We start from the raw sequence: 56,071 nt of genomic DNA on the forward strand, positions 1-56,071 counted from the left end.
CTCGGTGCCCGGCGGAAATTGCAGGCTGACCTGATCGGTCTGCAACTGCTCGATGCACAGGGTCATGCGCGTCAGGCACAACGGCGACCAGGCGAAAATCACCTTGCTCAGCTCGACCCGGCGGGTGTCTTGCTGCCAGACCAGGTGATCGGCGCTCCACTGTCCGCCCAGGCGGCCCTGGAAATTCTCGACGCTCAAACCCGGCACGAAGCCGAGCGCCCAGCGACTGCCGGTCGCCGTGCCCAACACGGACGTCACGGCCAGCAGCACCAGCATCAGCAGCGCGAAAATCGCCAGCAGCGTTACTTTCAAACCACGCTTCACAGCTCGGGCCCCATGGAAAAGTGCAGTCGAATGCCGCCATCGTCGTCCAGCGCGTGCGCCAGGTCGAGGCGAATCGGCCCCACCGGTGACACCCAGCGTACGCCGATACCGACGCCGGTCTTGAGATTCGGCAGTTCGAGTTTGTTGAAGGAGTTGCCCTGGTCGACAAAGGTCGCGACCCGCCATTTTTCAGCGATGGAATATTGATACTCGACGCTGCCGGCCACCATGTAGCGGCCACCGATGCGGTCGCCGTCGGAGTTTTCCGGGGACAGGCTCTGGTAGTCGTAGCCGCGCACGCTCTGATCACCACCGGCGAAGAAGCGCAGCGACGGCGGCACCGATTTGTAGCCGTTGGTGGCGCTGCCGCCCACTTGCACCCGACCGAGGAAACGGTGCTTGTCGAACACCGTGGTCAAGCCTTTCACCAGCGCCGTGCCGTAGACAAGGTTGTTGTCCGAACCCAGTCCTTCCTTGGCCACTTTGGTCTCGAATTGCAGGCGATAGCCGTTGTGCGGATCGATGCGGTTGTCGCTTTTCAGGTAGGCATAGCTGACGCCAGGCATCAGCAGCGTACTCAGGCCCGAGTCATCGCCGAGCCGATATTCTTCGCGCTGCCATTTCAGCGACACCACCCGCTGCCAGCCGCTAGGCAACTTGCTGTGCCATTCCGGGCCGATGGTCAGCAGCTTGCTCAGGCTGTCCTTGTCGGCGATTTCTTCACTCTGGTAGCCGCCGGCGAAACGCAGTTTGTCGGTCAGCGGCGGATCGAGGGGAATGTCGTAGAACAGCCCGACGTTTTGCCGCGGCGCCGAGATTTCGGTTTCCCAGCCATAGCTGTGGCCCTGGGGATTGACCCAGTGCCGGGTCCAGTTGGCTTTGACCCGTGGGCCGACGTCCGTGGAATAGCCCAGACCGAGGCCCATGGTCCGCGGCTTGCGGGTGTCGAGTTTGACGTCCACCGGGATCACATCGTTCTTCGACGCCGTCGGCGCGGCATCGACCCGCACGCCTTCGAAGTAGCCGCTCGATTGCAGGTTCTGGTTCAGTTCGGCGATCAGTTCGGAGTCGTAGGGGTCACCGGCCTTGAACGGCACCATGCGTTGCAGCAGGTCTTCGTCGAACGGCGAGTCGCCTTCGAAACTGACTTTGCCCAAGGCATAACGCGGGCCGCTGTTGTAGATCAATTCGATATCGGCCACGCCGGCTCGCGGGTCGACTGCCAGCCGCTGCTTGGAGAAGTAACCACTGAAGAAGCCATAACGCGAAGCCTGGTTCTGGATCAGGCGTTTGGCGTCTTCGTAGCGACCATGGTTGAGCACCGCGCCGGTTTTCAGCGCGTCGCTCTTGGGCACACGAAAGGCTTTGAGGGAAGAGGCCGGCCCCTCGATGCGGACGGTGACCGTGCGCAAGCGAATCGGCTCGCCGGGATCGATGTTGAGCACCAGGCGCGGCGTCTTGCCGCCCTTCACGTCGCTGTCGATTTGCGGCTGGTAATAACCCAAGGCCTGGGCGGCCTTACGCGCCTGTTCCTCGGCGCCACGACTGAAGCGCAGCAAGGCTTCTTCGTCACGATCGCCGAGGCTGCCGATATAGCCTTCTATATTGGCCTTCAGTTCGTCGTTGGACGGTTTGATCCGCACATCCAATTCACTTTGCGCCAGCGCCGCGCAGCTGGTGATCAGCAAAAGCACGCCGCTGGTAATTCTTCCTGGAAACTTCATAGGCGCGGATGCTATCACGAGCTTGGGAGCGTGATAGAGCCTCGCATGCCGCGAAAGTTCTACCGTTTCAGGCCGAGGCGGTTTGCAGCACCTGCGGGTTGGCGTGAAAAAACACATGCTCGCGCACCGGTCCGATCGCCACTTCGCCGATTTCCTCGTAGCCCTGGCGTTTATAAAACTCCAGGTAACGCGGGTTGCCGGTATCGAGCACCACGCCTTCGGAGTGCTCATCCACCGCGCACCAGTTGTGCACCGCTTGCAGCAACTGCTCGCCAAAGTGCTTGCCCTGGAATTGCGGATGAATCCCCAGCAACGGCAGGAGGTGCACCGAATCGGACGGCACGCACGCCATCACTGCATCGTGGTATTCGAGGTAACGGCGCGTGCAGCGAAACCCGGTGCTCAACACCATCCGCAGGCGCCAGGCCCAACTTTCGGTGATGCCCAGGCGTCGTTGGGGTGGCGCGATCAGGGCGATGCCGATCAAGCGGTCGTTGACCAGCAGGCCGATGGCCGGCAGATCCTGCAGGAAGTGTTGTTTGACCAGTTCACGCACGGTGGCGCGCACCCGCTGTTCATAACCCGGGCGTTCGGCTTCGAACAGGTAACCGTAAGTCGGCTCGTGGCGATAGGCCTGATACAACAGAGAGCGGGCTTCGCGGGAATAGCCGCTGTCGAGCATGTGGATATCGGCGATGACGGTCGAGGTTTCGGGCATAACGGTCATTCTCCCCGGCGCAGCGCTCTAAATGGCGGCGCTCTTATTGGTACGAGCCTGTGGTGCCGGCGCAGTTCCTTACTGATCCGGAATCAGTGCGGGTGCGTAAGCCGTCATCGCGAGCAGGCTCGCTCCCACAAGGTATAGACCAGTCACACAAACTTCGTGGTGACATCAATCAATGTGGGAGCGAGCCTGCTCGCGAAGAGGCCGGTGTTGCCAGTAGAGATCTCACAGAACACAGAGAATCCCCTCACCCCACACTGGCCCCAATCCCACAGGTCAGCTAGCATCGCCCTTTTGCCCCAGGACCTGCCGACCATGAAGATCGTCTCCTTCAACATCAACGGGCTGCGCGCCCGCCCCCATCAGCTGGCGGCGCTGATCGAAAAACATCAACCCGACGTGATCGGCCTGCAGGAAACCAAGGTCCACGACGACCAGTTCCCCCTCGACGAAGTCCGGGCGCTGGGCTATCACGTGTATTTCCACGGGCAAAAAGGTCATTACGGCGTCGCCCTGCTCTCACGCAAGGAACCGCTGGCGCTGCACAAAGGCTTCGTCACCGATGAGGAAGACGCCCAGCGCCGCTTCATCTGGGGCACTTTCGCCGACGCCAATGGCGTGCCGGTGACGATCATGAACGGCTATTTCCCACAGGGCGAAAGCCGCGATCACCCGACCAAGTTTCCGGCCAAGCAACGTTTCTACAACGATCTGCAGCACTTGCTGGAAAGCCAATTCACCAACGAACAGCCGTTGGTGGTGATGGGTGACGTGAACATTTCCCCGGAAGACTGCGACATCGGCATCGGCCCGGACAACATGAAACGCTGGCTGAAAACCGGCAAATGCAGCTTCCTGCCGGAGGAGCGCGAGTGGATGGCGCGCCTGAAGAACTGGGGCCTGGTGGACAGCTTCCGCCACCTCAACCCGGACGTGGCCGACCGTTTCAGCTGGTTCGACTACCGCAGTCGCGGCTTTGAGGACGAACCGAAGCGCGGCCTGCGGATCGACGTGATCATGGCCTCCCACGGCTTGCTGCCACGGGTGAAGGATGCCGGCGTGGACTACGAACTGCGCGGCATGGAAAAACCGTCGGACCATGCGCCGATCTGGCTTGAGTTGAGCTGATCCCTACCGTCGACACAAATCAACTGTAGGAGCGAGCCTGCTCGCGATGCGTCGTGTCAGTCTAAATGAATGTTACTGACACTCCGTCTTCGCGAGCAGGCTCGCTCCTACAAGTTAACTGTCATTTTTTGGAAACCTTACTGACTTATTCTCCCGGCACTTCCTTTGGCTTTATAAGGTGCCGGCATGACGCTGCGCGTTTTCTTCCTGTTGATGCTGGGCGCCGGGCTGTCCGTTACCGCCTCGGCCGGTGAGCTGCCGACGCCCAAACAGGGGCCGGTGTTGCGTATCCAGGGCTCCAACACCATCGGCGCGGCGCTGGGCCCGGCGCTGGTCGAAGGCCTGATGCGCGAGCAAGGCTTGCTCAAGGTGCACAGCGAAGCACCGGACACCGCCAATGAACTGCGGGTGGTCGGCGAAACCGCGCAGGGGCGCCGAGTGGAGGTGGAAGTCGCAGCCCACGGCTCCAGCACCGGTTTCACCGCCCTGAAAAATGCCACCGCCGACCTCGCCGCCTCTTCCCGCCCGATCAAGGACAGCGAACTGTCGGCCCTGCAATCCCTCGGCGACCTGAAGAGCCCCCGCGCCGAACAGGTGATCGCCATCGATGGCCTGGCAATCATCCTTCACCCGCAAAACCCGCTGAATCAACTCGACACCGAGCAGTTGGCGCGCATCTTCAGCGGCGAGGCGAAAACCTGGGAAGAACTCGGCGGCAGTGGCGGGCCGATTCACCTGTATGCGCGGGATGACCAGTCGGGCACTTACGACACCTTCAAGGAAGTGGTCCTCAGCCGTCGTGGGAAAAGGCTTGATAACGCAGCGAAACGGTTCGAATCCAGCGAGCAATTGTCCGATGCGGTCAGCCTCGACCCGCAAGGCATCGGCTTCATCGGCTTGCCTTACGTGCGTCAGGCCAAAGCCGTGGCGATTGTCGATGGCCAGTCCCAGGCGATGTTGCCGCTCAACAGTTTGATCGCCACCGAAGACTATCCGCTGTCGCGCCGGTTGTTCTTTTACTTGCCGCCCAACGGCAAGAATCCCTGGGCCGAAGCGCTGGTGGCGTTTGCCCAAAGCAGTAAAGGCCAGGCCATCGTTGCGGCCAACGGATTTATTGCCCAAACCGTGCAGGCCATGGCGGTCACGCCGAATGCGCTGATGCCCGAGGGGTATCAGGCGCTCAGCCGCCATGCGCAGCGCTTGAGCGTGAATTTTCGTTTCGAAGAAGGCAGCGCGAGCCTGGATAACAAGGCCCGGCAGGACCTGACGCGGGTGCTGGATTACATCCGGCAGAACGAGAAAACCGATCGACAGGTGACGCTGGTGGGGTTTGGTGATGCCAAGAGTGACCCGGCGCGGGCCGACCTGCTGTCGAAACTGCGGGCCATGGCGGTGCGGCGGGAACTGGTGAAAAACGGCGTGGTGTTTCGCGAGATCCGCGGCTTTGGCGCGGAGATGCCGGTGGCGGCCAACAGTGCGGATGAGGGGCGGATCAAGAATCGGCGGGTTGAGGTTTGGGTGTATTGATTTTTTGGGGTGTGCGGGCATATCCGTTGCTGCGGTAACGGCCGCCTATGGTTCCGCTCTTACAGCGGGTTACTTGGAAAAGCGCCAAGTAACCAAGCGCTCTTGCCCCTTTCGTTCGGTGGCTCGCTTAGGCTCGCCATACCCTCGCTCCGGTCCTGCTCCGTGGGCCCGCCGCCATCGGCCATCCATGGCCGGGGGCGGCTACCGCGGCATCCTTGCCGCGGTGCCCACTGCGCAGAACCTCCACTCGGCCTCTCGAGGGGGCGTGCACCGCAAGATCAAAAGCCGAGGCGAGCTAACGCTCGGCCTGATGAGTGGTGAAAATCAAAGGCTGTACGTCATTCCACTGTAGGAGCGAGCCCTGCTCGCGAAAAACGCCCAGACACCGCGTTCATCCAGACTGCCCGCGTCATCGTTGACGTCCATCGCCAGCAAGCTGGCTCCTACCATTTCGACCGTGTGAACCCGATCCCGTGTAGGAGCGAGCCCTGCTCGCAAAAAAAGCCCAGACACCGCGTTCAACCAGACAACCCGCGTCATCGTTGACGTCCATCGCCAGCAAGCTGGCTCCTACCATTTCGACCGTGTGAACCCGATCCCGTGTAGGAGCGAGCCCTGCTCGCGAAAAAAGCCCAGACACCGCGTTCAACCAGACAACCCGCGTCATCGTTGACGTCCATCGCCAGCAAGCTGGCTCCTACAGTTTTGACCGTGTGAACCCAATCCCCATGTAGGAGCGAGCCTGCTCGCGAAAAACGCCCAGACACCGCGTTCACTCAAACAGCCCGCGCCATCGTTGACGTCCATCGCCAGCAAGCTGGCTCCTACAGTTTTGAACGTGTGAACCCAATCCCCATGTGGGAGCGAGCCTGCTCGCGAAAAACGCCAACACACCGCGTTCACTCAGACAGCCCGCGCCATCGTTGACGTCCATCGCCAGCAAGCCGGCTCCTACAGGGGATCGGTGTGCATATCCGGAAATGAGTGAACGCGGTTGACCAAAGAGCCAGGTCGGCTTTAAGGCCGCCTCGGCGGCGGTGGCGGTGGTCGCCCCCTCGAGAGGCCGAGTGGAGGTTCTGCGCAGTGGGCAACCCGGCATGGATGCCGGGTTAGCCGCGCACGGCCAGGGATGGCCGATCGCGGCGGGCCCACGGAGCAGGACCGGAGCGAGGGGATGCCGAGCCTAGGCGAAGCACCGAACGACAGGGGCAAAAGCGCTTGGTTACTTGGTGCTTCTCCAAGTAACTCGCCGTAAGGGCGAAACCAATAGCCGCCGTTACCGCACAAATGGATATGTACACCGACACAAAGCCATCGCGAGCAGGCTAGCTCCTACAGGGGGGTTACGCTCAGCCGAGCAGCTTCTCCAACTGCGCAACAGTATCCACCGCACCCAACGTTTTCGCCGCATCCAGCGCAGAAACCCCATTGGCATCCTTGGCTCGCGGATCAGCCCCTTTCCCAATCAGGTAATCAACGATCGCCACCCGATTGAACATCGCCGCCATCATCAGCGCCGTACGACCGTCGAACGAAGCGCCTTCCACCAGCGCGCCGCCCTCGACCAACGCCGTGACCACCGCCAGATCGCCCTTGAACGCCGCACCGGCAATCGGGCTCTGGCCGTTGTCGTTGCGGATTTCCGGATCAGCCTTGTGCTCAAGCAGCACTTTCACCGTGTCCACGTGGCCGTGGTACGCGGCCAGCATCAGCAAGGTGTCGCCCTTGTGATTGCGCAGGTTCGGCGGCAGGCCTTTGCTCAGCAGCGCGGCCATCATCGCCGCGTCCCCCTCACGCGCCTTGTTGAAAACCTGTTCGGCAAACTCGGCGGCTTCTTCGGGGGTCATCTGGCGGCTTTGGTCGGACATTGGAAACTCCACGTGCAGTTATTCGCAAAGCCGACAGTTTCCCGAGCGCCCCCGCCACTGTCACTTGTTTTTTCTCAAGGCGCGCCATAGCCACAATCAATAGCGGTATTTGCCGCTGTGGATGTCCGCGAGCAATTGCTCAGTGACCTGCACATACGTGTCGGTCCCCGGCAGCCAGGCATAGATCGGATCGTCGCCGGTCCTGCCCGGGTCGAAGGCTTCGTCCTTGAGTCGGGTCTTCTGGTACTTGAAGGTGCCGGTGGTCTCCATCTTCACTTTGACCCGCAGAAACAACGGCACCGCGTAAGCCGGCATGTGCTCGCGGGCGAAGGCCAGCAGTTCGCTGAAATCCAGGGTCGCCAGGGATTCGGCGGGGGTGATCGCCGCCATCCCCGCACGCCCGTTGGTGTTGCGCACTTCCACGCCATAGGCCACGGCTTCGGAAATGTTCGGGTGTTGCAGCAGGATGTTCTCGACCTCGGTGGTCGAGACGTTTTCGCCCTTCCAGCGATAGGTGTCGCCCAGACGATCGACGAATTGCGCGTGGCCAAAACCGATGTTGCGCAGCAAGTCGCCAGTGTTGAAGTATCGGTCGCCCTTCTCGAACACGTCATGCAGCACGACCTTTTCGGTCTTCTGCGGATCGGTGTAGCCGTCCAGCGGCGCCTTGTCGTCGATCTTCGCCAGCAACAGCCCCTGCTCGCCTTTGCCGACCTTGCGCATGAACCCGGTGGCATCCCGGATCGGCTCGCCGCTGTCGTGGTCGTAGGCCGCCAGTTCCCAGGACATCAGGGAAAAACCGACGGTGTTGTCGAAATTGAGAATGTTGGTGAAGCCAATGTTGCCGTCGCTGGCGGCGTACAACTCGCAGATGTGGTGAACGCCAAAGCGCGTCTTGAACTCGCGCCACGCGCCGGGGCGCAAGCCGTTGCCGATCATCTTGGTCACGCCGTGCTGGCTGTCGTCGGCACTCGGCGGCTGATCGACGAGGTAGCGGCACAGTTCGCCGACATAGCCGAGGGTGGTTGCGCGGTAGTCGCGAACGTCATTCCAGAACTGGCTGGCGCTGAACTTGCGGCGAATGGCGAACCCCGACGCGCCGCTGATGGCCGAGCCCCAGCACACGCACAGCCCGGTGGCGTGATAGAGCGGCAAGGTGCAATAGACGATGTCTTCGGGGCGCATGTCCAGGGCGATCAGGCCGAAGCTGGCGGAACTGCGCATCCAGCGGCCGTGCTTGAACACGCCGGCCTTCGGCAGCCCGGTGGTGCCCGAGGTGTAGATGTAGAAACACGGGTCGTCGAAAAAAACCTGCTGGCTGCTGGCCGGGTTGTCACTCGCTTCATCGAGACAGGCGGTCATCAGATTGATGAAGCCATCGGACGCAATGCCCGGTTGGCTCCAGGTGTCCTGGTCCGCGACAAACCAGGTGCGCGCCGGGTCGATCGAGACCTGCCCGCGCACCGTTGAAAACGCCGGGACCAACTCTTCACCGACGATGATCGCCACCGGCACCACCAGGTTCAGGCTATGAGCCAGGGCATCGCGGGTCTGCGAAGTGTTGAGCAACGCGCTGATCGCGCCGACCTTGGCCACGGCCAGAATCGTTACCAACAGCTCCGGGCGGTTTTCGATGAATACGCCGACCACATCGCCCTTGCGAATGCCTTGTGCGATCAGGTGATGGGCGATGCGGTTGGCCCACTGATTGACCTGCGAGTAGGACAGCACGCGGTTGCCTTGCAGCAACGCCGGGCCTTGGGGATTGCGCAGGGTCGCCTGCTCGAAGCTCCAGCCGAGGCCACACGTTTGGGTCGGGTCCGTGACGTTGGCCGCCTTCATGCCTTTGACCACCCGCGGGATGGCTTTGGCAATCGAGGGCAGCTTGCGGAGCATCATGCCCCAGGTAATCGTGTCGTTCGTCGTGCGGCTCATGCTTGCTCCCGTTCGATCTTTTTATTGTCGGGCGACGGTGATTGAGCCCGAAAATACGTCAACGGTTCTTGAGCTGTACACGCGGTTTTTGAAATGTTTTGTATCCGCGGAAAACGCGAACCCGGGGGCTGCGAATGGTTCCATCGGATCGATAGCGATCTCGCAAAATGCAGGATGCACGATGGCCATTCATGCAGATTGCACGAAACCGAAAAATGACCAAAAAATTAACCTACTGATTTATAACGATTTTTAAAATTTCTGGTGCTGGCACAATCACTGCAACTACCTCTGCATGCTTGCCATTCAAGAGCTTACGGAGCTGATAGACATGAGCCTGATCCAGGAAAAATTTACGTCCCTGTTCTCCAACTTCGAAGTCACCACCCAGCCTCGCCCGGACGGTGGCATTCTGCTGACCCTGCGCAGCACCGAAGGCAAAGTGTTCAAGCGCTCGATTTCCTATCAGCAGTTGCATGCCGGTGATCAACTGTCCTGGGTGATCAGCGCCATCCGCCGCGACCTGGCCGAACAGGCCAGCGAACTGCCGCAGATCTCCATGCTGCAAAGCCAGCAGCGGTTTGCATTGCCGACTTATCATTCGGCGTAAACCGATTCCAAGCTGAAAAAAACAGGCCGTGAGCGCTATCGCCCACGGCCTGTTTGTTTCTGAAACCGCATAAACCTTGTAGGAGCCGGCTTGCTGGCGATGACGTCCGCAAGATCGCCATCGCCAGCAAGCTGGCTCCTACAGGTTTAGCGTTAACCCACTATTCAAAACACGCACGCGATCCGTAGGAGCCGGCTTGCCGGCGATGGCGTCCGTAAAATCGCTATCGCCAGCAAGCTGGCTCCTACAGGTTTGGGGTTTACAGGCTGGAAGGGTTGATTTGGGCAAAGCTGTCGACAGTCACATGCCCCGCCAACTCCCCGCCTTCACGGGCCAGCCCGCACGTCGCCATTCCCGCCGCACGCGCCGCGTCCAGCTCTTCGACGATGTCCGACAGGAACAGAATCTGCTCAGCCTCAAGGCCGATGGCCTGGGTAATGCGCTGGTAAGACTGCGCTTCGCGCTTGGGTCCCGAGGTGGTGTCGAAATAGCCGCTGAACAACGGCGACAGATCCCCCGCCTCCGAGCAGCCGAAAATCAGCTTCTGCGCCTGAATCGACCCCGAGGAATAAACAAACAGTTTGAAACCTGCCTGATGCCAGCGCTTCAGCGCTTCAACGGCGTCCGGGTACACATGCCCTTTCAACTGCCCGGCCTGATACCCCTGCTCCCAGACCATCCCTTGCAACGCCTTCAATGGCGTGGCCTTGCGGTCTTCGGCGATCCAGCCGAGAAGGATGTCGATGACTCGCTCAACGTCCGCGCCCGGTTCATCGCTGTCCCGGCGCACCGCGTCCAGCTGCTCGGTGACGTCGGCGCGGGTGGCGTGCTGGCGCACGAAATCCGGCAGGTGTTTGGCGGCATACGGAAACAGCACGTCGAACACAAAACTCACCGCACTGGTGGTGCCCTCGATGTCGGTGAGAATCGCTTTGATCGGCATCGGCTCAGTCCTCAAGACGCGGGAAACGGCTGGCGATGTCTTCGCCGGTGAAATTGGCCACCCAGCCTTCAGGGTTGTTGAACAGGCGGATCGCGACGAAGTGCGGATGCTCGCCCATGTCGAACCAGTGCGGCGTACCGGCCGGCACCGAGATCAGGTCGTTTTTCTCGCAGAGCACGGCGTACACATAGTCGTCGATGTGCAGGGTGAACAGCCCACGACCGGCGACGAAAAAGCGTACTTCATCTTCGCCATGGCGGTGTTCGTCGAGGAACTTGGCGCGCAATTCGGCTTTTTGCGGATGATCGCTGTTCAGGCTGACCACATCGACGGTGATGTAGCCGCGCTCGGTCATCAGCTTGTCGATCTGTTCCTGATACGCGGCGATCACTTCTTCCTGGCTGGCGCCCGGCTGGATTTTCGCCGTCGCTTGCCAACGGTCGAAACGCACGCCCTGCTCGGCCAGGGTCGAGGCGATGTCTTCGAAATGGGTCAGTACCTTGTTCGGAATATCAGGGCTGGAGACGTGGTAGACGGACAGGCTGCTCATCAGGGCAACTCCTTAACGCTGTAGGATCGAGCGGGTCTTCAACTCGCACTCGAACAAAAATTCAAAGGCTTCGATCTGCCGCAGTGCATCGCTCATGCGTGCGCCCCAGGTGTAGAGGCCATGGCCGCGGATCAGGTAACCCACGCAATCGGGATGGGTGTCCAGCCAAGGCTGCACCTTGGCGGCCAGGCGCGCAATGTCCTGGTCGTTGTCGAAAATCGGCACACGCACCCGGGATTCGTGGGTAGAAACGCCGCTGAAGGCCTTTTGCAGTTCGTAATCTTCGAACTCGATGAAATCTTCCGGCGTCAGGCGCGACAGCACCGTGGCGTTCACCGAATGAGTGTGCAGCACCGCGCCGATTTCCGGCCGCCAGCTGTAGAGCTGGGTGTGCAGCAGGGTTTCGGCGGACGGTTTCTTGCCCGGTTCGAGGCTGTTGCCCGACAGGTCCGTGGCCAGCACATCGTCGAGGCCCAATTGGCCTTTGTGCTTGCCGGACACGGTCAACAGCGCTTCGCTCGGCGACAGGCGCGTCGAATAGTTGCTGCTGGTGGCCGGCGACCAGCCGCGACCATAGAGAAAACGCCCGGCGTCGATGATTTCCTGGGCGAGGTGTTCACGGGTAAGGCTCATGGCCGGTCCTCTTGCATTCGTGTGGCAATGATAACGGCAGCGGCGAAGGCTGCCAGACTGGCAATACTAAAGGTGAACGTGGCCCCGAGGGCATTCCAGCTATAGCCGGAGTACAACGCGCCCAACGCGCCGCCGGTGCCGGCCAGTGCGGCATACAACGCCTGGCCCTGCCCTTGCTGGCGCGCGCCGAAGCTACGTTGCACGAACTGGATGGCAGCCGCGTGAAAGCTGCCGAACGTCGCCGCGTGCAACACCTGAGCAAACAGCAGCACCCCGACGAACTCCGCAAACGATCCCAGCAACAACCAGCGCAACGCCGCCAGCAGGAAACTCGCCAGCAACACCCGGCGCACGGAAAACCGCGCGAGGATCCTGCTCATGGCCAGGAACATCAGCACTTCGGCGACCACGCCGAGCGCCCAGAGCATACCGATCAGGCCGCGGCTGTAACCGAGCCGCTCAAGGTGCAACGTCAGAAAGGTGTAATACGGACCGTGGCTCATCTGCATCAGCGCCACGCAACCGTAGAACGCCAGCACACCGGGACTGCGCAACTGCTTGAGAAAACCGTCGCCGGCCAGGCGTTCGCCCTGGACCGGTTGGGCATTCGGCACCCACAGGCTGCTGACGACAATACCGGCCATGATCAACACCAGCGCCACCGGGTAAATGTCGAGGCTGAGCCATTCGAACAGGCGACCCAACGCGACTACGGTGATGATGAAACCGATGGAGCCCCACAAGCGAATCTGGCTGTAGCGCTGCGTCTGGCCTTGCAAATGCGCCAGGGTGATCACTTCAAACTGCGGCAACACCGCGTGCCAGAAGAACGCGTGCAACGCCATGACCATCGCCAGCCAGGCGTAGGTCTTGCTGACGAAAATCAGCGAAAACGTCAGCAACGTGCACACCGCGCCGAAACGCACGATGGCCAGGCGTCGGCCGGTGTAGTCGCCGAGCCAGCCCCAGATATTCGGCGCGACGCAACGCATCAGCATCGGGATCGCCACCAGTTCGCCGATGCGCGCCGGGGAAAACCCCAGGTGATCAAAGTACAGCGCCAGAAACGGCGCTGTCGAACCGAGCAAGGCGAAATAGAACAGATAGAAACTGGAGAGCCGCCAGTACGGCAGCGCCGCCAAAGCCGTCAGACCCCGGCGACGTCAAGGTCAGCCATCAAAGCTGACCCAGCACCGGCGTGCTCACGCGCACATCGGCGTTCTGCCCGCGGTGACGCAGCAGGTGATCCATCAGCACGATGGCCATCATCGCTTCGGCAATCGGCGTCGCACGGATACCGACGCACGGGTCGTGACGGCCCTTGGTGATGACGTCCACCGGGTTGCCGTGGATATCGATGGAACGGCCCGGCGTGGTGATGCTCGACGTCGGCTTCAACGCCAGATGCGCCACGATCGGCTGGCCGGAGGAAATGCCGCCGAGGATGCCGCCGGCGTTGTTGCTGAGGAAACCTTCCGGGGTCATTTCATCGCGGTGCTCGGTGCCGCGCTGGGCAACACTGGCGAAACCGGCACCGATTTCCACGCCCTTGACCGCGTTGATGCTCATCAGCGCGTGGGCCAGTTCGGCGTCGAGACGGTCGAAGATCGGCTCGCCGAGGCCTGGCATCACGCCTTCGGCAACCACGGTGATCTTCGCGCCGACCGAATCCTGGTCGCGGCGCAGCTGGTCCATATAGGCTTCCAGTTCTGGAACCTTGTCCGGATCAGGGCTGAAAAAGGCGTTCTCTTCCACCGAATCCCAGGTCTTGAACGGGATTTCGATCGGGCCGAGCTGGCTCATGTAGCCGCGAATGACGATGCCCTGGGTCGCCAGGTATTTCTTGGCGATCGCACCGGCGGCCACGCGCATCGCGGTTTCCCGCGCCGAGCTGCGGCCGCCGCCGCGGTAATCGCGCTCGCCGTATTTGTGGTGGTAGGTGTAATCGGCGTGGGCCGGGCGGAACAGATCCTTGATCGCCGAGTAGTCCTTGGACTTCTGGTCGGTGTTGCGGATCAACAGGCCGATGGCGCAACCGGTGGTGCGACCTTCGAACACGCCGGAGAGGATTTCGACTTCGTCGGCTTCCTGGCGCTGGGTGGTGTGGCGGCTGGTGCCGGGTTTGCGGCGATCGAGGTCGCGCTGCAAATCTTCCAGGGAAATCTCCAGCCCCGGCGGGCAGCCGTCGACAATGGCGACCAACGCCGGACCATGGCTTTCGCCCGCGGTGGTGACAGTGAACAGCTTGCCGTAGGTATTGCCGGACATGCAGGACGCTCCGTGAAATGAACCTGAATACGTAATGCGCGCCAGTATACGCAGGCTACCCAAGTAGTTCATCCTCGAACCTTATGGGTGCCCGCGAGTCAAACCGGCACCTTTGTGAATGATGGCGTGATGATGCTGCGAGTTTTAGCCTTGAGCCTTACCTTGTTTAGCGGTTTTGTGCAGGCCACCGTCCTGCAACGACCGATCACGCTGGACACCGGCAGCGGCGAGCTGTTCGGTTCGTTGTTGCTGCCAAAATCCGACCAGCCGGTACCGGTTGTCCTGATCATTTCCGGCTCGGGTCCTACGGATCGTGACGGCAACAACCCTGACGGCGGGCGCAACGACAGCCTCAAGCGCCTCGCGTGGGTGCTGGCCAAACACAACATCGCCAGCGTGCGTTACGACAAGCGCGGCGTGGCGGCCAGCCTGGCGGCGACGCCGGATGAGCGCAATCTATCGGTGGAAGCCTATGTCGCCGATGCCGAAGCCTGGGGGCGCAAGCTCAAGGCTGATCCGCGTTTCGGCCCGCTGATTCTGCTGGGCCACAGCGAAGGCGCGTTGATCGCCAGCCTCGCGGCGCCGAGCGTCGATGCGGCGGCGGTGATTTCCATGTCCGGCAGCGCGCGGCCGATCGATCAGGTGCTGCGCCAGCAACTGGGCAATCGCCTGCCACCACCGCTGATGCTGCGCAGCAACGAACTGCTGGACAGCCTCAAGGCCGGGAAAACCGACGACAACGTGCCGCCGCAACTACAGGTGATTTTTCGCCCGAGTGTGCAGCCGTACCTGATTTCGCTGTTCCGCCAGGACCCGGCAGCCGCGTTCGCCAAGCTGAAAATGCCGGCATTGATCATTCAGGGCAGCAACGACATTCAGGTCGGGGTCAATGACGCCCGGTTGCTGAAGGACGCCAAACCAGACGCGGAACTGGCGCTGATCGAGGGTATGAACCACGTCATGCGCATCGTGCCCAACGACGTCAAACGACAATTGGCCTCGTACAAAGATCCGAATTTGCCATTGGCGGCCGAGCTCGGCACTCGCATCCTCGGGTTTATTGACGGACTTCGCTCCAGTTAAGCGCTGTTTAAGCTCTGTTTGCCCTCCAGTCCTGAAAAAAACGGCCGATAAGTGTTTGTCGCCAGCGCCCGGACTGGCGGCAAGCTGAGCTTGGACAGGATCTCGCCGTTATGACTGATACCCCGACTTCACCCGACACCACCGCTGAGAAGGACGCACCGACCGCGGCCGAGCAGCCGTGGGCAGATGTCCACGCCGAGCACCACAGGATGCTCCGCCTGGCGCCGTTGCAGACCGACCGCAACACCGGCGGGCGGCCTCTGCGCTTTGTCGAATTCGGCTATGCCGAACGCAACGACAAGCAACGCAGCCTGCTGCGCATGTCGATCTCGCTGCCGGGCCAGCGTGTGCGCAAGGAACAGAATCACCTCGACGTGTGGGTCGATCACACCACCAAGAGCGTGCATTTCGGACCGGACAGCGGTTTACAGATCGAGCCGATGAACCGTGGCATCGGGCGCTACATGGCGGCCCAAGGCATTACCTGGGCGAAAAAGCGCTGGCCCACCTACACCGTCGACGGCACCGACCTGAACAACAAGGACGCGCTGAACGAAGACACGCGTCTGCGCCGCGATCATTTCCTGAAATCCCACGGGTTTGAGGTGGTCTACGCCGACGCCCAGCATTTGAAAGGCAGCGTGAAAGCCGTACAGGTCGGCGATTTGCTGGCTGAGTGGAACACCGAGAAGCTGCAGCAGGTGGAAATTCTCGAGGCCGCGCAGATGCTTCAGCAGGCCGAGCAGAACCTGGCCGAGCAGGAAGTGAAGTTGAAGAAACACGAAGAAAAAGTCAGCAAGTACAAGCGTGAAGACGCTGGGCTGCGGTTCACCATTACGTGTCTGGTGGCGTTTGCGGTGTTTCAGGCGGGGTTATTGATCTGGATTGCCACGCACCGGTAATCGGTGGCGCGGCCATTCGCGAGCAGGCTCGCTCCCACAGAATGTGCGTCAACCCTGTGGGAGCGAGCCTGCTCGCGAAGCTTTTAACGGTCAGACGCGGGAAGCGAACAGGGCCTGATGCTCCCGGCACTGCTGCGCCGACAACATGAACACCCCATGCCCGCCGCGCTCGAAATCGAGCCAGGCAAAATCGACTTCCGGGTACAACGCCTCGACGTGAACCTGGCTGTTGCCCACTTCGACAATCAGCAAGCCCTTCTCGGTCAGATGGTCCGCCGCTTCGGCGAGCATGCGCCGCACCAGGTTCAAGCCATCGTCGCCACAAGCCAGGCCCAGTTCGGGTTCATGCTGATATTCCTGCGGCATGTCGGCGAAATCCTCGGCATCGACATACGGCGGGTTCGACACGATCAGGTCGAAACGCTGCCCCGGCAAACCATCGAAACCATCGCCCTGCACCGTGTACACACGCTCATCGACGCCATGACGCTCGATGTTCTTGTTCGCCACTTCCAGCGCTTCGAAGGACAGGTCGGCCAGCACCACTTCGGCGTCCTGGAATTCGTAGGCGCACGCGATGCCGATGCAACCGGAGCCGGTGCACAGGTCGAGAATCCGCGCCGGCGCGGCGCCCAGCCACGGCGAAAAACCCTTTTCGATCAGCTCGCCGATCGGTGAACGCGGAATCAGCACGCGCTCGTCGACGATGAACGACATGCCGCAGAACCACGCCTCGCCCAGCAGGTAGGCAGTCGGGATGCGCTCTTCGATACGACGTTTGAGCAGGCGTTGCAGGCGGACCAGCTCATCGTCCTCCAGATTGCAGTCGAGGTAGCTGTCGGCAATTTCCCACGGCAGGTGCAACGCACCCAATACCAGTTGACGGGCTTCGTCCCAGGCATTGTCGGTCCCATGGCCGAAAAACAGATCCTCCCCATGGAAGCGGCTGACGGCCCAACGGATATGGTCACGCAGGGTACGAAGTCGGGAAGTGATCACAGCGGCAAACTCCAGAAAAAACGACTGGCGATTCTACCAGTCAAAACGCGCGACGACGACGCAGGAAATTCATCGGCCCGGATGTAGGAGATATCCATTTTTTGCGTTGGCTATTGAACAAAACGAGGATCTTGACAAGGCTGCGAGCCAGCAACGACGGCCCCTGCGATGGTAGCGATTCACATAACCGCTCAGCCAGAGGAGAATGTCGCAAAAGCCCCACTCGAAGGAGCCCCAGAATGTCCGTTCCAAAAACGATGTTTCAACTCAGCGGCCGCGGTTATGCAGCAGCCAATCTGAGCCACGCGACCCTTGTCATCATCGATGCCCAGAAAGAATACCTCAGCGGCCCCCTGGCCCTGGTCGGCATGGATGCTGCCGTCGCGAACATCAAACAACTGGTGAGCGCCGCCCGCGCAGCCGGTCGGCCTATCGTGCATGTACGCCACCTCGGCACCGTCGGCGGGTTGTTCGACCCGCAGGGCGAGCGTGGTGAATTCATCCCGGGCCTGGAACCACAGGCCGACGAAACCATCATCGGCAAACTGCTGCCGAGTGCGTTTCACGGCACCGAACTGCTGGAGCGCCTGCAAAATCTCGGCTCGCTGGACCTGATCGTCTGCGGCTTCATGAGCCATTCCAGCGTCAGCACCACCGTGCGCGCGGCGAAAAACCTCGGTTTTCGTTGCACCCTCGTTGAAGACGCCTGCGCTACGCGGGATTTGCCCTACAAGGGTGGTGTGTTGAGCGCCGACCACGTTCAACAGACCGAAATGGCGATCATGGCGGACAACTTCGCCACCCTCGCCCTGACCCACGATCTGATCTGATCGACGCTCGATGAGCGGTTCATGCCGCCGCTCATCCGCAAAAGCCTCTCGTTCGCTGTAATTGTCATAGCCTCAGGAACATCCCGGTCAACTCCCGGTCGAAGGGCCGATACCCATTGAGGAAGGTCGGAATGAAGTTATCCGATGGTTTTGACGCACGCCGCTTGCGGCCCAAAGGCCAAAGCAACTGGCGTTTTCGATTCGGCGCAGCGTTCGCTGCCTTGCTGGCAACGTGCGGTGTGTTGCTGGCAATGGCCGGTGCCGCCAGCCTGCTGGGGCGCCCGCCGGCACTCGGCGAACTGAATGCGAGCCCGCTGGGTTCGGCGATCATTCTGGCAGTCGGTTTGTTCCTGCTCTATCTCGGCGTGTGGCTGTGGCGGCGTTGCCGTCGCCGCGCACGCCAGTCGCGAGAGCTGAACATGTCCCCGCACCTGATGAAAAAACACGACTGAATTGACGGCCTGACGTTTTGCCAGGCCCCAATTGTTATCGATCGTGTCGCGACTTGGGTAAACTGGCCGCCCTTCGCGGAGGCTGACATGCAAGACGACGATTTTTCCCTGTTCAAAAGCGCGATCCAAGGCGTCAAGCCGATCAAGCACGATCGCGCCGAAACCGGCAAACCCAAGGCTGACCGTGCGCAGATCGCCAAGCTGCGTCAGGCCGCTACCGTGCGCACCGATGCCACCACCGTTGACGGCTTGTCCGATCAGTTCGTGATCGACGTCGGCCCGGAAGACGAGCTGATGTGGGCGCGCGACGGCGTGCAGGAAAGCCAGATGCGCAAGCTCAAGATCGGCCAGATTCCGTTCGAAGGCAGCCTCGACCTGCACGGCATGAGCGTGGAGAAAGCAAGGGAAACCCTTTGGGCATTCCTGGCCGAAGCGACCAAATTCGAAATCCGCTGCGTGCGCGTCACCCACGGCAAAGCCGTGCGCCTGGACGGCAAGCGGCCGATGATCAAAAGCCACGTCAACACCTGGCTGCGCCAGCATTCACAGGTACTTGGCTTCACCTCCTGCCAGGCGAAACACGGCGGTGCCGGAGCGGTTTATGTGATGCTCAAACGCACCATGATGGAAGGTCGCGACGAGTAAAGCTGTTGCGACAAGCTTGCAGCGCCGTGTTTGCCACCGTACCCTTGCCCTTTGCGTAAAATCCCACAGGTAGTTTCATGTCCCTGGAACAGAATTACACCGCGATTCTCGGCCAACTGGGCGAGGACGTCTCCCGCGAGGGCCTGCTCGACACGCCAAAACGTGCCGCCAAAGCCATGCAGTACCTCTGCCGCGGTTATGAACAGACACTCGAAGAAGTCACCAACGGTGCCTTGTTCAGCTCCGACAACAGCGAAATGGTGCTGGTGAAAGACATCGAGCTCTACTCGTTGTGCGAACACCACCTGCTGCCGTTCATCGGCAAGGCCCACGTCGCCTACATCCCGAGCGGCAAAGTGCTGGGCCTGTCGAAAGTCGCGCGGATCGTCGATATGTACGCCCGCCGCCTGCAGATCCAGGAAAACCTCAGCCGCCAGATCGCCGATGCGGTCCAGCAAGTCACCGGCGCCCTGGGCGTTGCGGTGGTGATCGAGGCCAAGCACATGTGCATGATGATGCGCGGTGTCGAGAAGCAGAATTCGTCGATGATCACTTCGGTGATGCTCGGTGAGTTCCGCGAAAACGCGGCGACCCGCAGCGAGTTTCTCAGCCTGATCAAGTAATTCGCAGCAACGAAGAAAACCGGCATTCATCGCCGGTTTTTTTTCGTCTGAGAAAAATCAGGTAAGCTGCGCGCCTTCTTTCGCCCCGTGAGGCATCTACCGTGTTCGTTAAAGCACTTCGTGTCGGCCTTGGCCAACTGATCATCTTCATCGACTTCATCACCCGCCCGGGCAAGAAGCAGCGCCCCGCCGCTGCCCAGGCTCAGGTGGAAGCGGCTGCCAAAGACCTGACGCTGTATCAGTTCCACGCCTGCCCGTTCTGCGTGAAAACCCGCCGCACCCTGCGCCGCCTGAATGTGCCGGTGGCGCTGCGCGATGCGAAGAACAACGAGCAGGATCGCCAGACGCTGCTGGAACAGGGTGGCAAGATCAAGGTGCCTTGCCTGCGCATTGAAGAGAATGGGCAGACCACCTGGATGTACGAGTCCAAGGTGATTATCGATTACCTGGACAAGCGCTTCGCGGCGGCGTGAGGTTTCAGTGGTGTCCTTGAGGACGCCATCGCCGGCAAGCCGGCTCCTACGTTGAAGATCTCCGCGTCCTTTGTAGGAGCCGGCTTGCCGGCGATGAGGCCCACCCAGACACCACACATCTCAAACAAAAAACCGGCCCTCGAGCCGGTTTTTTTGTGCCTGCGATCAAGCCGCTTCCACAGCCTGCGCCTGCCGCACCACCCCCGCCAATCGCTTCAACCCTTCATCCAGCCGCGCCGGATCGATGTGGCTGAAATTCAACCGCAGATGCCCCGGATGCTGGTCCGGCGCGGGGAAAAACGGCTCACCCGGCATGAACGCCACGTCCGCCGCCAGCGCCGCCTTGAGCAACGTCCGGGTATCCAGCGGTTGCTTCAGCGTCAGCCAGAAAAACAGCCCACCCTGTGGCACGTTCCACTCGGCCAGATCCGAAAAATGCGTTTCCAGCGCTGACTGAAACGCATCTCGTCGCACCCGGTAAAAGTCCCGCAGCTCACTCAGGTGTTGCTGGAATTTCTCGGTGCCGATCCATTGCAGCGCTTGCCACTGGCCGACGCGATTGGTGTGCAGGTCAGCCGATTGCTTGAGTTTCAGCAGGTGCGGGAACAGGTCCGGGCTGGCGATCAGGTAACCCACGCGCAATCCCGGCAGCAGTGTTTTCGAGACGGTGCCGGTGTAGATCCAGCTGGTTTTCTTCAGGCGACTGACGATCGGTGTGGCGCTGCCGCCGTCGAATGTCAGCTCGCGGTACGGTTCGTCCTCGATCAGGGTTACGCCGAACTCATCCAGCAACGCGGCCACCGCATCGCGCTTGGCCTCGCTGTAGCGCACCGCCGACGGGTTCTGAAAGGTTGGAATCAGGTAGATGAACGCGGGTTGATGCTTTTCCAAGCGAGCACGCAACTCCAGCAGATTCGGGCCATCGGCTTCTTGCGGCACGGTGATGCAGTCGGCACCGAACAGTTGAAAGATCTGCAACGCCGCCAGATACGTCGGCGCTTCAAGCAGGATTTCGGTGCCCTTGTCGATGTAGAGCTTGGCCGCCAGATCGAGGGTTTGCTGGGAGCCGCTGACCACCAGCACCTGGCTCGCTTCGCACGGCACGCCCAGCGCCCGCGCCTCAGCCGCCAGGGCTTCGCGCAACGCCGGCTCGCCTTCGCTCATGCCGTATTGGCCCATGGACAGCGGCATATCGGCCCACTCGACTTTCGGCAACATCGCTTCGGCCGGCAGGCCACCGGCGAACGACATCACTTCCGGGCGTTGGGCGGCGGCAAGGATTTCACGGATCAGAGAACTTTTGAGGCGCGAGACACGTTCGGAAAAAGCCATGGGAGTCACCGGTAGCGAGGCCTGAGGAAAATGAGTCAAACTGGTTGACCGAAATTACGACAACCCGCACGGATACGTCAACATGCTTGACCTTAAAAATCCAACCTCTCAACAACAGGCCATGGAAGCGTTTTTCTTCGGCTACCAGGCGTTCACCGCCAAGGCCGACGAAATGCTTGAGCGGCGCGGCTTGAGCCGGGTGCATCAGCGCATCGTGTTTTTCATCGCCCGTTATCCGAACCTGAGCGTCAAGGAACTGCTGGCCCTGCTGGGCGTGAGCAAGCAGGCGCTGAATATTCCGTTGCGGCAGTTGGTGGAAATGCATCTGGTGAACAGCGTCGCGTCCGAGACCGACAAGCGTAAGCGATTGCTGGAACTGACCGTGGAAGGGTCGAAGTTTGAACAGGCATTGCGGCGTGAGCAGGTGAAATTGCTGGAGCGGGTATTTGCCGAGGCTGGGGAGACGGCGGTGAATGGGTGGCTGGCGGTGAATCTGGCGCTGGGGGAGAACCAGCAAAAAATATGAGGCTTCACTACCATCGCGAGCAGGCTCGCTCCTACAGTTGATCGCGCTCTCCTGTAGGAGCGAGCCTGCTCGCGATAGGGCCCCAACAGGCGATATATCCCTATTGCTGAACTTTTCGTCTACAAAATCAAAAACATTATTTGCATTCTTTGTATACAAAAGCATAATCCACTGCGTGCGAGTTCCTGACCACTAGGTCAACAAATTCGCGAATGCCTCAAAGGGCCGCTGCCACCCTCATGGGTCCGGCCCTGGAAATAACAATAAAACTCTTGAGGAGTACTCGCTGTGGAAAGCCGCAAATCCGAAGCCCCGACGCTGGAACTCTCGCCGCCGTTACGCAATGGCTGGCTGGAGCGCATCTTCAAACTCAGCTTGCATGGCACCACGGTGAAGACCGAGCTGATTGCCGGTCTGACAACCTTCATCACCATGGCCTACATCATTTTCGTCAACCCGAACATCATGGCTGACGCCGGGATCGATCACGGCGCGGCCTTTGTCGCAACGTGCATCGCCGCGGCACTCGGCTGCCTGTTGATGGGCCTGTACGCCAACTGGCCTGTCGGCCTGGCGCCGGGCATGGGCCTCAACGCCTTCTTCACCTACACCGTGGTCGGCACCATGGGCTACAACTGGGAAACCGCCCTCGGTGCGGTGTTCGTGTCCGGCGTGCTGTTCATGATCCTGACCTTTTCCAAGATCCGTGAATGGCTGCTCAACAGCATTCCGGTAAGCCTGCGCTTCGCCATGGGCGCCGGCGTCGGTCTGTTCCTCGGCCTGATCGGCCTGAAAACCGCCGGCATCGTCGTCGACAGCCCGGCCACCCTGATCAAGCTCGGTTCCCTGCGCGAGCCCGGTCCGCTGCTCGCCGCCATCTGCTTCCTGATGATTGCCGTGCTCAGCTACCACAAGGTGTTCGGCGCGATCCTCATCAGCATCATCACCGTGACCCTCGCCGGTTGGGGCCTGGGCCTGGTGCATTACGAAGGGATCATGTCGGCACCGCCAAGCCTGGCCCCGACCTGGATGGCCATGAACGTCGCCGGCGTGTTCAACGTCAGCATGATCAGCGTGGTGCTGGCGTTCCTCTTCGTGCACATGTTCGACACCGCCGGCACCCTGATGGGCGTTGCCCAGCGCGCCAACCTGGTGAACGCTGACGGCCGCATCGAAAACCTCTCCCGTGCGATGAAAGCCGACAGTGCATCCAGCGTATTCGGCGCAGTGGTCGGTGTTCCTCCGGTTACGAGCTATGTGGAAAGTGCCGCGGGTGTAGCCGCTGGTGGTCGGACTGGTCTTACCGCAGTGACCGTAGGTGTGCTATTTATTGCAGCGATGTTTTTCGCACCGCTCGCCGGCATGATTCCCGCGTACGCCACCGCAGGCGCGCTGATTTATGTGGCGATGCTGATGATGGGCGGCATGGCGCACATCGAATGGGACGAAGCGACCGACAGCATTCCGGCGATCGTCACCGCGATCATGATGCCGTTGACCTTCTCGGTCGCCGACGGTATCGCGCTGGGCTTCATCACCTATGTGGCGTTGAAAGCCGGCACCGGCAAATACAAGGAAATTTCCGTGAGCCTGTGGGTGCTCTGCGCGATCTTCATCGCCAAGTTCATCTTCCTGTAAACACAGGTCTCGCTTGAAAACAGCCTCACCCCGTCGGGTGAGGCTTTTGTGCAAATGGAGGAAAGTGATGAGTCTGGAAACCTGGCTGCTGTTCAGCGGCGCTGCGCTGGTGGTGATCCTGATCCCGGGGCCACTGTCGTTGCTGATGATCAGCAACAGTCTGAATTACGGTTTGCGCCGTTCTTACCCGGCGTTTTTGGGTGGCGTGATTGCTTCGATCTGCTTGTTGAGCGCCTCGGCGCTGGGCTTGGGCGCCCTGCTGCTGGCTTCGGAACAATTGTTCAGCGTGCTGAAAATCGTCGGTGCGCTGTACCTGTTCTACCTCGCCTGGCAGAGCTGGCAGCAGTCGCGTCAGCCCTCGGTGGGCGCCGAAGTGCCGCAGGCGGCGCCGGTCCCACGCTTCCGCGCCCTGTTCGGACGGGCATTTGTGTTGGGCGCGAGCAACCCGAAAGACATCCTGTTCTTCGCCGCTTTCCTGCCGCAATTCCTGAGCGCCGAGCAACCGTTCCTGCCGCAGTTGCTGGTGATGATCGCGACCTGGACCGTGTTGGATCTGCTGTGCAAATTAGCGTATGGGCTGGGCGCGCATGGCGCGGCGCGGTATCTGCGCAGCGGCAAGGGGCAGAGCTGGTTTAACCGGGTCAGTGCCGGGCTGTTCAGTGGCGCCGGTGCGGCGTCGCTGCTGAGTCGTTAAGAGCATCGCCGGCAAGCCGGCTCCTACAAGGATTTGCGCAGGACCTGTAGGAGCCGGCTTGCCGGCGATGGCGTCAGCCCCATCACCCACTTTCTCAAGGACGAAAAAAAGCCCGCAGTGTGAGCGGGCGAAAGACCAAAGAAGCTATATGCGCAGTCGCTTCTCGGAGGAGACAGCTGCTTGGGGGATCAGCTGCCGCGGTACGTGGAATAGCTGTAAGGCGAAATCAGCAGCGGTACGTGGTAGTGATCCTGTTCCGCGGAGATGCCGAAACGCAGCACCACCACATCGAGGAACGCAGGTTCCGGCAGCTGGACACCCCGGGCGCGGTAGTAATCGCCCGCATGAAACTGAACCTGATAGACCCCGGTCCGGTAATCGTCGCCTTGCAGCAACGGAGCATCGACACGGCCATCGCTGTTGGTGATTGCGCTGGCGACCAATTCCAGCTGCGAGCCTTCAACGCGGTACAGCTCGACCTTGATCGAGCTGCCCGGGCAACCGTGTGCAGCGTCCAAAACGTGTGTAGTCAAACGTCCCATTGATTCTGCGCGCCTGCCTGCCTGAAGCAGTCAGTCCTCGCGCCTCCCGAAGTCAGTTGAAAAGGAGACCGCACCGTTTCGGAGCACGAAAAGCTGCGGCGTGCGAACGATTAAGACACTTTTCAAAAAAATTGTACACAATAAAAACGACATTTTTGCAGCCAGCGCCGCCATTCAGGGATTCACGCTGAATATAGCGTCAAACCACAGGGCCGGCGGACCTTCTATCCATTAGCTGACCAACTGGGCAGGTTTCTTGCAATACCCGTGAAAGATGACAGTTGATGAAAAATGCGAAAATTCAGGCTTACAAAGTGAATATAAAGTTGTATACAATCAGCCCATCGCTGTGACGCCAGCCTGTCTTCCCACTTCCAGGCACGCCACACAATCTGTCAACGAATAAGAAGGAAGACTGCAGTGAGCGCTGACTACCCACGCGACCTGATCGGTTACGGCAGTAACCCTCCTCACCCACACTGGCCGGGCAATGCCCGCATAGCCCTGTCCTTCGTGCTCAATTACGAAGAAGGTGGCGAGCGCAACATCCTGCACGGCGATAAAGAATCTGAAGCCTTCCTGTCGGAAATGGTTTCGGCGCAGCCGCTGCAAGGCGCGCGCAACATGAGCATGGAATCCCTTTACGAGTATGGCAGCCGTGCCGGCGTCTGGCGGATTCTGAAGCTGTTCAAGGAATTCGACATTCCGCTGACCATCTTCGCCGTGGCCATGGCCGCCCAGCGCCATCCGGACGTGATCCGCGCCATGGTCGATGCCGGCCACGAGATCTGCAGCCACGGCTATCGCTGGATCGACTACCAGTACATGGACGAAGCGCAGGAACGCGAGCACATGCTCGAAGCGATCCGCGTCCTCACCGAAATCACCGGCGAACGCCCGCTGGGCTGGTACACCGGCCGCACCGGCCCGAACACCCGTCGGCTGGTGATGGAAGAAGGCGGTTTCCTCTATGACTGCGACACCTACGACGACGACCTGCCCTACTGGGAACCGAACAACCCGACCGGCAAGCCGCACCTGGTGATCCCGTACACCCTGGACACCAACGACATGCGCTTCACCCAGGTCCAGGGTTTCAACAAGGGCGACGATTTCTTCGAATACCTGAAAGACGCGTTCGACGTGCTGTATGCCGAAGGCGCCGAAGCGCCGAAGATGCTGTCGATCGGCCTGCACTGCCGCCTGATCGGCCGCCCGGCGCGCCTGGCTTCACTCAAGCGCTTTATCGAATACGCTAAAAGTCATGAACAGGTGTGGTTCAGCCGCCGCGTCGACATCGCGCGCCACTGGCACGAAACCCACCCGTACCAAGGGGCTGCCCAATGAGCACCTTTCAAACCCTGAAACCCTCGACTCTGAGCCGCGACGAATTCGTCGCCGCTTTCGCCGACATCTACGAACATTCGCCATGGGTGGCCGAAAAGGCCTTCGACCTGGGCCAGGACGCTTCGATCGACGAGATCGAAACCCTGCACCAGCGCATGAGCGACATCCTGTTGAGCGCTGATCATCAAGCCCAGTTGGCCCTGATCAACGCTCACCCGGACCTGGCCGGCAAAGCCGCCGTCCAGGGCCAACTGACCGAAGCCAGCACCAATGAACAGGCTGGCGCCGGTATTCACCAATGCACGGCCGAAGAGTTCCAGCGCTTCACCGAGCTGAACGACGCCTACAAGGCCAAGTTCAAGTTTCCCTTCATCATGGCGGTAAAAGGCAGCAACCGGCATCAGATCCTCGCGGCGTTCGAAACGCGCATTCACAACTCGGCAGATACCGAATTCAAATGCGCGCTGGCGGAGATCAACAAGATCGCCCTGTTCCGATTACTGACCCTATAGCGAGCCTTGCCCGAGCGACATTGAACGCAAACATCGCCCAGGGCACTGCAAGCATCCCAAGCCAACTTATTAAAGGCAGACAAGAAGAATGAAAGCTTACGCCGTACCTTTCGAGAAGTTCGTCAACCTGGCCGACGCCCGCCTGGGCACCAAAATCATCTCGGTCACCGATGACTGGTTCGCAGACGCCAACCGTCTGTTCCAACCGACCCCGGCCGTATGGAAGGAGGGCGTGTTCGATGACAACGGCAAGTGGATGGACGGCTGGGAGTCGCGCCGCAAGCGCTTCGAAGGCTACGACAGCGCGGTGATCCGCCTGGGCGTACCGGGCTCGATCAAAGGCGTGGACATCGACACTTCATTCTTCACCGGCAACTTCCCGCCATCGGCCTCGCTGGAAGCCTGCTTCCTGGCCTCGGGCGAACCGGACGAAAACACCCAGTGGACTGAAGTGCTGTCCGCCGTCGAGCTGCAAGGCAACAGCCACCACTACCACGAAATCAGCAACGACCAGTCGTTCAGCCACCTGCGCTTCAACATCTACCCGGATGGCGGTGTGGCCCGTCTGCGCGTCTACGGCATTCCGTTCCGCGACTGGTCCGCTGTCGGTGACAACGAGCAAGTCGACCTGGCCGCAGCCCTCAACGGTGGCCGTGCCCTCGCCTGCTCCGACGAACACTTCGGCCGCATGAGCAACATCCTCAACCCGGGCCGTGGCATCAACATGGGCGACGGCTGGGAAACCGCGCGTCGTCGTACGCCGGGTAATGACTGGGTCATCGTCGCGCTGGGTCATGCCGGCGAGATCGAAAAAGTCATCGTCGACACCCTGCACTTCAAGGGCAACTACCCGGACACCTGCTCGATCCAGGGCGCGTTTGTGAAGGGCGGCACCGACAGCCAGATCGAAACCCAATCGCTGTTCTGGCGCGAACTGTTGCCGGCGCAGAAACTGGAAATGCACGCCGAACACACCTTCGCCGAGCAGATCAAGGCACTGGGCCCGATCACCCACATCCGCCTGAACGTGTTCCCGGATGGTGGTGTGAGCCGCCTGCGTGTCCTCGGCAAGGTCGCTAAATAAGCGCTGAACCCGATCGCGAGCAGGCTCGCTCCCACATTTGAAATGCATTCCCCTGTGGGAGCGAGCCTGCTCGCGATGACGATAGAACCAACAACACAGAATTCGGAAAAGAACAGCATGCGCACACTGACGATTGAACCGCTGACCAAAGAAGCCTTCGCCCCTTTCGGTGACGTGATCGAAACCGACGGCAGCGATCACTTCATGATCAACAACGGTTCGACCATGCGCTTCCATAAACTGGCGACGGTGGAAACCGCCAAGCCAGAGGACAACGCGATCATCAGCATCTTCCGCGCCGACGCGCAGGACATGCCGCTGACCGTCAGCATGCTGGAGCGTCACCCGCTGGGCAGCCAGGCTTTCATTCCGCTGCTCGGCAACCCCTTTCTGATCGTGGTCGCGCCACTTGGCGATGAACCTGTATCAGGCTTGGTCCGCGCCTTCGTCACCAACGGCAGGCAGGGCATTAATTACCATCGCGGCGTTTGGCACCATCCGGTGCTGACGATCGAAAAGCGGGATGACTTCCTGGTGGTTGATCGCAGTGGCACAGGCAATAACTGCGATGAGCATTTTTTCAAAGAGGATGAGCGTTTGATCCTCGCCCCCCACCAATAAGAGAAGGTCCGATCACTCGACAACAGAGTGACGGGCGAGAGGTAAAGACTGTGGAAGCACATCTGTTGGAATGGCTGAACCTGAGCGTGCGCTGGGTTCACATGATTACTGGCGTGGCCTGGATCGGTGCGTCGTTCTATTTCGTCTGGCTGGAGAACAACCTCAATCGGGTCAACCCGAAAAGCGGTCTGGCCGGTGATCTGTGGGCGATCCACGGCGGCGGTATCTACCACCTGGAAAAATACAAACTGGCCCCACCGACCATGCCGGACAACCTGCACTGGTTCAAATGGGAAGCCTACTTCACCTGGATGTCGGGGATCGCGCTGCTGTGCGTGGTGTTCTACTCCAACCCGACGCTTTACCTGCTGGCACCGGGCAGCAGCCTGAGCGGTCCTGAAGGCGTGGCCATCGGTATCGGCTCGCTGTTCATCGGCTGGTTCATCTACTCCTTCCTCTGCGACTCGGCCCTGGGCAAACGCCCTGCCCTGCTCGGCTTCATCCTGTTCGTGCTGATCATCGGCGCGGCCTACGGCTTCAGCAAAGTGTTCAGCGGTCGCGGTGCGTACCTGCACGTCGGCGCGATCATCGGCACCATCATGGTCGGCAACGTGTTCCGCATCATCATGCCGGCACAGCGCGCACTGGTGGCGGCGATTGCCGAGAACCGCACGCCGGACCCGGCACTGCCGGCCAAAGGCTTGCTGCGTTCGCGTCACAACAACTACTTCACCCTGCCAGTGCTGTTCATCATGATCAGCAACCACTTCCCGAGCACTTACGGCAGCCAATACAACTGGCTGATCCTGGCCGGGATCGCGGTGCTGGCGGTGTTGGTGCGTCACTACTTCAACACCCGTCACGACAGCCACAAGTTTGCCTGGACACTGCCGGTGGCAGCAGTCGGCATGATCAGCCTGGCTTACGTGACCGGTCCGGCGCAGATGCCAACCGCGCCTGAAGTCGCCAAGGCACCCGGCACCATCGAGTACCAGCCGCTGCCGGAAACGGCGTTGGGCGGTGGTTTGAAACCGGCTGAAGCCAAACCTGCAGAAGCGCCTGCCGCTGTGCCGGCGCAAGCGTCCAACGCAGGCCCGGGTTTTGACAAGGTGCACAGCGTGATTCAGGAACGTTGCGCAGTGTGCCATTCGGCCAAGCCGACCAGCCCGCTGTTCAGTGCCGCGCCGGCCGGCGTGATGTTCGATACACCCGAGCAGATCCGCCAGAACGCGGCGCGCATCCAGGCTCAAGCGGTCACCAGCCAGATCATGCCACTGGGCAACATCACCCAGATGACCCAGCAGGAACGTGACCTGATCGGTGCCTGGATTGTTCAGGGAGCTCCGACCAACTAACCGTTGAAAAGCATCGCCAGCAAGCTGGCTCCTACGGATTTACGTCGTTCACAAATGATACGACCGACCCAAAACCTGTAGGAGCCGGCTTGCTGGCGATCGGCCGCGCCGCGGTCAACCTGATGCAAATAATCACAAGAATAAAAAAGATCCGAGGTGTTGCATGTCCGAGCTATCCCAAGCACGCATCCCCGACGCACCCGCCATTCAGCGTTTGCCCCTTTTGCAACTGATCCTGGTCGGTCTGCAACATGTTTTGCTGATGTACGGCGGAGCCATCGCGGTGCCGCTGATCATCGGACAGGCCGCTGGCCTGAGTCGTGAAGAAATCGCCTTCCTGATCAACGCCGACCTGCTGGTCGCGGGCATCGCCACCATCGTCCAATCCTTGGGCATCGGCCCGATGGGCATCCGCATGCCGGTGATGATGGGCGCCAGTTTCGCCGCGGTCGGCAGCATGGTCGCCATGGCCGGCATGCCCGGCATCGGCCTGCAAGGCATCTTCGGTGCCACCATCGCCGCCGGGTTCTTCGGCATGCTCATCGCGCCATTCATGTCCAAAGTCGTGCGTTTCTTCCCGCCGCTGGTGACCGGCACGGTCATCACCTCGATCGGTTTGTCGCTGTTCCCCGTGGCCGTCAACTGGGCCGGCGGCGGTGCCGGCGCCGCGCAATTCGGTTCACCGATCTACCTGGCCATCGCCGCACTGGTGTTGGGCACCATCCTGTTGGTGCATCGCTTCATGCGCGGTTTCTGGGTCAACATTTCCGTGCTGATCGGCATGTGCCTGGGCTACGCGATCTGCGGGATTATCGGCATGGTCGACCTCAGCGGCATGGCTCAGGCGCCCTGGCTGCAGATCGTCACCCCGCTGCATTTCGGCATGCCGAAGTTTGAACTCGCGCCGATTCTTTCGATGTGCCTGGTGGTGGTGATCATCTTCGTCGAGTCCACCGGGATGTTCCTCGCATTGGGCAAAGTCACCGGCCAGGAAGTCTGCCCGCGAATGCTGCGACGCGGCTTGCTGTGCGATGCCGGCGCGTCGTTCTTCGCCGGTTTCTTCAACACCTTCACCCACTCCTCTTTCGCGCAGAACATCGGTCTGGTGCAGATGACCGGCGTGCGTTGCCGTTCGGTGACCATCGTCGCCGGTGGCTTGTTGATCGTGTTGAGCCTGCTGCCGAAAGCCGCGTTTCTGGTCGCTTCGATTCCGCCTGCGGTACTGGGCGGCGCGGCGATTGCGATGTTCGGCATGGTCGCCGCCACCGGGATCAAGATTCTCCAGGAAGCCGACATCGGTGACCGCCGCAACCAGTTGCTGGTGGCGGTGAGCATCGGCATGGGCCTGATCCCCGTGGTGCGCCCGGAGTTTTTTGCGCACCTGCCACTGTGGATGAGCCCGATCACCCACAGCGGTATCGCCATGGCAACGTTGAGTGCCCTGGCGTTGAACCTGCTGTTCAACATCCTCGGCGGCAAGGAACGCGCCGCGATCAACGACTGCCACGCCCACTGAGACAGAAACGCCCCCCCTGTAGGAGCGAGCCTGCTCGCGATGAACCCGAGAACACCGCGTTTATCCAGATAACACGCGTAATCGTTGACGACCATCGCGAGCAGGCTCGCTCCTACAGGGGCCGGGGTTTCCTGCGCCTTGAAAAATAAAAACAAGAGGGAGCAACAGATGATTCGGACACAGAAAAACCTGCTGTTGGGCGGTGGTCTACTGGCCGCCAGTCAAGTCATGGCCGGCGATCTGCTGCTGTGGCAGACCAACAGCCTGAGCTATCTGTACGGCAAGGATTTCGCGGTCAACCCGTCGATCCAGCAGACGATCACCTTCGAGCACGCCGACCGCTGGAAGTACGGCGACAACTTCCTGTTCATCGACAGCACCTACTACAACGGCGAGAAAGACCGCAACAAAGGCGTTCACGCCTATTACGGCGAATTCAGCCCGCGCCTCTCCTTCGGCAAAATCCTCGACCGCCGCTTCGAGTTCGGCCCGATCAAGGACGTGTTGCTGGCGATGACCTACGAGAATGGCGAAGACGACACCGAGGCCTACCTGATCGGCCCCGGCTTCGACCTCGCGGTGCCGGGCTTCAACTTTTTCACCCTGAATTTCTACTACCGCCAGACCGAAGGCTCGCGCCCCGGCGACGATGTCTGGCAGATCACGCCGGCTTGGTCCTACACCGTCCCGCTGGGCAATTCGAGCCTGTTGATCGACGGCTACCTTGACTGGGTCGTGGACAACGACCAGAACGCGCGCGGCACCTATCACGCCAACCTTCACTTCAACCCGCAGATCAAATACGACCTGGGCAAGGCACTCGGCTGGCGCGAGAAACAGGTGTATGTCGGCGTCGAGTACAGCTACTGGAAAGACAAGTACGGCATCGAAAACAACGCCCGCCTCGACACCAATGAAAACACCACCAGCCTGCTGGTGAAGGTGCATTTCTAAGATGACCCGCAACCGTGCCCCAAACCTGTCGTCGGTGCGCTGTTGCGGGGCACTTGAGACCTGGCCGAGGAGTCAGTATTCTCCGCGGCCGCCTGAATCCGCTTTAAAAAAAAGCCCGGATTTAATTCCTGACCAGAAAGCCAACTTATCCCGGCCCTGGACGGTACCAAGGCATTCCACCCCACCTCTCAATCGACGGTTCTTGAGCCGCCGAACGGGAGTTTTTTTGCTTTTCGAAAGCCTTGGCGCAGCTCTTGCTAACAGCACTGAAGCTGACCGATTGGATGATTTTTTACCGCTACAGAAAAAGGCGCCACACCAGAGCGCCGACCTTAAAAAAACAACGTGGAACACCTACTTTTTGGGAGCAACCGAATGAAACGTACGTGCACTAGCCTGATGCTGGCGGGATCTTTGCTGGCCGGGGGCCAGGCCATGGCCGGCGACTTGCTGCAATGGCAGAACAACAGCCTGACCTACCTGTATGGCAAGGACTTCCAGGTCAACCCGCGCATCCAGCAGACGGTGACCTTCGAACACGCCGACGGCTGGAAATACGGGGACAACTTCTTCTTCGTCGACAAGATCTTCTACAACGGCGACAAAGACTTCAACGTCGGTCCGAACACCTATTACGGTGAGTTCAGCCCACGTATCTCCCTGGGCAAGGTCCTCGATCAAAAGGTCGAATTCGGCCCGATCAAAGACGTGTTGCTGGCGATGACGTACGAGTTCGGTGAAGGCGATACCGAGTCCTACCTGATCGGCCCGGGTTTCGACCTGGCCATCCCTGGTTTCGATTACTTCCAGCTGAACTTCTACCAGCGTCAAACCGAAGGCCCGCGCGCCGGCGACAACGTCTGGCAGATCACCCCGGTCTGGTCCTACACCATCCCGGTCGGCGATTCGAACATCCTGATCGACGGTTTCATGGACTGGGTGGTCGACAACGACACCAACTCCAAAGGCGACTACCACGCCAACCTGCACTTCAACCCTCAGGTCAAATACGACCTGGGCAAAGCGCTGAATTTCGGCGAGAAGCAGTTGTATGTGGGTGTGGAGTACGACTACTGGAAGAACAAGTACGGGATTGAAGACAGCGGTGCGTTCAAGACCAATCAGAGCACGACTAGCTTCCTGGTGAAGTTCCACTTCTGATCAATTGGTGCCGCCCTGTAGATCATTATTGACTTACAGGGCGATGCTTCATTGAAGATCGTGGATTGAAAAACTCTCCAGGAAATTTTGTATAAGGCCTTCTGTTACTGACTATCGTCGGCGCGTCCACAGCGCGCAAATCGCTATTCTGTATGCCCACGGACTTTTCATCGATTAAACGCTCGAACCTGCCCCCCTCCCTCGTCGTATCCACATACAAATACTGATTGATTGCCGCCGTTGTCTTGGCCCCGTTCAGCCCAACCCTTATTTCAAGCAAGCGCTCTTTATGAGTACCTTCGCGCAAAGGTATAGCTGGGACGTCGTGAATCTCAAAAGAAAGGGACCCTCCCTTTTGCGAAAGATAGGAACGCACTGCTCTTGATTTGCTTTTATTGTCCGAAACTTTCTCACCTAAGTCCTTGAGATCGACTTTGCGCCCAGCCGTATCGTGCAGCTCGACTGAGCCTCTAGCCAGACCGGAGTATCCAGCGGAGGAATTAAATGCTTCGAGGTAGCGTTTGGGCCAAATTTCCAACGTTCTGCTTGATGGATTGTGGTCGAACATATCCGCGTCAAAACTCCAGGTTTCTTTTTTGGAGAAATCGTTAACCGTGATTTTTTCTCGCCAGATCAGGTCAGGCATTTCTTGAAAGCGACCCAACAATCGGTCTCTCCAGTCTGGCCGGTATGACAGGGTGATATGGGCGACAATGTTGTTGCCTACGGTGTCATTTCTCAACAGTTCTGAGTGAGACAGCTGTAGCCGCTCAAGATGCCACTTACCAAGTTTTTCAGGCAAGCCAAGAACAGCATTCTCACCCTTCAAACCGTTGTTATCCCGCAATGAAACAGGGCAATTCCTAGTCATCAAAAACAGGTTTAGCCCATCTTCAATTCCACCGGGGTCCGCACTCACCCACCGCTGCAACCACGGCGCGTAATACCGATACCCATAATAATAAAGCCCGGTCGCATCCCGCTCTTTACCCGAATATCGAATCGTCTTGTACCTGGCTTCGGTCTCTCCAGGCCCCGTCCACAAAGCCGTCCCACCAAATGCGTAATAAACCTCCCGACTCAGCAGACCACCGCGCTCATCCAGTTCCAGGGTGCTGGAGTTCAGATGATTGCTCAGGCAAAAACGCAGTTGATCGTTACGAACGTCACGCGGCGGCTTCGTCACCCAATGCAAGGCACGCACCTGGCAGTGCCCCGCTTCGATGCTCACAACACACCGCACTTCTCCGGAGGCCATGTCACGAAGGATTTCCAGGCCCGGCAAGTAGCGAGTCTCTGCACGCAGTGTGCGACGCGTGGACAGGGCCAGTCGGACTTTGCGCAAACGATGTCCGGGACTGTCATAGCGATAACATTCGGTATCGTCAGGACCTTCGTCACGCTTGACCAAGGTGACGGTGCATAACTGGTTGCGAACGTCCCAACTCATCTTTTGCCCGCGCAACAACGCCAGCTGATTTCCATTGGCATCGAAGCCGTCTACCAGACTGCCCTCTCCCGCAACGCTGCGATTGCTCTCCAGCGCGGTAAACATCTCGAAGGCTGGCGCACCACTGTGGTGGCGTGTTTGCAGGTTGCCCGCGGCGTCGTAGTTAAAGGTCTGGGTGTAGTTGCGCAGTTGATTGGGGTCCAGCGGCGTAGTTTGCCACCCCGGTAGTGCGGGACCATGGCTGGGTTGACTGACTTCACGGCCGGTGGCGCGGATCAACTGATAAAGACTGTCGTAGTCATAACAATCGACCGGGTCGATTTGCTGGTTATTGAAATGCCTCGTTAGTTGAGCCTTGTCTTCAATACAAGTGATGTTGCCGACCGGGTCGTATTTGTAATGAAAATCCTGAAGGGGCTTGCCATCGGCATTACACGCCTGCAATTGCAAAAGGTTCCCGTCTTCACCCGCATAACGGGCCGTGGTAGTGACGCCGTTGCCAGCCCGTTCGCTAACGGCTCGGCCGAAGGCGTCGTAGTGGATGTCACTGACCAGTAAGCGTGACGCAGGGGAACCGGCCAGCTTCAGACAGACCTCACGCAATTGACCGAGACGATCGTAAACGAAAGATCTGGCATTACCCATGGCATCAATCTGACCCAGCATGTCCCCCAAAGGTGCGTACTGCTGCGTCGTCTCGAACACCTCGTTTTCCAGTTTCGCTTCGGCAAATTCCGATGACCAATCCGGCCACTCCAGATCACGCAGGAAACGGGTCTGCTCCGACAGCAGCAAACCATTCACACCAAATTCGCAGAGGCTGCGACTGCCAGCCGGATGGTCATGGCGGATCAGTTGGCCGCACTGGTTATGGGCGGCGGACTCGTCATCCGCAGCGCCATACGTAAACCGCTCCGAAACCCGTGGCAGTGCAGCCTTCATCCATTCCGTCACGGCGAGCGGACGCTGAAGCCGATCGAATTCAGTGTGTCCCTGACTGCCGCGCCCGTCCCACCACGAGCAGATCGAATCCGCCTGATCACGCAAACTCAACCGCCAACCGCCATCGACGCTGTCCGTCAACAGTGGCTGAGCTTGCAAGTTATAAGTGGTGATGAGATTCGCCCTCGGCCCCATCCCCCACAAGCGCGGGTCCCAGGAGGCAACATGCCGTCCAGCCGAATCAAAACGATTGCGCGTAATGCGGCTCTCAATGGCAGGGGCCAGCGGATGACGACAATAGGCGACATTTCGGACAAGCAACGCGCGCGAATCCACCACCGACAGCGTCGGCGTGTGAGCATCAATCCAGCGCGCAGCCGCCATCTTCCAACCCTCTGCCTGAGGGCTTCAATCTGAGTGAATAAACGCCCGGGCGTCTACTGTCACAACTGACAGTTCAAGCGGGTTCCGGCACCGAAAGCCCCAGGAACCGGCACAGTTCTTCACGCTTCGCCAACGCATCCCGCCGTCCCAGATCAATCAGCTCGCTGCAATACCCCGCCTCGAACAGCAGGTAACTCAACACCCCCGCCCCGCTGGTCTTGGTCGCCCCCGGTCCGCGCAGAAACAGACGCAGTGCCGCCGGCAACTCCTGGCGATGGCGTGCAGCAATTTCATCGATCGGCTGGCTCGGTGAAATCACCAGCACCTCCACCGGCGCCACCCCGAGCGCACGGGACGGCGTGCCGTCGGGCATCAGGTGACTGAACTGGTTCAAGCGCTGCAACAACTCGATGTCACTTTCCAGGCTGTCGATGAACGTACTGTTGAGCATGTGCCCGCCGATCTGCGCGAGCGTCGGTTGCTGGCCGGTGTAGGTCCGTTGCAGCGGTTGCTCCGGGTCGACCCCGCGCGGGTTGCCGCTGACGCCCACCACCAGCACGCGGCTGGCACCCAGGTGCAAGGCCGGGCTGATCGGTGCCGATTGGCGTACGGCGCCGTCACCGAAATACTCTTCGCCGATCTTCACCGGCGCAAACAACAGCGGGATGGCCGAGCTGGCGAGCAGGTGTTCGACGGTCAATTGCGTCGGCACGCCAATTCGCCGATGGCGCAACCAAGCATTGATGGTGCCGCCGCCCTGATAAAAGGTCACGGCCTGACCGGACTCATAACCGAACGCAGTCACCGCAACGGCTTGCAACTGCTTCTGCGCGATGGCTTCGGCGATGCCGTTCATGTGCAATTTGTCATTGAGCAGCCCGCGCAGCGGCGAGCTGTTGAGCAAGGCCACCGGCACCTGGGCGCCGATGCCGAGCAAGCTGTGGCTGACAAAACGGCTGGCCTGCCGGATCACGCCCGGCCAGTCGCTACGCAGCACCAAATGGCTGCGGAACCCCTGCCAGAAAGCAGTCAGGCGTTCGATGGCGCTGCGAAAATCCATTGCACCGCTGGCGAGGCTGACCGCATTGATCGCCCCGGCCGAGGTGCCGACGATCACCGGGAACGGGTTACTCGCGCCCTCCGGCAGCAGTTCGGCAATCGCGGCCAGAACGCCGACCTGGTAGGCCGCCCGAGCCCCGCCGCCGGAAAGAATCAACCCTGTAACCGGTTCGCCTGGACTCATGCACAACTCTCCATGGTGCTTGATGAGATTTCCCGTTCCTCTGTACCTGTAGGAGCGAGCTCGCTCGCGAAGGTCGTCAACGATTAAGTTGGCTGCCTGACACTCCGCTGCGCTCTCAGGTTTTTCGCGAGCAGGCTCGCTCCTACAGGGAATTGGGGGTTCAGCCGCGTTTGGCGTACAGCTTGGGTTCGCCGGGCGGACGGCTCTTGAAACGGCGATGGGCCCAGAGGTATTGCTCCGGGCAATCGCGCAGGACGCCTTCGATCCACTGATTGATCCGCAGGCAATCGGCCTCTTCGGTCTCGCCCGGGAAACCTTCGAGCGGCGCATGGATCACCAGTCGATAGCCGCTGCCATCGGCGAGACGCTCCTGGGTGAACGGCACGACCAGCGCCTTGCCCAGCCGCGCAAACTTGCTGGTGGCGGTGACGGTCGCGGCCTGAATGCCGAACAGCGGCACGAAGATACTTTGCTTGGCGCCGTAGTCCTGATCCGGCGCGTACCAGATCGCCCGGCCGGACCGCAGCAGCTTGAGCATGCCGCGCACGTCTTCGCGCTCCACGGCCAGCGAGTCGAGGTTGTGTCGCTCGCGACCGTTGCGCTGGATGTAATCGAACAGCGGGTTCTTGTGCTCGCGGTACATGCCGTCGATGGTGTGCTGCTGACCGAGCAACGCCGCACCGATTTCCAGGGTGGTGAAGTGCACCGCCATCAGGATCACGCCCTTGCCGTCGCGCTGGGCCTTCTTCAGGTGCTCCAGCCCTTCGACATGCGCCAGCTTCGCCAGACGCTCCCGCGACCACCACCAGCTCATGGCCATTTCAAAGAACGCGATGCCGGTGGAGGCAAAGTTTTCCTTGAGCAGGCGCTTGCGCTCGGCGGCGGTTTTTTCCGGGAAGCACAGTTCCAGGTTGCGCTTGGCAATGCGCCGTCGGTCGCCCGCCGCGCGATACATCAATGCACCGAGCGCCCGGCCGATAGACAGCAGCGCCGGGTAAGGCAATTGAACGATCAGCCACAACAGCCCCAAGCCGCACCACAGCGGCCAGAAACGCGGCATCAGGAATGTTTTTTGAAAACGCGGGCGATCCATTAAAGGTTCCGGAAAGACAATGGCCGCGCATTCTACATCGTTCGACCCGGCTTGCGGCTGGCGAGCGTTCTCGTTATAAGTCTCGGCACTTTTAGTGACAAGCCGTTGTATGCCGACCATGAGCCAAATCGAATCGCAAGACCAGGATCCCGTGTTCCAGTTGAAGGGCAGCATGCTCGCCATTACCGTGCTGGAACTGGCCCGTAACGACCTCGACAGCCTCGATCGGCAACTGGCTGCCAAAGTGGCCCAGGCGCCGGGGTTCTTCAGCAACGCACCGCTGGTACTGGCGCTGGACAAGCTTCCGGCCAGCGAAGGCGCGGTCGATCTGCCGGGCCTGATGCGCGTCTGCCGCCAGCATGGCCTGCGCACCCTGGCGATCCGCGCCAGCCGCATCGAAGACATCGCCGCCGCCATCGCAGTCGACCTGCCGGTGCTGCCGCCGTCCGGCGCGCGTGAGCGTCCGCTGGAGGCCCCCGCTGCAGCGAAGAAGCCGGAAAAACCGCCGGAACCGACGGTCAAACCGACGAAAATCATCACCTCGCCCGTGCGCGGCGGCCAGCAGATTTACGCCCAGGGCTGCGACCTGGTGGTGATCTCCTCGGTCAGCCCGGGGGCGGAACTTCTCGCCGATGGCAACATCCATGTATACGGCCCCATGCGCGGTCGTGTGTTGGCCGGGGTCAAAGGCGACACGAAGGCCCGGATTTTCTGCCAGCAAATGAGCGCTGAGATGATCTCGATCGCGGGCCACTACAAGGTTTCGGAAGATCTGCGTCGCGACCCTCTATGGGGTGCCGGCGTGCAGGTCAGCCTGTCGGGCGATGTGTTGAACATCATTCGGCTTTAACGGATACTGCCGCATTTTCCAAGCATCTCTAAAACGTAGCGAAAACGGCTCAAACGAAGTAGGAAAAAGGCCAAAAGCAGTGTTTACCGGAGGTAAGCGCGGTTCAGGACCGGATTCCAGCCAAGCTGTCCGACTGCAGTCGTTTTTCCAGAGATGTTTTTCAGGGGCTAAATGTCCTTTTTCCTTAGGGGTGAAACACCTTGGCCAAGATTCTAGTGGTTACATCCGGCAAGGGTGGTGTGGGTAAGACCACCACCAGCGCTGCTATCGGTACCGGCCTCGCACTGCGCGGTCACAAAACAGTTATCGTCGACTTCGACGTTGGTTTGCGTAACCTCGACCTGATCATGGGTTGTGAACGTCGCGTCGTGTATGACTTCGTCAACGTAGTGAACGGCGAAGCCAACCTGCAACAGGCCCTGATCAAAGACAAGCGCCTGGAAAACCTCTACGTACTGGCCGCCAGTCAGACCCGCGACAAAGACGCGCTGACCGTCGAAGGCGTGGAAAAAGTCCTGATGGCGCTGAAAGAAGATTTCGAATTCGTGGTCTGCGACTCCCCGGCCGGCATCGAGAAGGGTGCCCACCTGGCCATGTACTTCGCCGATGAAGCGATCGTCGTGACCAACCCGGAAGTCTCCTCGGTACGTGACTCGGACCGCATGCTGGGCCTGCTGGCCAGCAAATCGCGCCGCGCCGAGAACGGCGAAGAGCCGATCAAGGAACACCTGCTGCTGACCCGTTACAACCCGCAACGCGTCAGTGACGGCGAAATGCTTGGCGTCGAAGACGTCAAGGAAATCCTCGCCGTGACCCTGCTGGGTGTGATTCCTGAGTCCCAAGCGGTACTCAAGGCATCCAACTCCGGCGTGCCGGTGATCCTCGACGACCAGAGCGACGCCGGCCAGGCGTACAGCGATGCCGTCGATCGCCTGCTGGGCAAAACCGTGGAGCATCGGTTTCTCGATGTGACGAAGAAAGGATTCTTTGAGCGTCTGTTTGGAGGCCGGTAATGAATATTTTTGACTTCTTTCGTGCTAACAAGAAGCCCAGTACCGCCTCGGTAGCGAAAGAGCGTCTACAGATCATCGTGGCGCATGAACGCGGCCAACGCAGTACCCCGGACTACCTGCCCGCCTTGCAGAAGGAATTGGTCGAGGTGATCCGCAAGTACGTCAATATCGGGTCCGATGACGTGCACGTCGCCCTGGAAAACCAGGGTAGCTGCTCGATTCTGGAACTCAATATCACCCTGCCAGATCGCTGAGTCGATCCGGCGGGAGCCACGGCGGCTCGCTCACCCGCCCCGTTTCTGTAGGAGCCAGCTTGCTGGCGATGCAGGCGATTCGGTGTAACTGATACACCGCGTTGATGCTATCGCCAGCAAGCCGGCTCCTACAGGAAGGGGTGTCCAGGTGATCGAGCCGCCGTTGGCGTTTGTTACGAGGCTGTTTTAATGCCGCTGTCCAACGTCCACATCATCCATCAGGACGCCGCCGTCCTGGTGGTGAACAAACCGACCCTGTTGCTTTCCGTCCCTGGCCGGGCCGATGACAACAAGGACTGCCTGATCACCCGCCTGCAGGAAAACGGTTACCCGGAAGCCCGCATCGTCCATCGCCTGGACTGGGAAACCTCCGGCATCATCCTGCTGGCCCGCGATGCCGATACGCATCGTGAACTGTCCCGGCAATTTCACGACCGCGAAACAGAAAAGGCCTACACCGCCCTCTGCTGGGGCCAGCCGGAACTGGACAGCGGCAGTATCGACCTGCCTTTGCGCTACGACCCGCCGACCAAGCCACGCCATGTGGTGGACCACGAGTTCGGCAAAAACGCCCTGACCTTCTGGCGCGTGCTGGAACGCTGTGGCGACTGGTGCCGCGTGGAACTGACGCCGATCACCGGCCGCTCCCATCAGTTGCGCGTGCACATGCTCTCCATCGGTCATCCGCTGCTGGGCGACGGGCTCTATGCCCATGAGCAGGCGCTGGCCGCCTGGCCACGGCTGTGCCTGCACGCCAGCATGCTGAGCTTCACCCACCCGCAGACTGGCGAGCGCTTGCGTTTCGAGTGCCCCGCACCGTTTTAAGCATCAACGCATGACCCTGCAGGAGCGAGCCTGCTCGCGATAGCGCCGTGTCAGTCAACATCAATAGCGACTGACGCACCACCATCGCGAGCAGGCTCACTCCCACAGGGAGATCGCCCGCTCCACCAGTCCGACGCCAATTCTCCAGCCAATACGTTAAACTGGCGCCATTGCTGTCTGGAGCTACTTATGCGCGAAGAGTTGAACCAAGGCCTGATCGATTTCCTCAAGGCCTCCCCTACCCCATTCCATGCCACCGCCAGCCTCGTTCAGCGCCTGGAAGCGGCGGGTTATCAGCGTCTCGACGAGCGCGAGACCTGGGCCACCGAGGCCAACGGCCGCTACTACGTCACCCGCAACGACTCTTCGATCGTCGCCATCAAGATGGGCCGCCACTCACCGCTGCACAGCGGCATTCGCCTGGTTGGCGCGCACACCGATAGCCCGTGCCTGCGGGTCAAACCCCAGCCGGAACTGCAGCGCCAGGGTTTCTGGCAGCTGGGTGTCGAAGTCTATGGCGGTGCGTTGCTGGCACCGTGGTTCGACCGTGACCTGTCCCTGGCCGGCCGCGTGACCTTCCGCCGCGACGGCAAGGTCGAAAGCCAGCTGATCGACTTCAAGGCACCGATTGCGATCATCCCGAACCTGGCCATTCACCTCAATCGTGAAGCCAACATGGGCTGGGCCATCAACGCCCAGACCGAACTGCCGCCGATCCTTGCGCAGTTTGCCGGTGACGAGCGCGTGGATTTCCGCGCGGTGCTCACCAACCAACTGGCGCTGGAACACGGTCTGAACGCCGACGTGGTGCTCGACTACGAGCTGAGTTTCTACGACACCCAAAGCGCAGCAGTCATCGGCCTGCACGGCGACTTCATCGCCGGTGCGCGCCTGGATAACCTGCTGTCGTGCTACGCCGGCCTGCAAGCCTTGCTGACGGCTGACACCGAAGAAACCTGCGTGTTCGTCGCCAATGACCACGAAGAAGTAGGCTCCTGCTCCGCCTGCGGCGCTGACGGCCCGATGCTTGAGCAGACCCTGCGCCGCCTGCTGCCTGAAGGTGACGAATTCGTACGCACCATTCAGAAATCCCTGCTGGTTTCGGCTGACAACGCCCACGGCGTGCACCCGAACTACGCCGACAAGCACGACGCCAACCACGGGCCGAAACTCAACGCCGGCCCGGTGATCAAGGTCAACAGCAACCAGCGCTACGCCACCAACAGCGAAACCGCCGGGTTCTTCCGCCATCTGTGCATGGCTGAAGAAGTGCCGGTGCAAAGCTTCGTGGTGCGCAGCGACATGGGCTGCGGCTCGACCATCGGCCCGATCACCGCCAGCCATCTGGGCGTGCGCACCGTGGACATCGGCCTGCCGACGTTCGCCATGCACTCGATCCGCGAGCTGTGCGGCAGCCATGACCTGGCGCACCTGGTCAAGGTTCTGAGCGCGTTCTACGCCTGCCAAGAGTTGCCCTAACCCTGTAGGCGCCGGCTTGCTGGCGATGGCGTCCTTGAAATCGCTATCGCCGGCAAGCCGGCTCCTACAGTTGTTAAAACCACTAGACTTAAATTATCCCTTTCGACAAGGCAGTCGCCCATGATCTCGATGTCTTCCTTCCACGCCATGCTGATCCCGATTCTTTCGGGGATGATCATGCTGGCCATCGGCTTCAACTTCCGCGACAAGAACGCTGGCGTGTTCGCGATGTGGATCGGCATGCTGACGATTCTCGCCACCGTGGTGTTCAAGATCCTCGCCAAGCTCAACGAATAAAATCCACACCTGCGGCTCGCATTGATTTTGGCGGGCTCGTACACTCGGTCGATCTGTTCCTACAAGGTTGACCGCCTAGTGCTCGCTCGTCTTTTTGCCCTGCCCTGCTTATTTTTCGTCTGCCTGATGACGCTGCTGCCGCTCACGCCGGCCCAGGCCGTCGGCTTGCCGAGCCTGCTCGGAAGCTCGGAGAAAACCCAGCCCGAGGCACAGGAACCGCTGGGGCAATCCCTCGACGAAGTCATCAAATCACTGGAAAACGATCAGCAACGCACCAAGCTGCTGGCCGACCTGAAGAAACTGCGCGACGCCACCAAAAAAGCCCAACCGGCAGTTGAAGAAGGCGTACTCGGCCTGATCGGCAGCACGCTGGCCAATTTCGAAAAACAGTTTTCCGGCGCCGACAGCCCGCTCACGCGCTGGTCCGCAGAATTCAACCTGGCCAAGGACGAACTGATTGCCCTGGCGCTGCCCGCCAACGAATGGCTGCCGATCATCTTTGCCTTCGCGGTGATCCTGATGGTCTGGAGCCTGTTGGCCGCCGCGCTGATCTGGCTCGGCCATCGGGTGCGGATGCGCTTCGGCCTGACCGAAGAATTGCCGCAACACCCCAAGGCCCTCGACATGCTGCGCTTTGCCCTGCGCAAGCTCGGGCCGTGGCTGATTGCTCTGGTGATCACGGTCTACATGAGTTACGCCCTGCCCTCGTCGCTGGGCAAAAGCCTGGCCATGGTGCTGGCCTATGCGCTGGTGGTCGGCACGTGTTTTTCGGCGATCTGCGTGATTGCCTTTTCCCTGCTCGACGGTCCGCACCGTCACCGCGCCCTGTACATCCTGCGGCATCAGGCCTTTCGGCCGCTGTGGCTGATCGGCAGTTTCGCCGCGTTCGGCGAAGCCTTGAGCGACCCGCGACTGGTCAGCAGCCTCGGCACGCACCTGGCGCACACCGCTGCCACCGTCGCCAACGTGCTGGCCGCGCTGTCCACCGGGCTGTTCATCCTGCGCTTCCGGCGCCCGATCGCCCATCTGATCCGCAACCAGCCGCTGTCCCGGCGCCTGACCCGCCGCGCCCTCAGCGACACCATCGATATTCTCGGGACTTTCTGGTACGTGCCGGCACTGGTGCTGGTGGCCATTTCGCTGTTTGCCACTTTCGTCTCGGCCGGCGACACCAGCACCGCACTGCGTCAGTCGCTGATCTGCACCGTGCTGCTGGTGTTGTGCATGGTCATCAACGGGCTGGTGCGCCGCCACGCGCTGAAACCGCAACGCGGCGTGAAGCGCCATGCCCTCTATTCCGAGCGCCTGAAAAGCTTCTTCTACACCCTCGCCCATCTGCTTGTGTGGCTGGCGTTCATCGAGCTCGGCCTGCGCGTCTGGGGCATGTCGCTGATCGCGTTCACTGAAGGCGAAGGCCACGAGATCAGCGTCAAACTGTTCAGCCTCGGCGGCACGCTGATTTTCGCCTGGCTGATCTGGATCCTCAGCGACACCGCCGTGCACCACGCCCTCACCCGCTCGCGCAAAGGCCTGGCCAACGCTCGCGCGCAGACGATGATGCCGCTGATTCGCAACGTGCTGTTCGTGGCGATTTTCATCGTCGCGCTGATCGTCGCCCTGGCGAACATGGGCATGAACGTCACGCCGCTGCTGGCCGGTGCCGGCGTGATCGGCCTGGCCATCGGTTTCGGTGCGCAGTCGCTGGTAGCTGACCTGATCACCGGGCTGTTCATCATCATCGAAGACTCTCTGGCCATCGACGACTACGTGGATGTCGGCGGCCACCTCGGCACCGTCGAGGGCTTGACCATCCGCACGGTGCGTTTGCGGGACATCGACGGCATCGTCCACACCATTCCGTTCAGCGAGATCAAAAGCATCAAGAACTACTCGCGGGAGTTCGGCTATGCGATCTTCCGCGTGGCGATCCCGTCCAGCATGGACATCGACAACGCGATCAAGCTGATGCGCGATGTCGGCCAGAAGATGCGCACCGATCCGCTGCAACGACGCAACATCTGGTCGCCGCTGGAGATTCAAGGGGTGGAGAGTTTCGAGTCGGGCAACGCGATTCTGCGGGCGCGCTTCAAGACTGCGCCGATCAAGCAATGGGAAGTTTCTCGTGCGTTCAACCTGTCGCTGAAACGGCATCTGGATGAAGCGGGACTGGATCTGGCGACACCGCGGATGAGCGTGCAAGTGGTCACAGCGGGTGGCGGCCCGGCAACCGAATAACCCCGCACCCTGTAGGAGCCAGCTTGCTGGCGATGGACGTGAACGATTACGTGTGCGGTCTGAATGCGCGCTGTGTCTGTGCGTTTATCGCCAGCAAGCTGGCTCCTACAGGGTTTGCGGGCAGTCGCGAAATCGGCGGAGTTGAGCAAATCGCAGGCAAAAAAAATCCCCGAACCAGTCGGGGATTTTTTATGTGCGATCAATCAGCCCGGGGGCGGATCAATCTTCGCGGTAGCGACGCAGTTTCAGCTGCTTACCGGCAACGCGAGTGTCCTTCAGTTTGGTCAGGAGTTTTTCCAGACCATCTTCCGGCAGCTCGACGAGGCTGAAGCTGTCACGCACCTGGATGCGACCGATCGCTTCACGTGCCAGGCCACCTTCGTTGAGGATGGCGCCCAGCAGGTTTTTCGCCGCAATACCGTCACGCGCGCCCAGCGCGGTACGGCAACGGGCACGGCCTTCGGCCAATGGAACCGGAGCGCGACGCTCACGATCACCACGGTCCGGACGATCACCGGTACGCTCTGGACGATCGCCACGCGGTGCGTTGTTCGGCACCAGTGGACGTTCTTTCTCGATGGCTGCCAGGGTCAACGCCTGAGCGTTGGTGGCCTTGCGCAGCAGAGCAGCGGCCAGGGCGCGCGGCGTGCAACCGATGTCGGCGGTCAGGCGATCCAGCAGATCACCGTGGGTCGACTCGGCATCGCCAACCAGCGGCGACAGGCTGTTGGTCAGTTTCTTGATGCGGGCATCGAGAACGGCCTGAGCGTCCGGCAGGCGAACTTCGGCAACCTTCTGACCGGTTACGCGCTCGATCACTTGCAGCATGCGGCGCTCACGCGGAGTCACCAGCAGCAGTGCACGACCTTCGCGACCGGCACGGCCGGTACGGCCGATACGGTGAACGTAGGACTCAGGATCGTACGGCATGTCAACGTTGAATACGTGAGTGATGCGCGGAACGTCCAGGCCACGAGCAGCAACGTCGGTCGCCACAACGATGTCCAGACGGCCATCCTTGAGGGAATCGATCACGCGCTCACGCTGGTTCTGGGCAATGTCACCGTTCAGCGCAGCGGCTTTGTAGCCTTTGGCTTCCAGGGCGCTGGCCAGGTCCAGGGTCGCTTGCTTGGTGCGCACGAACATGATCAGGGCGTCGAAGTCTTCGACTTCCAGCAGGCTCAATACAGCCGAGGTCTTCTGGTCAGCGTGAACCAACAGGTGAGCCTGTTCGATCGCGGTAACGGTCTGAGTCTTGGTCTGGATCTTCACGTGCTGCGGATCACGCAGGTGACGCTCGGCGATCGCACGGATCGACTGCGGCAGGGTAGCCGAGAACAATACGGTCTGACGGGTTGGAGGCAGCGCCTTGAAGATGACTTCGAGGTCGTCCATGAAACCCAGTTTGAGCATTTCGTCGGCTTCGTCGAGAACCAGGTGGTTCACGGTCGACAGGACTTTTTCGTCGCGACGCAGGTGGTCGCACAGACGGCCCGGAGTGGCGACAACGATCTGCGCGCCATTACGGATTGCTTTCAGTTGTGGACCCATAGGGGCGCCGCCGTAAACGGCCACAACGGTAACGCCCGGCATTTGCTTGGCGTAGGTTTCGAAAGCGGTTGCTACTTGCAGCGCCAACTCACGGGTTGGCGCCAGGATCAGGGCTTGCGGCTCGCGCTTGGCAGGATCGATGCAGTGCAGGATAGGCAGGGCGAACGCGGCGGTTTTACCGGTACCGGTTTGCGCCTGGCCGATCATGTCCTGGCCGGCCATGATGATCGGGATCGATTGCTGCTGAATAGCCGAAGGCTCTTCGTAGCCAGTCGCGATGACGGCTGCAAGAATATTCGGATTAAGATTAAAAGCGGCGAAGCCGCCGGTTTCCTGGGTCATGGGTCTGCCTCTAAGTGCATCCGCAAAGACCCATGCTCCAAAGCTGCGCATGCCGTGTAAGACTCAAGAGTCGCCCTGGCTGCTTTGTCGGCGGGGATTTGCGAAAACGAATGAATGAAAAAGATTCGTCAAGGGAGAGTCCGGTGTGCGGACGTGCAGCCGAAGCTGACTTCGGGGAATTGCGCTACCTAAACGCGGCCCGGTTAAAGGCCGGCGCGCACTATACCGGAATTCGCCCAAAAAGGGAGCATTATTTGTCGGAAAAATGACGGATACACCGTTGTGTCACAGGCTTTGCGGATAATCGCGCGACGGTCTATTTTTCAAAGGCCCGGCCCTGCTGGGGATGGCGCTAAAACGGTTCACCGTGGCGACGCAAACCTGCCCCTTCACGCTCCTTCCCCGCTCGAGGAAATACCCCATGAATCAGCCCGCCTGCAGTCGTGTCACCCGTGAGCGACACGGCCATGTTCTGTTGATCGGTCTGGATCGGGTGGCCAAGCGCAACGCCTTCGACCTCGACCTGCTCAACGAACTCAGCCTGGCCTATGGCGCATTCGAAGCCGACAGCGAGGCGCGGGTGGCGGTGGTGTTCGGTCATGGTGAGCATTTCACCGCCGGGCTCGACCTGGTCAGCGCCAGCGCGGCACTGTCTGAAGGCTGGCAAGCGCCGCCCGGAGGCTGCGATCCATGGGGCGTGTTCGCCGGTCCGCGCGTCAGCAAACCGGTGATCGTCGCCGCGCAAGGCTACTGCCTGACCATCGGCATCGAGCTGATGCTGGCCGCCGACATCAACCTGTGCGCAAGCAACACCCGGTTCGCCCAGAAAGAAGTGCAACGCGGAATCTTCCCTTTCGGTGGGGCAACGTTGCGCCTGCATCAGGTGGCCGGCTGGGGCAATGCGATGCGCTGGCTGCTGACCGGCGATGAATTCGATGCGCATGACGCGTTGCACCTGGGGTTGGTGCAGGAAGTGATGGCCAGTGAGGATTTATTGCCTCGGGCCATTGAACTGGCAGAGCGGATTGCCCGGCAGGCGCCGCTGGGGGTGCAGGCGACGCTGATGTCGGCGCGGCAGGCGCGTTATGAAGGAGAGACCGCAGCGGCGAAAGGGTTGCCGCCGTTGGTGAAGAAGTTGTTGGCGAGTGAGGATGCGAGGGAAGGTGTGCGGTCGATGGTCGAGAAGCGGCCGGGCGTCTTCAAGGGGATTTGAGATTTGCAGTGATCTTTAGGGCCCCATCGCGAGCAGGCTCACTCCCACATTTGGAATGCATTCCCCTGTAGGAGTGAGCCTGCTCGCGATGAGCCCCTTATAGACGACACATCAGGTCGCCGGGCGAATCGCCTTGATCAACGACTGCAACGAATACCCCAGCCGCGGCGCCAGCGCTTCGGCCCGCGCAACCAGCCCATCCATGTCCAGCTCCTGATCCAGCTCCGAAGGCACGATCAGAATCACATTGCCCTCCTTCACCGGCAGCTCCCAGTAATGCCGATGGTAAAGCCCGCGCAACAACGCCGCGCCCAGCGGCTTGCCATCGTCGGTGGCCCACTGGTTGATCACCAGCCAGCCTCCCGGATTCAAGCGTTTCTGACAGTTTTCCAGAAAACTCCAGGCCAGATGCCCGACACCCGGCCCGACATCGGTATAAAGGTCGACGAAAATCAGGTCCGCCGGCTCGGCGGTATCCAGCAACTCCAGCGCATCGCCGACGCGGATATACAGGCGCGGATCGTCATCCAGCCCTAGGTATTCAATGGCCAGACGCGGTACGTCGGGCCGCAGTTCGATGGCTTCGACATCTTCCAGCGGCAGGAACTTCAGGCAGGCCTGGGTCAGCGTGCCGGCACCGAGGCCGAGAAACAGCGCGCTGTCCGGTTGCTCGTGGCACAGCGCACCAATCAGCATCGCCCGGGTATAATCGTATTCGAGCCAGCTCGGGTCCGCAGTGAACACGCAGCTCTGCTCGATGGCATCACCGAACTCGAGGAACCGGTAGTCGGCCACTTCCAGCACGCGAATCACGCCGAACTCATCCTGTACCTCGGCGAGCAGATGCTCGACGCGCTCCTCAGTCATTTCGTCTCCAGATCGTTACCGGCCGTGCCGCAACAAGAAGCGGCAAAGGCGCGATTGTCCGCGAAGCGACGGGAACAGGTCACGCACTAATTTGCTGATAACATGAACGCCCGAGCGTAAAACAACCGAGACCGTGATGAGCCAACCCTGGAGCCCTGACAGCTGGCGCGCCCTGCCGATCCAGCAACAACCCCACTACCCCGACGCCGCGCATTTGCAGCAGGTCGAGCAAACCCTGGCGAGTTATCCGCCGCTGGTGTTTGCCGGTGAGGCCCGGGAATTGCGCCGTCAGTTTGCCGAAGTGACCCAGGGTCGCGCGTTCCTGCTGCAAGGCGGCGACTGCGCCGAAAGCTTCGCCGAGTTCTCCGCCGCGAAAATCCGCGACACCTTCAAGGTGCTGCTGCAGATGGCAATCGTCATGACCTTTGCCGCCGGCTGCCCGGTGGTCAAGGTCGGGCGCATGGCCGGGCAGTTCGCCAAGCCGCGTTCGGCCAACGATGAAACCATCGACGGCGTGACCCTGCCGGCCTACCGTGGCGACATCGTCAACGGCATCGGTTTCGACGAAAAAAGCCGCGTGCCGGACCCGGAACGCCTGCTGCAGTCCTACCACCAGTCCACCGCCACTCTGAACCTGTTGCGCGCCTTCGCCCAGGGCGGTTTTGCCGACCTGCACCAGGTGCACAAGTGGAACCTGGACTTCATCGCCAACTCGGCGCTGGCCGAGAAGTACAGCCACCTCGCCGACCGCATCGATGAAACCCTGGCGTTCATGCGCGCCTGCGGCATGGACAGCTCGCCGCAACTGCGCGAAACCAGCTTCTTCACCGCCCACGAAGCGCTGCTGTTGAACTACGAAGAAGCCTTCGTGCGTCGCGACAGCCTGACCAACGACTACTACGATTGCTCGGCGCACATGCTGTGGATCGGCGACCGCACCCGTCAGCTCGATGGCGCGCATGTCGAATTCCTGCGCGGGGTGAACAACCCGATCGGGGTCAAGGTCGGCCCGAGCATGAACCCGGACGATCTGATCCGCCTGATCGACGTGCTCAACCCGGACAACGATCCTGGCCGCTTGAACTTGATCGCGCGGATGGGCGCGAACAAGGTCGGCGATCATTTGCCGGCGCTGATCCGCGCGGTGCAGCGTGAAGGCAAGCAGGTGCTCTGGAGTTCCGACCCGATGCACGGCAACACCATCAAGGCCAGCAGCGGCTACAAGACCCGCGACTTTGCGCAGATCCTCGGCGAGGTGAAGCAGTTCTTCCAGGTGCACGAAGCGGAAGGCAGTTATGCCGGTGGCATTCACATCGAAATGACCGGGCAGAACGTGACCGAGTGCATCGGTGGTGCGCGGCCGATTACCGAGGATGGGTTGTCGGACCGGTATCACACCCATTGCGACCCGCGGATGAATGCGGATCAGTCGCTGGAGTTGGCGTTTCTGATTGCCGAGACTTTGAAGCAAGTCCGGCGGTAGACCGAGACCCGCCAATCGCGAGCAGGCTCGCTCCCACAGTTGACCGAGTTGTCCCTTCGGACAAGGTTCCATGTGGGAGCGAGCCTGCTCGCGATAGCGTCAGCTCAGGCAACCCCTATTTCCGCAAATGCCACCCGCAACCGCGCCGCACTCGCCCGCGGGCAATTCAACTGCACCCGCTCCAGCCCGAGCCAATCCGCCATCCGCCGCAAATTCACGGCCAGCGCCCGCATCCCCTCCTCGTCCAGCCCCGGCTCTTCCTCGTGCACGGCGTGAATCGCCAACCGCCCCAACGCCCGCTCCGCACGCAAATCCACCCGCGCGGCAATCCGCTCATTGTGCAAGAACGGCAACACGTAATAGCCATACACCCGCTTGTCCGCCGGTGTGTAAATCTCCAGCCGATAGCGAAAATCGAACAACCGCTCGGTGCGGCTGCGTTCCCAGACCAGCGAATCGAAAGGTGACAGCAAGGCACTGGCCTCAACCTTGCGCGGCACTTTCGGCTCGGGCAGGCAAAACGCCGGTTGCCGCCAAGCTTGAACCTCGCAGGACTGTAGCTCGCCCGCTTCCACCAGTTCCGCCAAGCGGGGACGCGCATCGCCGGGATTCAGGCGAAAGTAATCACGCAGGTCCTTTTCCGTCGCCACACCCAAGGCAGTCGCCGCGTGCAGCAACAGGCCGCGCTGGGCCTCGGCTTCCGTGAGCAAGGGTTGCTGCAGGATCGCTGGCGGAATCACCCGCTCTGGCAAGTCATACAGTCGCTCAAACCCGCGGCGGCCGGCCACGGTCACTTCGCCAGCGGCGAACAACCATTCCAGCGCATGCTTTTCCGCGCTCCAGTCCCACCACGGTCCTGCCCGCTCCTGGCGGGTCGAGAGACTGCCGGCACCGAGCGCGCCGAGTTCCTCGACCGAAGCGAGCACCCGGCGAACGGTTTCCTGCTGTTCTCGCCCGAATCGCGCCAGTTGCTGATAGATATCTTCGCCCCGGCTCGCACGCAGCATCCGCCAGCGCATCAGCGGGTACATCGACAGCGGCAGTAACGAAGCTTCATGGCCCCAGTATTCGAACAGCGTGCGCCGTCGGCCCGAACTCCAGGCGGCCTGGTCGAGCAAATCGGATGAATAGTTGCCGAGGCGGGAAAACAGCGGAAGGTAGTGCGAACGCACCAGCGCATTGACCGAATCGATCTGGAGAATGCCCAGCCGTTCGATCAGGCGATTGAGTTGTACCGGTTTGATCGCCGCTGGCGGCTGGCGCCCGTTGAATCCTTGGGCGACCAGCGCCAGGCGTCGAGCCTGTTTGATGGAAAAGGACAGCGTTGCGGGCATGAGCGTCTCCTTGTCTGCTCGCAACCTACCTCACCGCAAGACGGTTTGTGTAGTTGTGGGTTACTCATTTGTGCATCGGGTCATCCCAGAATGGGCGGATGGCTTCGTGTTCGACATCCGCACGACTGAGCCCGATGTCCTTCAACGCTTCGTCGCTCATGCCCGCCAGCAGTTCACGCTCACGGTGCAATTCGTACCAGCGACCGATCTTGTGCAACAGGTCCGAGACCACGTGGATGGAATGTTTTTCTACGTCGACATAACCTTTTTGACCTTTCATCTTGTTGCCCTCCGTTTGGGATGGCTCAAGTGTCACGCCGGAGCTAAGATCAATCCAACGAATGTTTCTGATGCAACACATCTCGGAGATTGATGAATGTCCGCCTTCCCAAGTATCGATACCGAAGTGCTGCGCACCTTTGTCGCCATCGCCGACCAGGGCGGTTTCACCCGCGCCGGGGAACTGGTCAACCGCACGCAGTCCGCTGTGAGCATGCAGATGAAGCGGCTGGAAGAAGATGTGTTGCAGCGCCAGTTGTTTCAGCGCGATGGCCGGCAAGTGCGGTTGACTGCCGAAGGCCAGGTGTTGCTGGGTTACGCCCGGCGCATCCTGAAACTGCACAGCGAGGTGTTCAACACCTTGCGCGAACCGCACATGGTCGGCACGGTGCGCATCGGCACGCCGGACGATTACGTGATGCGTTTTCTGCCGGGCATTCTGCGGCGCTTTGCCCAGTCGTATCCGCTGATCCAGATCGAGGTTCACTGCGAATCATCAAAACAATTGCTGCTGCGTCAGGACCTCGACCTGTCGATCGTGACGCGCGAGCCGGGCAACGAGATCGGCCAGTTGTTGCGCAAGGAACGGTTCGTCTGGGCGGAAGCGCAGTGCTACAGCGCCCACGAGCAGACGCCGTTGCCGCTGGCGATGTTCAACAGTGATTGCTTCTGCCGGTTGTGGGCGTGCAATGCGCTGGACGCCATGGGCCGCGATTATCGCGTGGCCTACAACAGCTCCAGTCTGTCGGCGATCATGGCGGTGGTCAGCGCCGGCCTGGCCGTCACCGCGCAACTGGAAAGCCTGATCACCCCGGACTTGCGCATTCTCGGTGAGGCCGAGGACCTGCCCATTTTGCCCGAGGCCAGCATCATGCTGCTGCGCAACCTGCACAATCCATCGCCGATCACTGAATGCCTGGCGGAACACATCGTCGAAGGGTTCAAACTTTAAAGGCGAGCATCACCGCGCACAGCACCAGGAAGCCGCAGAACAGCCCGCGTAACAAACGCTCTGGCATGGCGTGGGCGATCTTCACGCCCCAGCTGATGCTCAGCAACCCGCCGACGGCCAGCGGCACGCCGACCTGCCAATCCACTTCTTGATGCACCGCGTAGGTCACCAGCGTGACGCCGGTGCTCGGAAGTGCCAGCGCCAGCGACAGCCCTTGGGCGACCACCTGGCTGGTACCAAACACGCTGGTCAGCACGGGCGTCGCTACCACGGCACCGCCGACGCCGAACAGGCCACCCATCGTGCCCGACGCTGCGCCGAGCACACCCAGCCACGGCCATCCGTATTTCATCCGCGAAGCAGCAGGCGCGCTCGCGGAAAACATTCGCAGCAGATTGAACGCCGTTAACACCACCAGGAACGCGACGAATCCGACGCGCATGCTTTGCGCGTCGATGCCCACCGCCCAGATCGAACCGATCCAGGCAAAACAAAAACCCATCGCCGCCAGCGGCAACGCGTGATGAAGCTCGATTTTGTTGCGCTGGTTATATCGCCACAGCGCCAGCATCACATTCGGCACCACCATGACCAACGCGGTGCCTTGGGCCATCTGTTGATCGAGGCCAAACAACACACCCAGCAACGGAATGGCGATCAGCCCGCCGCCAATGCCGAACAAGCCGCCCAGGGTTCCCAGGGCGGCGCCAAATACCAGGTACATCAAAAACTCGATCACGGCCGATTTCCTTTTATCTCAGGCCTTTCATCCTACGCAGTCGTCGCTGGCGGGGAAACGCACAGCAACGCACAATGGCTGTGCCAACTTCGCATAAGCATTGATCGCGCCATGAATCCCAATCAATTAACCGAACAACTGGGCCTGTTTCTCGATGTACTTGAAACCGGCAGTTTTTCCGCGGCCTCGCGCCGTCATCCACTGACGCCCTCGGCGGTGGCGCGACGCATCGACAGCCTGGAAAATGCCGTCGGCAGCCAGTTGTTCATCCGCAGCACCCATGCGGTGCGGGCCACGCCGGCCGGTTTGGCGTTCGCCGAGCGTACGCGGCGAATCGTTGCCGAATTGCAACTGGCCCGGGCCGAAGCCGTTTCCTTGAGCAGCGCACCGGAAGGCCTGATTCGACTCGATGCCCCTGCCGCGTTCGGACGGCGACACCTGGCACCGGTGATCGCCGACTTTCTGATGCTGTACCCCGGCCTCGATGTGCAGTTGCACCTGATCGAAAGCTTTGTCGACATGCAGGGGCTGAACCTGGGTAAGGTCGATCTGGTGCTGCGCGCCGGGCAGATGGCCGACACCCGTTTGGTGGCCACGCCGCTGGCGAGCATGGTGCGCATCGCCTGCGCCAGCCCGGAATACCTGCAACGCCGGGGCTTGCCGACCGATCCGGCCCAGTTGAGTGAACATGAGGGCCTTGATTGGGATGGACTGGCGCCACCGTTCGCCTGGCGGTTCGAACGTGACGGCCAGTTGCATCTGCACCGCCCGGGGCGCATCCGCATGAGTGCCAACAACGCCGAGGCATTAGTCTGCGGCGCACTGGCCGGACTCGGGATCGCGCATTTGCCGACCTGGCTCACCAGCGAATACCTGCTGCGCGGCGAGCTGGTGCCGCTGTTCTGTGAAAACGGCCTGCCCGAACCGGAAACCACCGGCATCTATGCTTTGCGTCTGGAACAGCAACCCAATTCCCGCAGCCGTTTGCTGTTGGAATACCTCAAGTCCCGCTTCAGCCCTGTTCCGCCCTGGGACCTGGCCTTGCGCAGCAATCTTGACCGGCACTAGGTCAGAATTATCTGGCGCATTAAACATTCGCCCGCTAGATTCATGAAGATCACTGATCAAGGCTTCGAAATGACCACCGAACGCGACACCACGGACAACTGCGACGACCTGCTGCTGGACAATCAGGCCTGCTTCGCCCTGCATTCCACCTCGCTGTTGCTGACCAAGGTCTACAAGCCATTGCTTCAGGCGTTGGGGCTGACCTATCCGCAGTACCTGGCGATGATGGTGCTGTGGGAAAAGGATGGTCTGACTGTCGGCGAAATCAGCACACGCCTGCTGACCGATCCCGGCTCACTGACCCCGCTGCTCAAGCGCCTGGAAGCCGAAGGCTTGCTCAGCCGCACCCGCAGCCGTGAGGACGAACGGGTGGTGATTGTCGAACTCACCGAACAGGGCCGCGCCCTGCGGGACAAGGCGCGAGGCGTTCCCCAATGCATCCTCGGCGCCAGCGGCATGACGCTGGAGCGCTTGCAGAAACTGCAGGCGGAGTTGCAAGTACTGCGCAGCAATCTGCAAGACAGCCTCTAACCCCCAGACACCAACGATCCCTGTAGGAGCAAGCTTGCTCGCGATCGCGGTGCGTCATTCAGCGTAGATGTTGACTGGCAGACCGCCATCGCGAGCAAGCTTGCTCCTACAAGGTTTCGGTGTT

53 protein-coding genes and 1 pseudogene (1 of these 54 running past the window's edge) are annotated in these 56,071 nt (G+C 60.6%); 33 read left to right on the forward strand and 21 right to left on the reverse strand.

Annotated features, from left to right (window positions below; genetic code table 11):
• From ACF6ZU_RS02180 to ACF6ZU_RS02190, 3 genes are all read right to left on the reverse strand, one after another.
• On the reverse strand, positions 1-324 hold the beginning of the coding sequence (locus ACF6ZU_RS02180) for a translocation/assembly module TamB domain-containing protein (RefSeq protein ID WP_392890298.1). Its footprint begins 3,345 nt before the window's first position; only the first 324 of its 3,669 coding nucleotides appear in the window; its start codon is at positions 322-324; its stop codon lies off the left edge, out of view.
• Positions 321-2,048 carry an autotransporter assembly complex family protein gene (locus ACF6ZU_RS02185; RefSeq protein WP_392890299.1) on the reverse strand — a complete coding sequence of 576 codons (1,728 nt, stop codon included), beginning with the start codon at positions 2,046-2,048 and terminating at the stop codon, positions 321-323. Before ACF6ZU_RS02185 ends, ACF6ZU_RS02180 begins: the two co-directional genes overlap by 4 nt.
• A 67-nt stretch (positions 2,049-2,115) precedes the next feature.
• Positions 2,116-2,766 (reverse strand): GNAT family N-acetyltransferase, encoded by a 651-nt coding sequence (locus tag ACF6ZU_RS02190; protein ID WP_392890300.1) that lies wholly within the window; start codon positions 2,764-2,766, stop codon positions 2,116-2,118.
• 321 nt (positions 2,767-3,087) lie between these two features.
• On the opposite strand from ACF6ZU_RS02190, the gene xthA reads away from it, so the two are divergent.
• Together xthA and ACF6ZU_RS02200 are read left to right on the forward strand one after the other, a co-directional pair.
• Positions 3,088-3,900 carry an exodeoxyribonuclease III gene (gene xthA, locus ACF6ZU_RS02195; RefSeq protein WP_392890301.1) on the forward strand — a complete coding sequence of 271 codons (813 nt, stop codon included), beginning with the start codon at positions 3,088-3,090 and terminating at the stop codon, positions 3,898-3,900.
• Between the two features lie 186 nt (positions 3,901-4,086).
• On the forward strand, positions 4,087-5,427 hold the full coding sequence (locus ACF6ZU_RS02200; RefSeq protein WP_392890302.1) for a substrate-binding domain-containing protein: 1,341 nt from the start codon (positions 4,087-4,089) through the stop codon (positions 5,425-5,427).
• A 1,349-nt stretch (positions 5,428-6,776) separates the two neighbouring features.
• Here ACF6ZU_RS02200 and ACF6ZU_RS02205 read toward each other — a convergent pair.
• Together ACF6ZU_RS02205 and ACF6ZU_RS02210 are read right to left on the reverse strand one after the other, a co-directional pair.
• Positions 6,777-7,295 (reverse strand): ankyrin repeat domain-containing protein, encoded by a 519-nt coding sequence (locus tag ACF6ZU_RS02205; protein ID WP_392890303.1) that lies wholly within the window; start codon positions 7,293-7,295, stop codon positions 6,777-6,779.
• A 96-nt stretch (positions 7,296-7,391) separates the two neighbouring features.
• Entirely contained in the window at positions 7,392-9,230 is a 1,839-nt protein-coding gene (locus ACF6ZU_RS02210) for a long-chain-acyl-CoA synthetase (protein WP_392890304.1), read from the reverse strand.
• Positions 9,231-9,561: 331 nt separating this feature from the next.
• On the opposite strand from ACF6ZU_RS02210, the gene ACF6ZU_RS02215 reads away from it, so the two are divergent.
• Positions 9,562-9,840, forward strand: a complete 279-nt coding sequence (locus tag ACF6ZU_RS02215) for a DUF3509 domain-containing protein (RefSeq protein WP_208671975.1) — start codon at positions 9,562-9,564, stop codon at positions 9,838-9,840.
• A 259-nt stretch (positions 9,841-10,099) separates the two neighbouring features.
• Here ACF6ZU_RS02215 and mtnC read toward each other — a convergent pair whose 3' ends face one another.
• Genes mtnC through aroC form a run of 5 tightly spaced genes read right to left on the reverse strand, consistent with a single transcriptional unit; the run spans position 10,100 to position 14,234 of the window.
• Positions 10,100-10,783 carry an acireductone synthase gene (gene mtnC / locus ACF6ZU_RS02220; protein WP_392890305.1) on the reverse strand — a complete coding sequence of 228 codons (684 nt, stop codon included), beginning with the start codon at positions 10,781-10,783 and terminating at the stop codon, positions 10,100-10,102.
• 4 nt (positions 10,784-10,787) lie between these two features.
• Positions 10,788-11,333 (reverse strand): acireductone dioxygenase, encoded by a 546-nt coding sequence (locus ACF6ZU_RS02225; protein ID WP_392890306.1) that lies wholly within the window; start codon positions 11,331-11,333, stop codon positions 10,788-10,790.
• Positions 11,334-11,345: 12 nt separating this feature from the next.
• Positions 11,346-11,966 carry a methylthioribulose 1-phosphate dehydratase gene (locus ACF6ZU_RS02230; RefSeq protein WP_392890307.1) on the reverse strand — a complete coding sequence of 207 codons (621 nt, stop codon included), beginning with the start codon at positions 11,964-11,966 and terminating at the stop codon, positions 11,346-11,348.
• Positions 11,963-13,108 (reverse strand): MFS transporter, encoded by a 1,146-nt coding sequence (locus ACF6ZU_RS02235; protein WP_392890308.1) that lies wholly within the window; start codon positions 13,106-13,108, stop codon positions 11,963-11,965. Before ACF6ZU_RS02235 ends, ACF6ZU_RS02230 begins: the two co-directional genes overlap by 4 nt.
• A 34-nt stretch (positions 13,109-13,142) precedes the next feature.
• Positions 13,143-14,234 (reverse strand): chorismate synthase, encoded by a 1,092-nt coding sequence (gene aroC, locus ACF6ZU_RS02240; protein WP_130203669.1) that lies wholly within the window; start codon positions 14,232-14,234, stop codon positions 13,143-13,145.
• A gap of 83 nt (positions 14,235-14,317) precedes the next feature.
• Here aroC and ACF6ZU_RS02245 point away from each other — a divergent pair.
• Both ACF6ZU_RS02245 and ACF6ZU_RS02250 read left to right on the forward strand, forming a co-directional pair.
• A pseudogene (locus tag ACF6ZU_RS02245) lies at positions 14,318-15,317 on the forward strand (alpha/beta hydrolase).
• A 110-nt stretch (positions 15,318-15,427) separates the two neighbouring features.
• Entirely contained in the window at positions 15,428-16,219 is a 792-nt protein-coding gene (locus ACF6ZU_RS02250) for a hypothetical protein (RefSeq protein ID WP_392890309.1), read from the forward strand.
• 90 nt (positions 16,220-16,309) lie between these two features.
• Here ACF6ZU_RS02250 and prmB read toward each other — a convergent pair whose 3' ends face one another.
• Positions 16,310-17,218, reverse strand: coding sequence for a 50S ribosomal protein L3 N(5)-glutamine methyltransferase (prmB, locus tag ACF6ZU_RS02255; RefSeq protein ID WP_392890310.1), 909 nt, complete (start codon positions 17,216-17,218; stop codon positions 16,310-16,312).
• Between the two features lie 239 nt (positions 17,219-17,457).
• On the opposite strand from prmB, the gene ACF6ZU_RS02260 reads away from it, so the two are divergent.
• The 5 genes from ACF6ZU_RS02260 (at position 17,458) to ACF6ZU_RS02280 (ending at position 20,241) form a co-directional block, all read left to right on the forward strand.
• Positions 17,458-18,048: a cysteine hydrolase family protein gene (locus tag ACF6ZU_RS02260; RefSeq protein ID WP_084323850.1), complete on the forward strand. Its 591-nt coding sequence runs from the start codon at positions 17,458-17,460 to the stop codon at positions 18,046-18,048.
• A gap of 131 nt (positions 18,049-18,179) precedes the next feature.
• The gene (locus ACF6ZU_RS02265; RefSeq protein WP_017339763.1) at positions 18,180-18,500 is read left to right on the forward strand and encodes a hypothetical protein; all 321 of its coding nucleotides are present in this window, start codon (positions 18,180-18,182) and stop codon (positions 18,498-18,500) included.
• An 87-nt stretch (positions 18,501-18,587) separates the two neighbouring features.
• The gene (locus tag ACF6ZU_RS02270; RefSeq protein WP_008146127.1) at positions 18,588-19,145 is read left to right on the forward strand and encodes a Smr/MutS family protein; all 558 of its coding nucleotides are present in this window, start codon (positions 18,588-18,590) and stop codon (positions 19,143-19,145) included.
• A gap of 77 nt (positions 19,146-19,222) precedes the next feature.
• Positions 19,223-19,768 (forward strand): GTP cyclohydrolase I FolE, encoded by a 546-nt coding sequence (folE, locus tag ACF6ZU_RS02275; RefSeq protein ID WP_003204506.1) that lies wholly within the window; start codon positions 19,223-19,225, stop codon positions 19,766-19,768.
• A 101-nt stretch (positions 19,769-19,869) separates the two neighbouring features.
• Positions 19,870-20,241 (forward strand): glutathione S-transferase N-terminal domain-containing protein, encoded by a 372-nt coding sequence (locus tag ACF6ZU_RS02280; protein WP_305425952.1) that lies wholly within the window; start codon positions 19,870-19,872, stop codon positions 20,239-20,241.
• A gap of 165 nt (positions 20,242-20,406) precedes the next feature.
• On the opposite strand, the gene ACF6ZU_RS02285 is transcribed toward ACF6ZU_RS02280, so the two are convergent.
• Positions 20,407-21,573, reverse strand: a complete 1,167-nt coding sequence (locus tag ACF6ZU_RS02285) for a PLP-dependent aminotransferase family protein (protein WP_392890312.1) — start codon at positions 21,571-21,573, stop codon at positions 20,407-20,409.
• Positions 21,574-21,655: 82 nt separating this feature from the next.
• On the opposite strand from ACF6ZU_RS02285, the gene ACF6ZU_RS02290 reads away from it, so the two are divergent.
• The 3 genes from ACF6ZU_RS02290 to ACF6ZU_RS02300 all read left to right on the forward strand — a co-directional run bounded on the left by ACF6ZU_RS02290 (position 21,656) and on the right by ACF6ZU_RS02300 (position 24,431).
• Entirely contained in the window at positions 21,656-22,099 is a 444-nt protein-coding gene (locus ACF6ZU_RS02290) for a MarR family winged helix-turn-helix transcriptional regulator (protein ID WP_392890313.1), read from the forward strand.
• 288 nt (positions 22,100-22,387) lie between these two features.
• Positions 22,388-23,737, forward strand: coding sequence for an NCS2 family permease (locus ACF6ZU_RS02295; protein ID WP_017339770.1), 1,350 nt, complete (start codon positions 22,388-22,390; stop codon positions 23,735-23,737).
• 67 nt (positions 23,738-23,804) lie between these two features.
• Positions 23,805-24,431 (forward strand): LysE family translocator, encoded by a 627-nt coding sequence (locus tag ACF6ZU_RS02300; protein WP_392890314.1) that lies wholly within the window; start codon positions 23,805-23,807, stop codon positions 24,429-24,431.
• 188 nt (positions 24,432-24,619) lie between these two features.
• Here ACF6ZU_RS02300 and uraH read toward each other — a convergent pair whose 3' ends face one another.
• Positions 24,620-24,973 carry a hydroxyisourate hydrolase gene (gene uraH, locus ACF6ZU_RS02305; RefSeq protein WP_008031462.1) on the reverse strand — a complete coding sequence of 118 codons (354 nt, stop codon included), beginning with the start codon at positions 24,971-24,973 and terminating at the stop codon, positions 24,620-24,622.
• A gap of 420 nt (positions 24,974-25,393) precedes the next feature.
• Between uraH and puuE the strand changes: the two genes are divergently transcribed.
• The 8 genes from puuE to ACF6ZU_RS02345 all read left to right on the forward strand — a co-directional run bounded on the left by puuE (position 25,394) and on the right by ACF6ZU_RS02345 (position 33,523).
• Positions 25,394-26,320: an allantoinase PuuE gene (puuE, locus tag ACF6ZU_RS02310; protein WP_008031461.1), complete on the forward strand. Its 927-nt coding sequence runs from the start codon at positions 25,394-25,396 to the stop codon at positions 26,318-26,320.
• Positions 26,317-26,832 carry a 2-oxo-4-hydroxy-4-carboxy-5-ureidoimidazoline decarboxylase gene (gene uraD / locus ACF6ZU_RS02315; RefSeq protein ID WP_392890316.1) on the forward strand — a complete coding sequence of 172 codons (516 nt, stop codon included), beginning with the start codon at positions 26,317-26,319 and terminating at the stop codon, positions 26,830-26,832. Before puuE ends, uraD begins: the two co-directional genes overlap by 4 nt.
• A gap of 88 nt (positions 26,833-26,920) precedes the next feature.
• Positions 26,921-27,916 (forward strand): allantoicase, encoded by a 996-nt coding sequence (gene alc / locus ACF6ZU_RS02320; protein ID WP_392890317.1) that lies wholly within the window; start codon positions 26,921-26,923, stop codon positions 27,914-27,916.
• A 117-nt stretch (positions 27,917-28,033) separates the two neighbouring features.
• A complete protein-coding gene (locus ACF6ZU_RS02325; protein ID WP_008146154.1) occupies positions 28,034-28,537 on the forward strand; it encodes an ureidoglycolate lyase in 504 nt (167 codons plus the stop codon).
• A gap of 50 nt (positions 28,538-28,587) precedes the next feature.
• A complete protein-coding gene (locus ACF6ZU_RS02330; RefSeq protein WP_392890319.1) occupies positions 28,588-29,892 on the forward strand; it encodes a urate hydroxylase PuuD in 1,305 nt (434 codons plus the stop codon).
• Between the two features lie 163 nt (positions 29,893-30,055).
• On the forward strand, positions 30,056-31,408 hold the full coding sequence (locus ACF6ZU_RS02335; protein ID WP_392890320.1) for a nucleobase:cation symporter-2 family protein: 1,353 nt from the start codon (positions 30,056-30,058) through the stop codon (positions 31,406-31,408).
• Positions 31,409-31,576: 168 nt separating this feature from the next.
• A complete protein-coding gene (locus ACF6ZU_RS02340; RefSeq protein ID WP_392890321.1) occupies positions 31,577-32,362 on the forward strand; it encodes an outer membrane protein OmpK in 786 nt (261 codons plus the stop codon).
• Positions 32,363-32,737: 375 nt separating this feature from the next.
• A complete protein-coding gene (locus tag ACF6ZU_RS02345; RefSeq protein ID WP_392890322.1) occupies positions 32,738-33,523 on the forward strand; it encodes an outer membrane protein OmpK in 786 nt (261 codons plus the stop codon).
• Between the two features lie 25 nt (positions 33,524-33,548).
• Here the strand turns inward: ACF6ZU_RS02345 and ACF6ZU_RS02350 are convergent, their stop codons facing one another.
• From ACF6ZU_RS02350 to ACF6ZU_RS02360, 3 genes are all read right to left on the reverse strand, one after another.
• Positions 33,549-36,299: an RHS repeat-associated core domain-containing protein gene (locus ACF6ZU_RS02350; RefSeq protein WP_392890324.1), complete on the reverse strand. Its 2,751-nt coding sequence runs from the start codon at positions 36,297-36,299 to the stop codon at positions 33,549-33,551.
• 73 nt (positions 36,300-36,372) lie between these two features.
• The gene (locus ACF6ZU_RS02355; protein ID WP_392890325.1) at positions 36,373-37,542 is read right to left on the reverse strand and encodes a patatin-like phospholipase family protein; all 1,170 of its coding nucleotides are present in this window, start codon (positions 37,540-37,542) and stop codon (positions 36,373-36,375) included.
• Positions 37,543-37,702: 160 nt separating this feature from the next.
• Positions 37,703-38,635 carry a lipid A biosynthesis lauroyl acyltransferase gene (locus tag ACF6ZU_RS02360; protein WP_392890326.1) on the reverse strand — a complete coding sequence of 311 codons (933 nt, stop codon included), beginning with the start codon at positions 38,633-38,635 and terminating at the stop codon, positions 37,703-37,705.
• 118 nt (positions 38,636-38,753) lie between these two features.
• On the opposite strand from ACF6ZU_RS02360, the gene minC reads away from it, so the two are divergent.
• From minC to ACF6ZU_RS02395, 7 genes are all read left to right on the forward strand, one after another.
• Positions 38,754-39,485 (forward strand): septum site-determining protein MinC, encoded by a 732-nt coding sequence (gene minC / locus ACF6ZU_RS02365; protein WP_392890327.1) that lies wholly within the window; start codon positions 38,754-38,756, stop codon positions 39,483-39,485.
• A gap of 200 nt (positions 39,486-39,685) precedes the next feature.
• Complete coding sequence (gene minD / locus ACF6ZU_RS02370) at positions 39,686-40,498, forward strand: septum site-determining protein MinD (RefSeq protein ID WP_150631077.1); 813 nt, start codon at positions 39,686-39,688, stop codon at positions 40,496-40,498.
• Positions 40,498-40,752 (forward strand): cell division topological specificity factor MinE, encoded by a 255-nt coding sequence (gene minE / locus ACF6ZU_RS02375; protein ID WP_007944431.1) that lies wholly within the window; start codon positions 40,498-40,500, stop codon positions 40,750-40,752. Before minD ends, minE begins: the two co-directional genes overlap by 1 nt.
• A gap of 189 nt (positions 40,753-40,941) precedes the next feature.
• The gene (locus tag ACF6ZU_RS02380; RefSeq protein WP_392890328.1) at positions 40,942-41,577 is read left to right on the forward strand and encodes an RluA family pseudouridine synthase; all 636 of its coding nucleotides are present in this window, start codon (positions 40,942-40,944) and stop codon (positions 41,575-41,577) included.
• A gap of 189 nt (positions 41,578-41,766) precedes the next feature.
• The gene (locus ACF6ZU_RS02385; protein ID WP_392890329.1) at positions 41,767-43,056 is read left to right on the forward strand and encodes a M18 family aminopeptidase; all 1,290 of its coding nucleotides are present in this window, start codon (positions 41,767-41,769) and stop codon (positions 43,054-43,056) included.
• Between the two features lie 120 nt (positions 43,057-43,176).
• On the forward strand, positions 43,177-43,353 hold the full coding sequence (locus ACF6ZU_RS02390; RefSeq protein WP_392890330.1) for a hypothetical protein: 177 nt from the start codon (positions 43,177-43,179) through the stop codon (positions 43,351-43,353).
• A 78-nt stretch (positions 43,354-43,431) separates the two neighbouring features.
• Positions 43,432-45,588, forward strand: coding sequence for a mechanosensitive ion channel family protein (locus ACF6ZU_RS02395; RefSeq protein ID WP_392890331.1), 2,157 nt, complete (start codon positions 43,432-43,434; stop codon positions 45,586-45,588).
• 219 nt (positions 45,589-45,807) lie between these two features.
• On the opposite strand, the gene ACF6ZU_RS02400 is transcribed toward ACF6ZU_RS02395, so the two are convergent.
• Positions 45,808-47,481, reverse strand: coding sequence for a DEAD/DEAH box helicase (locus tag ACF6ZU_RS02400; RefSeq protein ID WP_392890333.1), 1,674 nt, complete (start codon positions 47,479-47,481; stop codon positions 45,808-45,810).
• 421 nt (positions 47,482-47,902) lie between these two features.
• Here ACF6ZU_RS02400 and ACF6ZU_RS02405 point away from each other — a divergent pair, with 421 nt between their 5' ends.
• Positions 47,903-48,694, forward strand: a complete 792-nt coding sequence (locus tag ACF6ZU_RS02405; RefSeq protein ID WP_392890335.1) for a crotonase/enoyl-CoA hydratase family protein — start codon at positions 47,903-47,905, stop codon at positions 48,692-48,694.
• Between the two features lie 111 nt (positions 48,695-48,805).
• Here the strand turns inward: ACF6ZU_RS02405 and ACF6ZU_RS02410 are convergent, their stop codons facing one another.
• A complete protein-coding gene (locus ACF6ZU_RS02410; RefSeq protein ID WP_392890336.1) occupies positions 48,806-49,561 on the reverse strand; it encodes a spermidine synthase in 756 nt (251 codons plus the stop codon).
• 136 nt (positions 49,562-49,697) lie between these two features.
• On the opposite strand from ACF6ZU_RS02410, the gene ACF6ZU_RS02415 reads away from it, so the two are divergent.
• Positions 49,698-51,044 (forward strand): class II 3-deoxy-7-phosphoheptulonate synthase, encoded by a 1,347-nt coding sequence (locus tag ACF6ZU_RS02415; RefSeq protein WP_392890337.1) that lies wholly within the window; start codon positions 49,698-49,700, stop codon positions 51,042-51,044.
• Positions 51,045-51,148: 104 nt separating this feature from the next.
• Here ACF6ZU_RS02415 and ACF6ZU_RS02420 read toward each other — a convergent pair whose 3' ends face one another.
• Together ACF6ZU_RS02420 and ACF6ZU_RS02425 are read right to left on the reverse strand one after the other, a co-directional pair.
• Positions 51,149-52,378: a winged helix-turn-helix domain-containing protein gene (locus ACF6ZU_RS02420; protein WP_392890338.1), complete on the reverse strand. Its 1,230-nt coding sequence runs from the start codon at positions 52,376-52,378 to the stop codon at positions 51,149-51,151.
• Between the two features lie 64 nt (positions 52,379-52,442).
• Positions 52,443-52,658, reverse strand: coding sequence for a DUF1127 domain-containing protein (locus tag ACF6ZU_RS02425; RefSeq protein WP_392890339.1), 216 nt, complete (start codon positions 52,656-52,658; stop codon positions 52,443-52,445).
• A 96-nt stretch (positions 52,659-52,754) separates the two neighbouring features.
• On the opposite strand from ACF6ZU_RS02425, the gene ACF6ZU_RS02430 reads away from it, so the two are divergent.
• Entirely contained in the window at positions 52,755-53,609 is an 855-nt protein-coding gene (locus ACF6ZU_RS02430) for a LysR substrate-binding domain-containing protein (RefSeq protein ID WP_392890340.1), read from the forward strand.
• Here the strand turns inward: ACF6ZU_RS02430 and ACF6ZU_RS02435 are convergent.
• Positions 53,599-54,333, reverse strand: a complete 735-nt coding sequence (locus ACF6ZU_RS02435) for a sulfite exporter TauE/SafE family protein (RefSeq protein ID WP_392894001.1) — start codon at positions 54,331-54,333, stop codon at positions 53,599-53,601. The genes ACF6ZU_RS02430 and ACF6ZU_RS02435 overlap by 11 nt on opposite strands.
• Positions 54,334-54,459: 126 nt before the next feature.
• Here ACF6ZU_RS02435 and ACF6ZU_RS02440 point away from each other — a divergent pair, with 126 nt between their 5' ends.
• Complete coding sequence (locus ACF6ZU_RS02440; RefSeq protein WP_392890341.1) at positions 54,460-55,416, forward strand: LysR family transcriptional regulator; 957 nt, start codon at positions 54,460-54,462, stop codon at positions 55,414-55,416.
• A gap of 69 nt (positions 55,417-55,485) precedes the next feature.
• Complete coding sequence (locus ACF6ZU_RS02445; protein ID WP_392894003.1) at positions 55,486-55,947, forward strand: MarR family winged helix-turn-helix transcriptional regulator; 462 nt, start codon at positions 55,486-55,488, stop codon at positions 55,945-55,947.
• The last annotated feature ends 124 nt before the right edge of the window (positions 55,948-56,071 follow it).

Source organism: Pseudomonas migulae, from assembly GCF_043225285.1.
Lineage (GTDB): Bacteria > Pseudomonadota > Gammaproteobacteria > Pseudomonadales > Pseudomonadaceae > Aquipseudomonas > Aquipseudomonas migulae_C.

Excerpts from the sequence above, each read along its gene's own strand:
- ACF6ZU_RS02185 (WP_392890299.1), bottom strand. The coding sequence starts at position 2,048 with ATGAAGTTTCCAGGAAGAATTACCAGCGGCGTGCTTTTGCTGATCACC.
- ACF6ZU_RS02190 (WP_392890300.1), bottom strand. The coding sequence starts at position 2,766 with ATGCCCGAAACCTCGACCGTCATCGCCGATATCCACATGCTCGACAGC.
- xthA (WP_392890301.1), top strand. The coding sequence starts at position 3,088 with ATGAAGATCGTCTCCTTCAACATCAACGGGCTGCGCGCCCGCCCCCAT.
- ACF6ZU_RS02200 (WP_392890302.1), top strand. The coding sequence starts at position 4,087 with ATGACGCTGCGCGTTTTCTTCCTGTTGATGCTGGGCGCCGGGCTGTCC.
- ACF6ZU_RS02205 (WP_392890303.1), bottom strand. The coding sequence starts at position 7,295 with ATGTCCGACCAAAGCCGCCAGATGACCCCCGAAGAAGCCGCCGAGTTT.
- ACF6ZU_RS02210 (WP_392890304.1), bottom strand. The coding sequence starts at position 9,230 with ATGAGCCGCACGACGAACGACACGATTACCTGGGGCATGATGCTCCGC.
- ACF6ZU_RS02215 (WP_208671975.1), top strand. The coding sequence starts at position 9,562 with ATGAGCCTGATCCAGGAAAAATTTACGTCCCTGTTCTCCAACTTCGAA.
- mtnC (WP_392890305.1), bottom strand. The coding sequence starts at position 10,783 with ATGCCGATCAAAGCGATTCTCACCGACATCGAGGGCACCACCAGTGCG.
- ACF6ZU_RS02225 (WP_392890306.1), bottom strand. The coding sequence starts at position 11,333 with ATGAGCAGCCTGTCCGTCTACCACGTCTCCAGCCCTGATATTCCGAAC.
- ACF6ZU_RS02230 (WP_392890307.1), bottom strand. The coding sequence starts at position 11,966 with ATGAGCCTTACCCGTGAACACCTCGCCCAGGAAATCATCGACGCCGGG.
- aroC (WP_130203669.1), bottom strand. The coding sequence starts at position 14,234 with ATGTCCGGCAATACCTACGGCAAGCTGTTCACTGTCACCACCGCGGGC.
- ACF6ZU_RS02250 (WP_392890309.1), top strand. The coding sequence starts at position 15,428 with ATGACTGATACCCCGACTTCACCCGACACCACCGCTGAGAAGGACGCA.
- ACF6ZU_RS02260 (WP_084323850.1), top strand. The coding sequence starts at position 17,458 with ATGTCCGTTCCAAAAACGATGTTTCAACTCAGCGGCCGCGGTTATGCA.
- ACF6ZU_RS02265 (WP_017339763.1), top strand. The coding sequence starts at position 18,180 with ATGAAGTTATCCGATGGTTTTGACGCACGCCGCTTGCGGCCCAAAGGC.
- ACF6ZU_RS02270 (WP_008146127.1), top strand. The coding sequence starts at position 18,588 with ATGCAAGACGACGATTTTTCCCTGTTCAAAAGCGCGATCCAAGGCGTC.
- folE (WP_003204506.1), top strand. The coding sequence starts at position 19,223 with ATGTCCCTGGAACAGAATTACACCGCGATTCTCGGCCAACTGGGCGAG.
- ACF6ZU_RS02285 (WP_392890312.1), bottom strand. The coding sequence starts at position 21,573 with ATGGCTTTTTCCGAACGTGTCTCGCGCCTCAAAAGTTCTCTGATCCGT.
- ACF6ZU_RS02290 (WP_392890313.1), top strand. The coding sequence starts at position 21,656 with ATGCTTGACCTTAAAAATCCAACCTCTCAACAACAGGCCATGGAAGCG.
- ACF6ZU_RS02300 (WP_392890314.1), top strand. The coding sequence starts at position 23,805 with ATGAGTCTGGAAACCTGGCTGCTGTTCAGCGGCGCTGCGCTGGTGGTG.
- uraH (WP_008031462.1), bottom strand. The coding sequence starts at position 24,973 with ATGGGACGTTTGACTACACACGTTTTGGACGCTGCACACGGTTGCCCG.
- uraD (WP_392890316.1), top strand. The coding sequence starts at position 26,317 with ATGAGCACCTTTCAAACCCTGAAACCCTCGACTCTGAGCCGCGACGAA.
- alc (WP_392890317.1), top strand. The coding sequence starts at position 26,921 with ATGAAAGCTTACGCCGTACCTTTCGAGAAGTTCGTCAACCTGGCCGAC.
- ACF6ZU_RS02325 (WP_008146154.1), top strand. The coding sequence starts at position 28,034 with ATGCGCACACTGACGATTGAACCGCTGACCAAAGAAGCCTTCGCCCCT.
- ACF6ZU_RS02335 (WP_392890320.1), top strand. The coding sequence starts at position 30,056 with ATGTCCGAGCTATCCCAAGCACGCATCCCCGACGCACCCGCCATTCAG.
- ACF6ZU_RS02340 (WP_392890321.1), top strand. The coding sequence starts at position 31,577 with ATGATTCGGACACAGAAAAACCTGCTGTTGGGCGGTGGTCTACTGGCC.
- ACF6ZU_RS02345 (WP_392890322.1), top strand. The coding sequence starts at position 32,738 with ATGAAACGTACGTGCACTAGCCTGATGCTGGCGGGATCTTTGCTGGCC.
- ACF6ZU_RS02350 (WP_392890324.1), bottom strand. The coding sequence starts at position 36,299 with ATGGCGGCTGCGCGCTGGATTGATGCTCACACGCCGACGCTGTCGGTG.
- ACF6ZU_RS02355 (WP_392890325.1), bottom strand. The coding sequence starts at position 37,542 with ATGAGTCCAGGCGAACCGGTTACAGGGTTGATTCTTTCCGGCGGCGGG.
- ACF6ZU_RS02360 (WP_392890326.1), bottom strand. The coding sequence starts at position 38,635 with ATGGATCGCCCGCGTTTTCAAAAAACATTCCTGATGCCGCGTTTCTGG.
- minC (WP_392890327.1), top strand. The coding sequence starts at position 38,754 with ATGAGCCAAATCGAATCGCAAGACCAGGATCCCGTGTTCCAGTTGAAG.
- minE (WP_007944431.1), top strand. The coding sequence starts at position 40,498 with ATGAATATTTTTGACTTCTTTCGTGCTAACAAGAAGCCCAGTACCGCC.
- ACF6ZU_RS02380 (WP_392890328.1), top strand. The coding sequence starts at position 40,942 with ATGCCGCTGTCCAACGTCCACATCATCCATCAGGACGCCGCCGTCCTG.
- ACF6ZU_RS02385 (WP_392890329.1), top strand. The coding sequence starts at position 41,767 with ATGCGCGAAGAGTTGAACCAAGGCCTGATCGATTTCCTCAAGGCCTCC.
- ACF6ZU_RS02390 (WP_392890330.1), top strand. The coding sequence starts at position 43,177 with ATGATCTCGATGTCTTCCTTCCACGCCATGCTGATCCCGATTCTTTCG.
- ACF6ZU_RS02400 (WP_392890333.1), bottom strand. The coding sequence starts at position 47,481 with ATGACCCAGGAAACCGGCGGCTTCGCCGCTTTTAATCTTAATCCGAAT.
- ACF6ZU_RS02405 (WP_392890335.1), top strand. The coding sequence starts at position 47,903 with ATGAATCAGCCCGCCTGCAGTCGTGTCACCCGTGAGCGACACGGCCAT.
- ACF6ZU_RS02410 (WP_392890336.1), bottom strand. The coding sequence starts at position 49,561 with ATGACTGAGGAGCGCGTCGAGCATCTGCTCGCCGAGGTACAGGATGAG.
- ACF6ZU_RS02415 (WP_392890337.1), top strand. The coding sequence starts at position 49,698 with ATGAGCCAACCCTGGAGCCCTGACAGCTGGCGCGCCCTGCCGATCCAG.
- ACF6ZU_RS02420 (WP_392890338.1), bottom strand. The coding sequence starts at position 52,378 with ATGCCCGCAACGCTGTCCTTTTCCATCAAACAGGCTCGACGCCTGGCG.
- ACF6ZU_RS02425 (WP_392890339.1), bottom strand. The coding sequence starts at position 52,658 with ATGAAAGGTCAAAAAGGTTATGTCGACGTAGAAAAACATTCCATCCAC.
- ACF6ZU_RS02430 (WP_392890340.1), top strand. The coding sequence starts at position 52,755 with ATGTCCGCCTTCCCAAGTATCGATACCGAAGTGCTGCGCACCTTTGTC.
- ACF6ZU_RS02435 (WP_392894001.1), bottom strand. The coding sequence starts at position 54,333 with ATGTACCTGGTATTTGGCGCCGCCCTGGGAACCCTGGGCGGCTTGTTC.
- ACF6ZU_RS02440 (WP_392890341.1), top strand. The coding sequence starts at position 54,460 with ATGAATCCCAATCAATTAACCGAACAACTGGGCCTGTTTCTCGATGTA.
- ACF6ZU_RS02445 (WP_392894003.1), top strand. The coding sequence starts at position 55,486 with ATGACCACCGAACGCGACACCACGGACAACTGCGACGACCTGCTGCTG.